56 protein-coding genes (1 of these 56 running past the window's edge) are annotated in these 56,738 nt (G+C 68.7%); 45 read left to right on the top strand and 11 right to left on the bottom strand.

Features of this window, described 5'->3' with window-relative positions:
* The 4 genes from E5679_RS18405 to E5679_RS18390 all read left to right on the top strand — a co-directional run.
* Positions 1 to 1,144: the final stretch of an FtsK/SpoIIIE family DNA translocase gene (locus tag E5679_RS18405; RefSeq protein WP_138418593.1), read on the top strand. Its footprint begins 1,691 nt before the window's first position; 1,144 of the gene's 2,835 nt are visible here — the last part of the coding sequence; its start codon lies beyond the left edge, outside the window; it ends in the stop codon at positions 1,142 to 1,144.
* A 9-nt stretch (positions 1,145 to 1,153) separates the two neighbouring features.
* Positions 1,154 to 1,762, top strand: a complete 609-nt coding sequence (pgsA, locus tag E5679_RS18400; RefSeq protein ID WP_275092565.1) for a CDP-diacylglycerol--glycerol-3-phosphate 3-phosphatidyltransferase — start codon at positions 1,154 to 1,156, stop codon at positions 1,760 to 1,762.
* A 16-nt stretch (positions 1,763 to 1,778) separates the two neighbouring features.
* Positions 1,779 to 2,243, top strand: coding sequence for a CinA family protein (locus E5679_RS18395; protein WP_249336224.1), 465 nt, complete (start codon positions 1,779 to 1,781; stop codon positions 2,241 to 2,243).
* A 159-nt stretch (positions 2,244 to 2,402) separates the two neighbouring features.
* On the top strand, positions 2,403 to 2,828 hold the full coding sequence (locus E5679_RS18390) for a helix-turn-helix domain-containing protein (RefSeq protein WP_138418590.1): 426 nt from the start codon (positions 2,403 to 2,405) through the stop codon (positions 2,826 to 2,828).
* Positions 2,829 to 2,860: 32 nt separating this feature from the next.
* On the opposite strand, the gene E5679_RS18385 is transcribed toward E5679_RS18390, so the two are convergent.
* Complete coding sequence (locus tag E5679_RS18385; RefSeq protein ID WP_138418588.1) at positions 2,861 to 3,406, bottom strand: MarR family winged helix-turn-helix transcriptional regulator; 546 nt, start codon at positions 3,404 to 3,406, stop codon at positions 2,861 to 2,863.
* A 33-nt stretch (positions 3,407 to 3,439) separates the two neighbouring features.
* Between E5679_RS18385 and E5679_RS18380 the strand changes: the two genes are divergently transcribed.
* The 7 genes from E5679_RS18380 (at position 3,440) to dapF (ending at position 10,165) form a co-directional block, all read left to right on the top strand.
* Positions 3,440 to 3,661 carry a DUF3046 domain-containing protein gene (locus E5679_RS18380; protein ID WP_138418586.1) on the top strand — a complete coding sequence of 74 codons (222 nt, stop codon included), beginning with the start codon at positions 3,440 to 3,442 and terminating at the stop codon, positions 3,659 to 3,661.
* Between the two features lie 175 nt (positions 3,662 to 3,836).
* The gene (gene recA, locus E5679_RS18375; protein ID WP_138418584.1) at positions 3,837 to 4,883 is read left to right on the top strand and encodes a recombinase RecA; all 1,047 of its coding nucleotides are present in this window, start codon (positions 3,837 to 3,839) and stop codon (positions 4,881 to 4,883) included.
* Between the two features lie 111 nt (positions 4,884 to 4,994).
* A complete protein-coding gene (locus tag E5679_RS18370; protein ID WP_338055925.1) occupies positions 4,995 to 5,393 on the top strand; it encodes a regulatory protein RecX in 399 nt (132 codons plus the stop codon).
* 160 nt (positions 5,394 to 5,553) lie between these two features.
* Complete coding sequence (locus E5679_RS18365; protein WP_138418580.1) at positions 5,554 to 6,720, top strand: aggregation-promoting factor C-terminal-like domain-containing protein; 1,167 nt, start codon at positions 5,554 to 5,556, stop codon at positions 6,718 to 6,720.
* A 45-nt stretch (positions 6,721 to 6,765) separates the two neighbouring features.
* Entirely contained in the window at positions 6,766 to 8,283 is a 1,518-nt protein-coding gene (miaB, locus tag E5679_RS18360; RefSeq protein WP_138418579.1) for a tRNA (N6-isopentenyl adenosine(37)-C2)-methylthiotransferase MiaB, read from the top strand.
* A 6-nt stretch (positions 8,284 to 8,289) separates the two neighbouring features.
* A complete protein-coding gene (gene miaA / locus E5679_RS18355; protein ID WP_138418577.1) occupies positions 8,290 to 9,207 on the top strand; it encodes a tRNA (adenosine(37)-N6)-dimethylallyltransferase MiaA in 918 nt (305 codons plus the stop codon).
* Between the two features lie 4 nt (positions 9,208 to 9,211).
* On the top strand, positions 9,212 to 10,165 hold the full coding sequence (gene dapF / locus E5679_RS18350) for a diaminopimelate epimerase (RefSeq protein ID WP_138418575.1): 954 nt from the start codon (positions 9,212 to 9,214) through the stop codon (positions 10,163 to 10,165).
* Positions 10,166 to 10,170: 5 nt separating this feature from the next.
* Here the strand turns inward: dapF and E5679_RS18345 are convergent, their stop codons facing one another.
* Entirely contained in the window at positions 10,171 to 10,797 is a 627-nt protein-coding gene (locus E5679_RS18345; RefSeq protein WP_138418573.1) for a class I SAM-dependent methyltransferase, read from the bottom strand.
* A gap of 187 nt (positions 10,798 to 10,984) precedes the next feature.
* Here E5679_RS18345 and hflX point away from each other — a divergent pair, with 187 nt between their 5' ends.
* On the top strand, positions 10,985 to 12,586 hold the full coding sequence (gene hflX / locus E5679_RS18340) for a GTPase HflX (RefSeq protein WP_138418571.1): 1,602 nt from the start codon (positions 10,985 to 10,987) through the stop codon (positions 12,584 to 12,586).
* Positions 12,579 to 14,609: an ATP-dependent DNA helicase gene (locus E5679_RS18335; RefSeq protein ID WP_138418569.1), complete on the top strand. Its 2,031-nt coding sequence runs from the start codon at positions 12,579 to 12,581 to the stop codon at positions 14,607 to 14,609. Before hflX ends, E5679_RS18335 begins: the two co-directional genes overlap by 8 nt.
* Before the next feature lie 7 nt (positions 14,610 to 14,616).
* On the opposite strand, the gene lexA is transcribed toward E5679_RS18335, so the two are convergent.
* Positions 14,617 to 15,324 carry a transcriptional repressor LexA gene (gene lexA, locus E5679_RS18330; RefSeq protein WP_138418567.1) on the bottom strand — a complete coding sequence of 236 codons (708 nt, stop codon included), beginning with the start codon at positions 15,322 to 15,324 and terminating at the stop codon, positions 14,617 to 14,619.
* A 182-nt stretch (positions 15,325 to 15,506) separates the two neighbouring features.
* Here lexA and E5679_RS18325 point away from each other — a divergent pair, with 182 nt between their 5' ends.
* The 8 genes from E5679_RS18325 (at position 15,507) to E5679_RS18295 (ending at position 21,632) form a co-directional block, all read left to right on the top strand.
* Positions 15,507 to 15,860, top strand: coding sequence for a LysM peptidoglycan-binding domain-containing protein (locus E5679_RS18325; RefSeq protein ID WP_249336222.1), 354 nt, complete (start codon positions 15,507 to 15,509; stop codon positions 15,858 to 15,860).
* A 60-nt stretch (positions 15,861 to 15,920) separates the two neighbouring features.
* Positions 15,921 to 17,030, top strand: a complete 1,110-nt coding sequence (locus tag E5679_RS18320; RefSeq protein ID WP_138418563.1) for a histidinol-phosphate transaminase — start codon at positions 15,921 to 15,923, stop codon at positions 17,028 to 17,030.
* Between the two features lie 80 nt (positions 17,031 to 17,110).
* The gene (gene hisB / locus E5679_RS18315) at positions 17,111 to 17,743 is read left to right on the top strand and encodes an imidazoleglycerol-phosphate dehydratase HisB (protein WP_138418561.1); all 633 of its coding nucleotides are present in this window, start codon (positions 17,111 to 17,113) and stop codon (positions 17,741 to 17,743) included.
* Positions 17,740 to 18,477, top strand: a complete 738-nt coding sequence (gene hisH, locus E5679_RS18310; protein ID WP_138418559.1) for an imidazole glycerol phosphate synthase subunit HisH — start codon at positions 17,740 to 17,742, stop codon at positions 18,475 to 18,477. The genes hisB and hisH overlap by 4 nt, the downstream gene beginning before the upstream one ends.
* Positions 18,477 to 18,632, top strand: coding sequence for a hypothetical protein (locus E5679_RS20955; RefSeq protein ID WP_171042442.1), 156 nt, complete (start codon positions 18,477 to 18,479; stop codon positions 18,630 to 18,632). Before hisH ends, E5679_RS20955 begins: the two co-directional genes overlap by 1 nt.
* 28 nt (positions 18,633 to 18,660) lie before the next feature.
* Positions 18,661 to 19,401 (top strand): bifunctional 1-(5-phosphoribosyl)-5-((5-phosphoribosylamino)methylideneamino)imidazole-4-carboxamide isomerase/phosphoribosylanthranilate isomerase PriA, encoded by a 741-nt coding sequence (gene priA / locus E5679_RS18305; protein ID WP_138418557.1) that lies wholly within the window; start codon positions 18,661 to 18,663, stop codon positions 19,399 to 19,401.
* Between the two features lies 1 nt (position 19,402).
* Complete coding sequence (locus E5679_RS18300) at positions 19,403 to 20,284, top strand: SseB family protein (protein WP_138418555.1); 882 nt, start codon at positions 19,403 to 19,405, stop codon at positions 20,282 to 20,284.
* Between the two features lie 25 nt (positions 20,285 to 20,309).
* Positions 20,310 to 21,632 carry an MFS transporter gene (locus E5679_RS18295; RefSeq protein ID WP_138418554.1) on the top strand — a complete coding sequence of 441 codons (1,323 nt, stop codon included), beginning with the start codon at positions 20,310 to 20,312 and terminating at the stop codon, positions 21,630 to 21,632.
* Here E5679_RS18295 and E5679_RS18290 read toward each other — a convergent pair.
* Positions 21,629 to 22,072, bottom strand: a complete 444-nt coding sequence (locus tag E5679_RS18290; protein WP_420821088.1) for a DUF1844 domain-containing protein — start codon at positions 22,070 to 22,072, stop codon at positions 21,629 to 21,631. The genes E5679_RS18295 and E5679_RS18290 overlap by 4 nt on opposite strands.
* A gap of 299 nt (positions 22,073 to 22,371) precedes the next feature.
* On the opposite strand from E5679_RS18290, the gene infC reads away from it, so the two are divergent.
* The 5 genes from infC (at position 22,372) to E5679_RS18265 (ending at position 26,153) form a co-directional block, all read left to right on the top strand.
* Positions 22,372 to 23,469: a translation initiation factor IF-3 gene (infC, locus tag E5679_RS21455; RefSeq protein ID WP_275092564.1), complete on the top strand. Its 1,098-nt coding sequence runs from the start codon at positions 22,372 to 22,374 to the stop codon at positions 23,467 to 23,469.
* A gap of 123 nt (positions 23,470 to 23,592) precedes the next feature.
* Positions 23,593 to 23,787 (top strand): 50S ribosomal protein L35, encoded by a 195-nt coding sequence (gene rpmI, locus E5679_RS18280; protein ID WP_138418552.1) that lies wholly within the window; start codon positions 23,593 to 23,595, stop codon positions 23,785 to 23,787.
* A 34-nt stretch (positions 23,788 to 23,821) separates the two neighbouring features.
* On the top strand, positions 23,822 to 24,208 hold the full coding sequence (gene rplT, locus E5679_RS18275) for a 50S ribosomal protein L20 (RefSeq protein WP_138418550.1): 387 nt from the start codon (positions 23,822 to 23,824) through the stop codon (positions 24,206 to 24,208).
* A gap of 122 nt (positions 24,209 to 24,330) precedes the next feature.
* Entirely contained in the window at positions 24,331 to 25,212 is an 882-nt protein-coding gene (locus E5679_RS18270) for a TrmH family RNA methyltransferase (protein ID WP_138418615.1), read from the top strand.
* A gap of 29 nt (positions 25,213 to 25,241) precedes the next feature.
* On the top strand, positions 25,242 to 26,153 hold the full coding sequence (locus E5679_RS18265) for a cation diffusion facilitator family transporter (protein WP_138418548.1): 912 nt from the start codon (positions 25,242 to 25,244) through the stop codon (positions 26,151 to 26,153).
* Between the two features lie 4 nt (positions 26,154 to 26,157).
* Here the strand turns inward: E5679_RS18265 and E5679_RS18260 are convergent, their stop codons facing one another.
* The gene (locus E5679_RS18260; protein ID WP_138418546.1) at positions 26,158 to 27,372 is read right to left on the bottom strand and encodes an MFS transporter; all 1,215 of its coding nucleotides are present in this window, start codon (positions 27,370 to 27,372) and stop codon (positions 26,158 to 26,160) included.
* Positions 27,373 to 27,492: 120 nt separating this feature from the next.
* Here E5679_RS18260 and E5679_RS18255 point away from each other — a divergent pair, with 120 nt between their 5' ends.
* Positions 27,493 to 27,939, top strand: a complete 447-nt coding sequence (locus tag E5679_RS18255) for a (deoxy)nucleoside triphosphate pyrophosphohydrolase (RefSeq protein WP_249336220.1) — start codon at positions 27,493 to 27,495, stop codon at positions 27,937 to 27,939.
* Here the strand turns inward: E5679_RS18255 and E5679_RS18250 are convergent.
* Positions 27,936 to 28,994 carry an Rv2578c family radical SAM protein gene (locus E5679_RS18250; protein ID WP_138418544.1) on the bottom strand — a complete coding sequence of 353 codons (1,059 nt, stop codon included), beginning with the start codon at positions 28,992 to 28,994 and terminating at the stop codon, positions 27,936 to 27,938. The genes E5679_RS18255 and E5679_RS18250 overlap by 4 nt on opposite strands.
* A 32-nt stretch (positions 28,995 to 29,026) precedes the next feature.
* Entirely contained in the window at positions 29,027 to 29,671 is a 645-nt protein-coding gene (locus E5679_RS18245) for an SIMPL domain-containing protein (RefSeq protein ID WP_171042441.1), read from the bottom strand.
* Between the two features lie 98 nt (positions 29,672 to 29,769).
* Between E5679_RS18245 and pheS the strand changes: the two genes are divergently transcribed.
* From pheS to E5679_RS18230, 3 genes are read left to right on the top strand one after another with little or no spacing between them, the layout of a single operon-like run.
* Positions 29,770 to 30,831 carry a phenylalanine--tRNA ligase subunit alpha gene (gene pheS, locus E5679_RS18240; RefSeq protein ID WP_138418540.1) on the top strand — a complete coding sequence of 354 codons (1,062 nt, stop codon included), beginning with the start codon at positions 29,770 to 29,772 and terminating at the stop codon, positions 30,829 to 30,831.
* A gap of 6 nt (positions 30,832 to 30,837) precedes the next feature.
* Positions 30,838 to 33,384 carry a phenylalanine--tRNA ligase subunit beta gene (gene pheT, locus E5679_RS18235; RefSeq protein ID WP_138418539.1) on the top strand — a complete coding sequence of 849 codons (2,547 nt, stop codon included), beginning with the start codon at positions 30,838 to 30,840 and terminating at the stop codon, positions 33,382 to 33,384.
* A gap of 25 nt (positions 33,385 to 33,409) precedes the next feature.
* Positions 33,410 to 34,057: a 4'-phosphopantetheinyl transferase family protein gene (locus E5679_RS18230; RefSeq protein ID WP_249336219.1), complete on the top strand. Its 648-nt coding sequence runs from the start codon at positions 33,410 to 33,412 to the stop codon at positions 34,055 to 34,057.
* On the opposite strand, the gene E5679_RS18225 is transcribed toward E5679_RS18230, so the two are convergent.
* Genes E5679_RS18225 through E5679_RS18215 form a run of 3 tightly spaced genes read right to left on the bottom strand, consistent with a single transcriptional unit; the run spans position 34,044 to position 40,306 of the window.
* A complete protein-coding gene (locus E5679_RS18225) occupies positions 34,044 to 35,402 on the bottom strand; it encodes a M1 family metallopeptidase (protein ID WP_138418537.1) in 1,359 nt (452 codons plus the stop codon). The two genes, E5679_RS18230 and E5679_RS18225, sit on opposite strands and share 14 nt — an antisense overlap.
* Positions 35,399 to 39,328 carry a Pls/PosA family non-ribosomal peptide synthetase gene (locus E5679_RS18220; RefSeq protein WP_171042440.1) on the bottom strand — a complete coding sequence of 1,310 codons (3,930 nt, stop codon included), beginning with the start codon at positions 39,326 to 39,328 and terminating at the stop codon, positions 35,399 to 35,401. Before E5679_RS18220 ends, E5679_RS18225 begins: the two co-directional genes overlap by 4 nt.
* Before the next feature lie 12 nt (positions 39,329 to 39,340).
* Positions 39,341 to 40,306, bottom strand: a complete 966-nt coding sequence (locus E5679_RS18215; RefSeq protein WP_138418535.1) for a quinone oxidoreductase family protein — start codon at positions 40,304 to 40,306, stop codon at positions 39,341 to 39,343.
* Positions 40,307 to 40,429: 123 nt separating this feature from the next.
* Between E5679_RS18215 and argC the strand changes: the two genes are divergently transcribed.
* The 15 genes from argC to tyrS all read left to right on the top strand — a co-directional run bounded on the left by argC (position 40,430) and on the right by tyrS (position 56,348).
* A complete protein-coding gene (gene argC / locus E5679_RS18210; RefSeq protein ID WP_138418533.1) occupies positions 40,430 to 41,476 on the top strand; it encodes an N-acetyl-gamma-glutamyl-phosphate reductase in 1,047 nt (348 codons plus the stop codon).
* Positions 41,473 to 42,639 (top strand): bifunctional glutamate N-acetyltransferase/amino-acid acetyltransferase ArgJ, encoded by a 1,167-nt coding sequence (argJ, locus tag E5679_RS18205; RefSeq protein WP_138418531.1) that lies wholly within the window; start codon positions 41,473 to 41,475, stop codon positions 42,637 to 42,639. Before argC ends, argJ begins: the two co-directional genes overlap by 4 nt.
* 10 nt (positions 42,640 to 42,649) lie before the next feature.
* Complete coding sequence (gene argB / locus E5679_RS18200; RefSeq protein ID WP_138418529.1) at positions 42,650 to 43,591, top strand: acetylglutamate kinase; 942 nt, start codon at positions 42,650 to 42,652, stop codon at positions 43,589 to 43,591.
* Entirely contained in the window at positions 43,588 to 44,892 is a 1,305-nt protein-coding gene (locus E5679_RS18195) for an acetylornithine transaminase (protein ID WP_138418527.1), read from the top strand. Before argB ends, E5679_RS18195 begins: the two co-directional genes overlap by 4 nt.
* On the top strand, positions 44,889 to 45,866 hold the full coding sequence (argF, locus tag E5679_RS18190) for an ornithine carbamoyltransferase (RefSeq protein ID WP_138418525.1): 978 nt from the start codon (positions 44,889 to 44,891) through the stop codon (positions 45,864 to 45,866). The genes E5679_RS18195 and argF overlap by 4 nt, the downstream gene beginning before the upstream one ends.
* A complete protein-coding gene (locus tag E5679_RS18185; RefSeq protein ID WP_138418524.1) occupies positions 45,867 to 46,385 on the top strand; it encodes an arginine repressor in 519 nt (172 codons plus the stop codon).
* A 37-nt stretch (positions 46,386 to 46,422) separates the two neighbouring features.
* Complete coding sequence (locus tag E5679_RS18180; protein ID WP_138418522.1) at positions 46,423 to 46,866, top strand: SRPBCC domain-containing protein; 444 nt, start codon at positions 46,423 to 46,425, stop codon at positions 46,864 to 46,866.
* A 68-nt stretch (positions 46,867 to 46,934) separates the two neighbouring features.
* Positions 46,935 to 48,140: an argininosuccinate synthase gene (locus tag E5679_RS18175; RefSeq protein WP_138418520.1), complete on the top strand. Its 1,206-nt coding sequence runs from the start codon at positions 46,935 to 46,937 to the stop codon at positions 48,138 to 48,140.
* A gap of 5 nt (positions 48,141 to 48,145) precedes the next feature.
* Positions 48,146 to 49,558, top strand: coding sequence for an argininosuccinate lyase (argH, locus tag E5679_RS18170; protein WP_249336218.1), 1,413 nt, complete (start codon positions 48,146 to 48,148; stop codon positions 49,556 to 49,558).
* A 49-nt stretch (positions 49,559 to 49,607) separates the two neighbouring features.
* Positions 49,608 to 50,411 carry a PIG-L deacetylase family protein gene (locus E5679_RS18165; protein WP_138418517.1) on the top strand — a complete coding sequence of 268 codons (804 nt, stop codon included), beginning with the start codon at positions 49,608 to 49,610 and terminating at the stop codon, positions 50,409 to 50,411.
* 13 nt (positions 50,412 to 50,424) lie between these two features.
* Positions 50,425 to 51,171, top strand: a complete 747-nt coding sequence (locus tag E5679_RS18160) for a maleylpyruvate isomerase family mycothiol-dependent enzyme (RefSeq protein WP_138418515.1) — start codon at positions 50,425 to 50,427, stop codon at positions 51,169 to 51,171.
* 12 nt (positions 51,172 to 51,183) lie between these two features.
* Positions 51,184 to 51,861 carry a DNA-3-methyladenine glycosylase gene (locus E5679_RS18155; RefSeq protein WP_138418513.1) on the top strand — a complete coding sequence of 226 codons (678 nt, stop codon included), beginning with the start codon at positions 51,184 to 51,186 and terminating at the stop codon, positions 51,859 to 51,861.
* A 235-nt stretch (positions 51,862 to 52,096) separates the two neighbouring features.
* Positions 52,097 to 52,648: an adenine phosphoribosyltransferase gene (locus E5679_RS18150; protein WP_249336217.1), complete on the top strand. Its 552-nt coding sequence runs from the start codon at positions 52,097 to 52,099 to the stop codon at positions 52,646 to 52,648.
* 106 nt (positions 52,649 to 52,754) lie between these two features.
* Positions 52,755 to 55,010: a HelD family protein gene (locus E5679_RS18145; RefSeq protein WP_138418605.1), complete on the top strand. Its 2,256-nt coding sequence runs from the start codon at positions 52,755 to 52,757 to the stop codon at positions 55,008 to 55,010.
* A gap of 30 nt (positions 55,011 to 55,040) precedes the next feature.
* Complete coding sequence (tyrS, locus tag E5679_RS18140) at positions 55,041 to 56,348, top strand: tyrosine--tRNA ligase (RefSeq protein ID WP_138418511.1); 1,308 nt, start codon at positions 55,041 to 55,043, stop codon at positions 56,346 to 56,348.
* A gap of 171 nt (positions 56,349 to 56,519) precedes the next feature.
* Here the strand turns inward: tyrS and E5679_RS21105 are convergent.
* A partial coding sequence (locus E5679_RS21105; RefSeq protein WP_212747002.1) for a hypothetical protein occupies positions 56,520 to 56,738 on the bottom strand: 219 nt, incomplete at its 5' end.

Genomic DNA, 56,738 nt, shown 5'->3' with positions numbered 1-56,738 from the left:
CCCTGACGAGGTCCGCATGGTCATGGTGGACCCCAAGCGCGTGGAGCTCACCGCCTACGAGGGCGTCCCACACCTCATCACGCCCATCATCACCAACCCGAAGAAGGCTGCCGAGGCCCTCCAATGGGTGGTACGCGAGATGGACGCCCGCTATGACGATCTCGCCAACTACGGCTTCAAGCACATCGACGACTTCAACAAGGCTGTGCGCGCGGGCAAGGTGGTCCCGCCCCCGGGCTCCGAGCGGAAGGTCAAGGCATACCCGTACCTCCTCGTGATCGTCGACGAGCTCGCCGATCTCATGATGGTGGCCCCGCGTGACGTCGAGGACTCGATCGTTCGCATCACCCAGCTCGCCCGCGCCGCTGGAATCCACCTCGTGCTCGCCACGCAGCGCCCCTCAGTCGACGTCGTCACAGGCCTTATCAAGGCGAACGTGCCCTCTCGCATGGCCTTCGCGACGTCGTCCGTCACAGACTCCCGAGTCGTGCTTGACCAGCCCGGTGCGGAGAAGCTCATCGGCCAGGGTGACGCACTCTTCCTGCCCATGGGCGCCTCGAAGCCCATGCGCGTCCAGGGCGCGTGGGTCTCCGAATCCGAGATCCACCAGGTCGTCGAGCACGTCAAGGGCCAACTGCAGGTGACCTACCGCGAGGACGTCGCAGCGGAGCCGGAGAAGAAGCAGATCGACGAGGAGATCGGCGACGATCTCGAGGTGCTGCTCCAGGCCACCGAGCTCGTGGTGACCACGCAGTTCGGCTCGACGTCCATGCTCCAGCGCAAGCTGAGAGTCGGCTTCGCGAAGGCTGGCCGTCTCATGGACCTTCTCGAGAGCCGTGGCGTGGTCGGACCCTCGGAGGGCTCGAAGGCGCGCGACGTCCTGGTCAAGCCCGACGACCTGCCCGCCGTGCTGGCCGCGCTTCGCGGCGAGGACTCGCCGCCGTCCTCGCCCGCAAGCCATACCGAGCAGGCTCTGGCAGAGAACGCGAACGCCAACCACAGGCTGGGCGACCATGCCCTCGACTCGCCGTATGCGGAGGACGTGGTCGCCGCTGATCTGGATGCGCGCACCCAGGCCGTCGACTACTACGACGAGGACGACGACGGCGGCAGCGAGGACGCCTGGCAGCTCACCGGCCGCTAGGCTTGGTTGGTGACCACCGCACAGCCGCCGGAGCAGACGGGCCCTCGGGCCTCCCAGCTTTGGAACCTGCCGAACGTCCTCACGATGTTCCGGATCGTCCTCGTTCCGGTCTTCGTCTGGCTGATGGTGGCGGACGGCTCGCATCAGGGACCTTTGCGGTGGTTCGCGGTGCTGGCGTTCGCCGTTGCGATGTACACCGACCAGCTCGACGGCCAGATCGCCCGGCGACGCAACCTCGTCACCAACTTCGGGAAGATCGCCGACCCGATCGCAGACAAGCTCCTCACTGGGGCCGGGCTCCTGCTTCTCTCGGCCCTCGGCGAGCTCCCGTGGTGGATCACGATTGTGATCCTCGCGCGGGAATGGGGCATCACGGCACTTCGGTTCGTCGTCATCCGCTATGGGGTGATGCCCGCCTCGCCAGGAGGCAAGCTCAAGACTGTCCTGCAGACCATAGCTCTAGGGCTCTACCTGCTGCCGCTGAGGGACATCGCGCCGGCGGTTCCTGCGGTCGCGTTGGTGGTGATGCTGGCCGCGGTCGCGGTGACCGTGGCAACGGGCGCCGACTACGTGGTCAAGGCCGTCAGGCTCCGGGCTGCGGCGGTACGGGGGGAGTGACGCGGTGGAGCGTGCGGTGACCGCGGAGCAGGTTGTAGCGGCCTTCTTGGGCAGGGGTGCCACGGCGGCGACGGCGGAGTCGCTGACTGCTGGCCTCGTCGCCGCTGCCCTCGCGGACGTTCCGGGTGCCTCTGGGATGCTGCGCGGCGGAGTGGTCAGCTACGCGAGTGAGGTCAAAGCCGGGATCCTCGGGGTTTCCGAGCAGCTTCTGGCCGAGGCCGGTTCAGTCGATCCTCGCGTCGCGGCCCAGATGGCCGAAGGAGCGCGCCGAGTCTGCGGTGCAGATTATGGTGTGGCGACGACCGGGGTGGCGGGCCCGGACCCCCACGACGGCAAGCCAGTGGGAACGGTCTACGTTGCCGTCGCGGGACCGGACAGAACTGAAACCGAAGAGTTCAGGTTTGAGGGAAACCGCGCCGAAATTCGCGCCGCCGCTCGGGACGCGGCCCTTCGGGCACTCCTCGGCGAGCTCGTTATCTGAGAGCCGTCTGTGATTTTGGGTAGGCCGCAGAGCCACTGGGGAACAAAGGACCAAAGCTGATAGTTGATTCTAGTGTCGCCACCACAACGGCGGCATCTAGGATGGGTGACACGGAAGCCCGGCGAGCCGGGCACCCCTACAAGGAGCGCACTGATACACATGGTCAAGCAGCCCGTAACCGTCAATGGCGTAGTCCGCTGGCGCAATGTGGGCTTGGCTGAAATCGCCCCTGAAGAGAAGAAGGAGCGCAAGATGGTAGTTCTGCGTCATGAGATTGGAGACGTCCTGCGTGACGTCCGCCAACGTCAGGGCCGCACGCTCCGTGAAGTTTCCCACAACGCCCGCGTTTCGCTCGGTTACCTGAGCGAGGTCGAGCGGGGTCAGAAGGAAGCGTCCTCTGAGCTTCTCTCATCGATTTGCGCGGCTCTCGACGTGCCGCTCTCAGCCATGCTTCGCGAAGTCAGCGATCGGGTCGCCGTTGCCGAGGGCATCGCCGTTCCGGACACCGTGCCGCAGGAATTCTCGCAGCGGTACGGTCGTGACCTCACCGAGGAGCTGGGGATTGAGCTCAGCGGATCGCGCTGAGATCCGAGGCTGGCGACGGGTCGACGTAACAGCTAGTCGCCGTCGGACATAGATTCTTGAGCCGGAGGGGCAGGACGCGAGTCCTGCCCTTCCGGCTTTTCGTGCTTGCGTTGGCCGGCCGCGGCCAGGGCCTCGTTCACCCGGGAGAAGTAGCCCGCCAGCTGCGAGAGGTCGGTGAGGTCCCACGAGCCCAGCGCCTCGCGGAAGAAGGAAAGACGCCGGCTGCGCAGCTCCTGAACCTCGGCGACGCCGGCCGGGCTGAGCGCGACACGCTGCGCTCGGCGGTCGTCTGGGTCGTCGGCCTTGGTGACGAGTCCGAGCTGCTCGAGCAGGGCCACCTGACGGCTGACGGAGGGCTTGCCGATTCCGATCAGGGCCGCGATCTCGGTAACACGCATGGGCCCTTCGCGCTGCAGCAGCATGAGAAGGCCGTAGGCCCCGGGCTCGACTTCGGGGTGCAGCGACCGGGAGATGGCGTGGGAGACGGCCCGGGCCCGGCGCCAGAAGAGGCTCAGCTGTTGTTCGATCGTCTCGAAGGCCGCGTCGAACTCCTGCGGATTCTCGCTCGGGGTGGGCATGAGGCAATCATAGGTGGGTGAAAGAATGTACTGATGCGGCACAGTGACTTCTGGCGGCTCATGGAGGATGAGTTCGGAGAGGGCTACGCACGCGTGCTCGCCTCAAGCCTCGTGCTCACTGCGGTGGGCGGCCGCACCGCCGTCGAAGCGCTGAAGGCGGGGCAGAACCCCCGCACCGTCTGGCTGGCAGTGTGCGAGATGCAGGACGTCCCGCCCGAACGGCGGCTCGGCAAGGACAGGCCACTCAAAGATTGATGACACGCCGCTCGGCTCTTCGAAGATGTGTTCGGTGAGCGGTAGTCTCTTCATCAGGCAAAGATTCACGGTTCCGGGCCGAGTTGTCCACATACGCATGCGGGGAACGCTGTGTTGTCGGTGGGCGTCGGTAGCGTAGCGAGTGGATTGAACGGCAACCGACCGGAGGTGGACCATGGCGGCAGCGCCAGATCGTGCAAAGGCACTCGAAGCGGCCCTCGCGCAGATCGACAAGCAGTTCGGCAAGGGATCGATCATGCGTCTCGGGGACGATACCCGGGCGCCGATAGAGGTCATCCCGACCGGCTCGATCGCTCTCGATGTGGCGCTCGGGATTGGCGGGCTCCCGCGTGGGCGTGTCGTCGAGATCTACGGCCCTGAATCATCGGGTAAGACCACGGTGGCCCTCCATGCCGTCGCGAACGCCCAGCGGAACGGCGGCATCGCGGCCTTCATCGACGCGGAGCACGCTCTGGATCCGGAGTACGCGGCGAAGCTCGGCGTGGACACGGATGCGCTGCTTGTGTCCCAGCCGGACACGGGTGAACAGGCGCTCGAGATCATGGACATGCTGGTGGGCTCGGGTTCGCTCGACATCATCGTGATCGACTCGGTTGCAGCTCTGGTTCCCCGTGCCGAAATCGAAGGCGAGATGGGCGATAGCCACGTGGGCCTCCAGGCACGCCTCATGAGCCAGGCGCTCCGGAAGGTCACGGGTCGCCTCAACCAGACCAAGACGACGGCCATCTTCATCAACCAGCTGCGTGAGAAGATCGGCGTCTTCTTCGGCTCTCCCGAGACGACTACTGGTGGAAAGGCCCTCAAGTTCTACGCTTCGGTGCGCATTGACGTCCGGCGCGTCCAAACCCTCAAAGAGGGGGCGGACTCCGTCGGTAACCGCACGAAGGCGAAGATCGTCAAGAACAAGATGGCCCCGCCCTTCAAGCAGGCTGAATTCGACATCATCTACGGTCAGGGCATCTCGCGAGAAGGCGGGATCATCGACATGGGCGTGGAGCACGGCATCATCAAGAAGTCGGGTTCGTGGTTCACGTATGACGGCGATCAGCTCGGCCAGGGAATGGAGAACTCGCGGCGATTCCTGCGCGACAACCCCGAGCTTGCCGAAGAGCTCGAGCGGCTCATCAAGGAGAAGCTCGGCGTGGGCACGAAGCCGGCTGAGGAAGAGCAGCCGCGGCTCAAGGCCGTCGACGGCGAGTAGTCGGTGGGTCGTTCCCCGGAACCGGAGGAGGACCGCGAAGCCGATCCGGAAACAGTCGCGCGGGCGATCCTTCTCCGACAACTCACGCTCGGTCCCAAGAGCAGGCACCAGTTGGCGGAGAAGCTCCGCGGGAGGAACGTGCCGGAGGAGATCGCCCAAGCGGTGCTGACGCGCTTCGAGGAGGTAGGGCTGATCAACGATGCCGAGTTCGCCGGCATGTGGGTCCGCACGAGGTCCTCGGGCAGGTCGCTCTCCAAAGCGGCGCTTCGCCGGGAACTAGCCCAGAAGGGCATCGATGGGCCCGCGGCGGAAAGTGCGTTGTCGGAGCTGAGCGACGACGATGAGCTGGACGCCGCGCGCCGGCTCGTGGCGCGGAAGCGCCGTCCGGTGGATGCAGCTGACCCCGCCGCACGCGACAAGGAGCTGCGACGGCTGGTCGGCATGCTCGCCAGAAAGGGCCACCCTCCGGGACGGGCCTTCAGGCTCGCAGCGGAGGCGCTGCAAGACTGACAGTCCGCTGGGAACTCCCCGTGAATCCAGCGCGCCCCGTGGACGCCGATTGTCCCGGGCCTCAATACTCGTCAGCAGTATGGGACGCGAAGGCAATCGACTGGGCCGAGCCGTTTCGGCGGCTCTCGCCAGCGCCATTCTGGTGCTGGCGTGTTCGGCTGTGCCCTCGGCAGTCGCGGATGATGACGCGCCGCCGTCCGGATTTCCGACGTGGGCCGATGTCCAGGCAGCGAAGGCCAATGCTGACGCCGCCCAGGCAGAGGTGACGAAGATCAACGGTCTGTTGACGTCGGTTCAGGCCACTGCAGCCGATGCCTCCGCGAAGGCTGTCGAGGCTGGCGCCACGTATGCGCGCGCGGATCAGGCGGTGAAAGACCAGCAGAAGGTCGTGGACGCCCTGCAGGCCGCGAAGGACCAGCGGCTGAAAGAACGGGACACGGCGCAGCAGGCGGCGGGGCGCATCGCCGCCGCAGCGTATGCGGGTGGCTCGTCGTCAGGTGCTCTTGATGCGTTTTCAATCCTGGGGCAGTCGGACGGCCTTGACCGTCTTGGCACTCTGCAGATCCTCGGGAACGAAGCGGCCGACGCGGTGGCCCGTTACAAGAGCGCTGCCAATAACGCGGCGGCGGCCGAAGGCCAGTCGCGCGCGGCCGAGGATGCCCTCGCCCAGCTGTCTGCCGCGGCGAAGAAGGATCTCGACGCGGCACAGGCGGCGCAACAGCATGCTCAGGACGTCGTGGCCCAAACGCAGCAGCAGCAAAGCACCCTTGTGGCCCAGCTTGCGGACCTGCAGGGCACGGCGGCAGAGGTGGTGCAGAAGTACAACGAGGGCCAGCAAGCGCTGGCCGCCTACCAGGCGGCGCAGGAGGCCAAGCGGAAAGCCGCGGAGGAGGCCGCCGCGGCTGCGCAGCTGGCCGCCCAACGGGCCGCCCAGCAAGCCGCACAGCAGCTTGCTGGGCCCGCTGCGCCCGTCGATATTGGCGTCACCGTCGTCAGCCCCCATGTGGGCTCGGTGGTCAACGATCCCGGTGGCGCTCAAGCGTACGCTTCGTCCCAGATCGGCGGCTACGGCTGGGGCGGAAGCCAGTTCCAGTGTCTCCTTCAGCTGTGGACGAGGGAATCGAGCTGGATGACGGATGCCACGAATCCGACGAGTGGTGCCTACGGGATTGCCCAAGCCCTGCCCGCGTCCAAGTACAACGCGGCCGGAGCGGATTGGCTCACGAATTACCGGACTCAGATCAACTGGGGTCTCGGCTATATCCAGGATCGCTATGGCAGCCCCTGCAACGCGTGGGCCCACGAGGTCTCCATTGGCTGGTATTAGGCACGACCGGCCCCTAGCCGGCCACGGTGCCGGTAATCTTGATGGGTGAGTTCCACGATCGACGAGAGCAGCCCCCGCAGCTATGAGGTGCGCACCTTCGGCTGCCAGATGAACGTTCATGACTCAGAGCGAATGTCCGGCCTCCTCGAGGCAGCGGGGTATGTCCGTGCGGAGGAAGGCTCTGAGCCGGACGTCGTCGTCTTCAACACGTGCGCCGTACGCGAGAACGCGGACAACCGGCTCTACGGCAACCTCGGGCAGCTCCGGCCGGTCAAGGACCGGCATCCCGGGATGCAGATCGCAGTCGGCGGCTGCCTCGCGCAGAAGGACCGCGAGACGATCCTCGAGAAGGCGCCCTGGGTCGACGCAGTCTTCGGAACCCACAACGTCGGCGCGCTTCCGGCCCTGCTGGAGCGGTCCCGCCACAATCACGAGGCTCAGCTCGAGATCCTCGAGTCGCTCGAAGTCTTCCCTTCGACTCTGCCCACCAAGCGTGACTCGGTGTACAGCGGCTGGGTGTCCATCTCAGTGGGCTGCAACAACACGTGCACCTTCTGCATCGTGCCGAGCCTTCGCGGGAAGGAGCGTGACCGGCGTCCGGGCGACGTCCTGGCCGAGGTTCAGGCTCTCGTGGACGACGGCGCGATCGAGGTGACATTGCTGGGCCAGAACGTGAACTCCTACGGGGTGGAGTTCGGCGATCGGCTGGCGTTCGGCAAGCTCCTGCGGGCGTGCGGAGAGATCGAGGGACTCGAACGTGTCCGCTTCACGAGCCCTCACCCGGCCGCCTTCACCGACGACGTCATCGACGCGATGGCCGAGACGCCCAACGTGATGCCGCAGCTCCACATGCCGCTGCAGTCCGGGTCCGACAGGCTCCTCCGCGCCATGCGCCGCTCCTACCGCTCCACCAAATTCCTCGGGATCCTGGACCGCGTCCGGGAGCGGATTCCCGGGGCTGCCATCACCACGGACATCATCGTCGGGTTCCCCGGCGAAACCGAAGAGGACTTTCAGGCGACGCTCGACGTCGTGGAGCGCTCGCGCTTCTCGAGCGCCTTCACCTTCCAGTACTCCAAGCGGCCCGGCACTCCGGCGGCGGACCTGCCGGACCAGCTCCCCAAGGCAGTGGTGCAGGAGCGCTACGAGCGGCTGATCGAGCTGCAGGAGAGGATCTCCGGCGAGGAGAACGCACGGCAGGTCGGTCGTGAGGTCGAGCTTATGGTGACGGCGCAGAGCGGGCGCAAGTCAGGGGAGACGCACCGCCTTTCAGGGCGGGCGAAGGACCACCGCCTGGTGCATTTCAGCGTCCCGGACGGCGCTGAGGAGCCGCGCCCCGGCGACCTCGTGACCCTCACGGTGACCGACGCGGCACCCCACCACCTGATCGCGGACCCGCGCTTTGAGCAGTATTCGGTGCGGCGCTCTCGCGCCGGAGATGCGTGGGACCGAGCCCAGGCGGAGTCCTGCGGGGTACCTGCGCCGGGTGCCTCTGCGAGCGGCGTTGGCGGGGCGCGCGCGGTGAGCCTCGGGATGCCCGCGCTTCCCGTGCGCGCAGGCTAGCCGGTGTTGACCGACGGGCGCTCACGGCCGGTGATCGCCGTCGTCGGCCCCACAGGCACCGGAAAATCGGATCTGGCCGTCGAGCTCGCGCTCACGCTCGACGGAGAAGTGGTCAACACCGACGCCATGCAGTTCTATCGGGGCATGGACATCGGGACTGCGAAGCTCTCACTCGACGAACGCAAAGGCGTCCCGCACCACCTGCTGGACATCCTCGACGTGCGGGAAGAGGCAAGCGTCTCCGCATTCCAAGCCGCAGCCCGCGCGGCAATTGAGGACATCCATTCGCGAGGCAAGCACGCCATCTTGGCCGGCGGATCCGGGCTGTACGTGCGGGCCGTCCTGGATGTCCTCGAGTTCCCGGGCACCGACCCGGCCGTCAGAGCACGGCTCGAGTCCGAGGCGGAAAGCGATGGCGTTGGTGCGCTGGCGCGGCGGCTCGCGGAGTGGGATCCGGTCTCGGCTGAACGGCTCAAGGATGCGCGGCGGATCATCCGCGCGCTCGAGGTCTACGAGGTGACCGGCAAGCCGTTCAGCGCCTACATGCCGCGCCGCGAGTACGTGCAGCCGACGGTCCAGATAGGGTTGGACATGGACCGGTCAGCGCTCCATGGGCGCTTGGCGGCGCGCGTGCACCGCATGGTGGACGCCGGGCTGCTCGACGAGGTCGCTCGGCTTGAGGGCCGGGGGCTGCGGGAGGGCAAGACGGCCTCACGGGCCCTCGGCTATGCCCAGTTCCTCCGGGTGCTCGATGGCGACGCGGAGGTGGAGCAGGCGTGCGAGCAGACCATCGTCGCCACCCGACAGTTTGCGCGCCGCCAGGTGACCTGGTTCAAGGCCGATCCGCGGGTGCAGTGGTTCGACGCGCTGGCGCCCAACGTGACCGAGGCCGCCCTGGATCTCCTCGGCCGCTCGGTATCCTAGAGGCATGACCGCCGCCCCGGATTCCCTCGCCGCGCCTGCCCACAACCCCCTCGCCTCGCTCACCGGGCTCGCGTTCGCGAAGGGACACGGGACCGGCAACGACTTCGTCCTGGTCGCCGATCCGGAGGGGGCGCGGGACATCGCGCCCCAGGAAGTCGCAGCCCTCTGCGACCGGCACCTCGGCATCGGCGCCGACGGGCTCATCCGCGCGATCCGGTCGGAGCATCTCGCAGAAGGGCGCGAACTCCTGGCAGAGGACGCGGGCGCAATCTGGTTCATGGACTACCGCAACGCGGACGGCTCGGTATCGGAGATGTGCGGCAACGGGGTGCGGGTGTTCGTCGCGTTCCTCCTCGAGCAGGGACTCGCCTCGCTTGACCCCGGTGAGGTACTGCCTGTGGGAACCCGCGCGGGGATCAAGCGCGTGGAGCGCCGCGAGGGCGGCTTTGCCGTGGACATGGGGCCGTGGGAGTTCATCCATCCCGCTCAGGCCGAGGCCGAGGCGGGCGACTCCCTGGTCACGGCTGACGGGCTCGACGTCTCACGCCCCGCGCTGAGTGTGAGCATGGGCAACCCCCACACTGTGGTCGCGCTCGCCGAAGGAGCGGAGCTGGAGCGGCTCCGCCTGTTCTCCGCACCGGTCGTCGAGCCGGTTCCGCCGCACGGAACGAACGTCGAGTTCGTGGTGCCGGCCGAACCGCTCGTTCGCGAGGGCGTGGGGAGCATTGCGATGCGCGTCCACGAACGCGGCGTGGGCGAGACCCAGTCATGCGGTACCGGGGCCTGCGCTGCCGCTGTGGCCATTCGTCACTGGGCCGGGGCCGGGGCGCCCAACCGCTGGGACATCCGGGTTCCCGGAGGGACCGTCCAGGTCGCCTTCGTCACGGGGATCGAGGGCGCGGAGCACGTGGAGCTGAGCGGCCCGGCAGTGATCGTCGCCCACGGCGCCATCGGCTAGTCACCCTATTCCTCTTGGGTGGGTTCCTCTCTGGTCACCCGAAGAATCCTGAAGCCTTTCGACGTTGCCTCGCGGCCGACGTCGTACGCGTCTCCTAGCTCGTCGGCCAACCAGCGCTGAAGTGAGTCCGCCCCGAGGTTCTTCTGCACCACGAGCCAAGCCTCCCCGCCGACCGCGAGGCGCGGAAGCCAGCGCAAGAGGAGCCCGTGGAGAGCCTCCTTGCCGATCCGGATGGGCGGGTTCGACCAGATGGTGGCGAATCTCACGTCCGCCGGGACGTCGTCGGGCAGCGCAGTGAGGACATTGTCGAGTCCAAGGCGTCGCGCATTGGACTCGGTCAACGAGAGGCTCCGCTTGTTCACGTCCACCGCGTGCACGATCGCGCTCGGGGAGCGCAGCGCCATCGTGAGGGCGATCGGACCCCACCCGCAGCCGATGTCGAGCAGATGGCCTTCGGGCGCGGGGTCGGGAACGTGTGCGAGGAGCACCGCCGTGCCCTTGTCCACTCCGTCGGGGCTGAAGATCCCGGGCGAGGTCTCGAGGATGCGCTCTTCGCCTTCGAGCACGACGGCGAGCGGTCGCCGAACGTCGGGCACGTTGGGCTGGGCGTTGAAATAGTGGGCGGACTCCATGATCAAGTAGAATAGATCCATGCGCCTGTTCAAGTAGCCGATCATCTCTCTGCCGGCCCCTGCCCGCCGTCGACCTCTATCCGGCCGGGCTCAACAGGAAAGCATTCTTTTGAGACGCCATCTGCGAGATCTCTCTTCTGTCACCCCTCAGAACTATTCTGGAAACGAGTCCCTCACGAAGGAGAACATGACCAACCAGCAATCCGCGCCCGAACCCCAGCCGCAGGACCTGAGCGCACAGGACATTCAGGCGGTCATCGACCGCATCCTCGCGAAAGAGGAAGCCGCAGCGGCAAAGGGTGCGGGGAAGCGGGCCGCGGACGACGGCGACTCCGCCCCGTCCGCAGGGCGCACGGGAATGACGAGCGGCAAGGCGCTCGCCCTCTCGGACGTCGACAACGAGCACGGCGACTACGACGGCGAGCAGCGCGACCTCGAGGAACGACGCGCCCTGCGGCGCGTGGCCGGCCTCTCGACCGAACTCGAGGACGTCACCGAAGTCGAGTACCGGCAGCTGCGGCTCGAGCGCGTGGTTCTCGCGGGCCTGTGGAGCGAAGGAACGCTCGAGGACGCCGAGAACTCGCTTCAGGAGCTCGCGGCACTCGCCGAGACGGCCGGATCGGAAGTCCTGGACGGTGTGGTGCAGCGGCGCCTCAAACCGGATGCCGGGACCTTCCTCGGCTCCGGGAAGGCGCAGGAGCTCAAGGACATCGTCTACGCCACGGGCGCCGACACGGTGATCGTCGACTCCGAGCTGTCGCCCTCCCAGCGGCGTGGTCTCGAGGACATCGTCAAGGTCAAGGTGATCGACCGGACGGCGCTGATCCTCGACATCTTCGCCCAGCACGCCAAGAGCCGCGAGGGCAAGGCGCAGGTCGAGCTGGCACAGCTCGAGTACCTCCTCCCGCGCCTGCGCGGTTGGGGCGAGTCGATGTCTCGACAGGCCGGTGGCCGCGTCGGCGCCGCCGGCGGCGGGATCGGATCCCGTGGCCCAGGCGAGACCAAGATCGAACTCGATCGCCGCCGGATCCGCACCCGCATGTCGAAGCTTCGGCGGGAGATCGCCGGGATGAAGCCGGCGCGGGAGACGAAGCGGGCGAATCGAAAGCGGACCGAGATCCCCTCGGTGGCGATCGCCGGCTACACGAACGCAGGAAAGTCGTCCCTCCTGAACCGCCTGACTGATGCCGGGGTGCTCGTCGAGAATGCCCTTTTCGCAACCCTCGATCCGACGGTCCGCCGGGCCGAGACGCCCGATGGGCTGCCCTACACCATCTCCGACACGGTCGGCTTCGTCCGGTCCCTGCCGACGCAGCTCGTCGAGGCGTTCCGCTCGACCCTCGAGGAGGTGGCCGACGCCGATCTGATCCTGCACGTGGTGGACGCCTCCCACCCCGACCCCGAGGGCCAGATCGCGGCGGTGAGGCAGGTCCTCACCGAGGTCGACGCGCGCAAGATCCCCGAGATCATCGTGCTCAACAAGGCTGACGCCGCGGACCCGTTCGTGCTCGAGCGGCTCCGCCAGCACGAGCCTCGTCACGTCGTGGTCTCTGCGAGGACTGGACAGGGCATCGACGATCTCAAGCAGGCGATCAGCGCCGCGATCCCGCGGCCGAACGTCGCGCTCACTGTGCTCCTCCCGTACAACAGGGGCGACCTGCTGAGCCGGCTGCACGACAGCAGTGCTGAGATCCACTCGCTCGAACACACCGCCGACGGGACACTGGCGCGCGTGGTGGTCCGCCCCGAGTTCGTTGCGGAATTGGAGCCGTTCGCGATCCATGACTGATGCGGGGGAGACGGCGGTCCGGCTGCTGGACGTCGCGGTGGCCGCGATGGGCGGTCAGCAGCGGGACGGGCAGCACGAGATGGCCAAGCAGGTGGCCAAGGCCATCGACGAGGGCAAGCACCTGCTCGTGCAGGCCGGCACCGGCACCGGCAAGTCGCTCGCATACCTCATTCCCCTGATCGCGCATGCCCAGGAGAGCGGGAGGCCAGCGGTCGTCGCCACGGCAACGCTTGCGCTGCAGGCCCAGGTCGTCGGCCGTGACCTTCCGCGCCTCCTGGGCGCCATCGAGGGCGAACTCGACCACCCCGTCGACGTCGCGCTCGTCAAGGGACGGTCGAATTACCTGTGCAAGCACAAGCTCTCGGGCGGGTTCCCGTCCGAGGACGGCGGCGAGGGCACGCTGTTCGCGGTCGGCGAGGATCTGGCCGTCGCCCATCCCGCCGGCGGCGGGCCGACCACTCAGCTAGGGCGCGAGGTCAAGCGCCTGCGCGAGTGGGCTGAGGAGACAGAGACCGGAGATCGGGACGACCTTGTGCCGGGCGTGAGCGACAGGGCATGGCGCCAGGTGTCGGTGACGGCCCTTGAATGCCTCGGCGCCCAGCGGTGTCCTCTTGCCGCCGAATGCTTCAGCGAACTTGCGCGGCAGCGGGGCGCGGAGGCCGACATCGTGGTGACGAATCACGCGATGCTGGCGATCAACGCCTTCGAGGGCCTCAACGTGCTCCCCGAGTACGACGTGGTGGTGGTCGACGAGGCGCACGAGCTCCAGGACAGGGTCACAGGCGCGGTGAGCGCGCAGCTCTCGGCGGCGATGGCGGCCGCGGCCGCCTCGAGCGCACGGAAGCACCGTGGAATCACAGCGGAAGCCCTGCAGTCCGCCGCGGCGCAGCTGGACCTAGCGCTTGCGGGTATCCCCAACGGACTGCTCGCCCGGGGGCTTCCGGAGGAGCTTGCGCAGGCCGTGGAGCTTGTCCGCGACGCTTCCCGTGTGGCCCTCTCCGATTCGAAGCCGGGCGAGGGACAGTCTGCGGATGGCGGGAGGCAGGTGGCACGGTCTCGGCTCCTCGCGATCCTCGAGTGCTGTGAGCGGATGCTGGACGCCGAGGCCAACGGCGAGGTCGTCTGGGTCTCCAGGGCTGGCACGTTCGATCCCGCCACTGGGTATTCGTCGCCTGCCGACGACGCGCCGGCAACCCTGAGCATCGCGCCCCTCAACGTCGGCGCGCGGCTCCGCGACGGTCTCTTTGCCGGGCACACAGTAGTGCTGACCTCGGCCACGCTCGCGATCGGCGCGGCCTTCGAACCGGCCGCGGGCGGGCTCGGCCTCCTGGGCGCCGGGGCCCCGAGCTGGACCGGCGTCGACGTCGGGTCCCCCTTCGATTACCCCAAGCAGGGGATGCTGTACGTGGCAAAGCACCTTCCCAAGCCCGGCAGAGGCCTGTCGCACGAGGCGGTCGACGAGCTCGAGGCTCTCATCCGAGCGTCCTCCGGGGGCGCGCTGTGCCTCTTCTCTTCACGGCGGGCGGCCGAGGAGGCGGCGGATGAGCTGCGCGGGAGGCTCGACGTGCAGATCCTCTGCCAGGGGGAGTCGTCCATGAGCGCGCTGGTGCGCCAATTCTCGGACGAGCCGGATACCTGCCTCTTCGGGACGATGTCGCTCTGGCAGGGGGTCGATGTGCCGGGCCATGCGTGCCGGCTCGTGGTGATCGATCGCATTCCATTCCCCCGTCCCGACGACCCGCTGACGACTGCGCGCTCCCGCGCGGTGGCGCAGGCCGGAGGGAACGGCTTCATGAGCGTTTCCGCGTCACACGCCGCGGTCCGGCTGGCCCAAGGCGCCGGGCGGCTGATCCGCTCGACGGAGGACCGCGGAGTGGTCGCCGTGCTCGACTCGCGGCTCGCGACCGAACGCTACGGCGCCTTCCTGCGCTCCGCCCTGCCGCCTCTGTGGGGCACGACCGATCGGGGTGTCGTGCTCCAGGCACTCGAACGCCTCGCAGCGACGGGACGAGCGAGGGCGTAGGCCGACCTCAGACGGAACGCAGCACGGAGACCACGCGACCCATGATCGTGGCGTGGTCCCCGAGGATCGGCTCGTAGCGCGTGTTCTGCGGCAGGAGCCATGTGTGGCCATCCCGCTGGCGGAAGGTCTTGACTGTGGCCTCGTCATCGAGGAGCGCCGCCACGATGTCGCCGTTCCCAGCGTCGTTCTGGCGCCGCACCACGACCCAGTCGCCGTCGCAGATTGCGGCGTCGATCATTGAATCGCCCTTGACCTTGAGCATGAACAGCTCGCCATAGCCGACAAGCTGGCGGGGGAGCGGCATCACATCTTCGACGACCTGATCGGCGAGGATCGGTCCACCGGCCGCGATACGGCCCACCAGAGGCACCATCGCCGTGTCGGCGGCACTGGCCATGTCCTCGACGGTGATGCCGCCAACGCCCACCACGGCTTCCTTCCGCTCGACCTCGAGGGTCAGCGGACCCTCATCCAGGCTCAGCGGCATGAGCACCTCCATGGCGCGCGGGCGCTTCGGGTCTCGCCGCAAGTAGCCGAGCTTTTCAAGCTGGGCAAGCTGGTGGGTCACGCTCGAGAGGCTCGCGAGGCCCACCGTGTCGCCGATCTCGCGCATGGACGGCGGGTAGCCCTTCGTCTGGACGGAGCGCTGGATCGTCTCGAGGATCTTCCGCTGACGGACGGTCAGACCCTTTGCTGCCCTCGCAACTCCTGCCATGAAAAGTTCCTCCCGCTTATTTTGTCGGTGCCCCGCCGGATGCTGATTCCACCGTAGGGGACACGAGGTCGCCTTTCAAACATGTGTTCTATCGAGTCTGGACACGATTCGTTGAGAGGTGCTAAAAGTGTTCTCGGATGATTCGAAGACATGTTCGAAGAACTTCCCGAGGAGGAAGAACAGTGGCACAGGCATTCGCAGCACCGTTCGGCGCAGCTCCAGCGGCGCCCCGACTCCGGCTCACCCGCCGAGGCCGTCTCGTCCTGATCGCGTTCCCGGTGTTCGTGGCATCCATTCTGCTGCTGGCGGGCCTGACCGCCGTGCTTTCGCCGGCGCGGGCCGGGGACAGCGCCCCGGTCCAGACGCAGACGGTGCAGATCACGGTCCAGCAGGGCCAATCCCTCTGGTCCGTCGCGGCGCAATACGCGCCGGATCGGGACCCGCGCGTGGTCATCGGGGAGATCGTGGAGCTCAACGGCCTGGACTCCGCCAGAGTGCTTCCGGGTCAGCAGCTGCTCGTCCCCCGCGAGGGATAGACGGCTGGACCGACCTTCATCGATGCAGGTGCCGGCGCTCTCCCGGCGTAGGCTTGAACGGTGAATTCGACCCCCGAAGAGCGGCTCGCTCGCCTCCCGCTTCGCGAAGACCTGCGTGGACAGCACCCCTACGGGGCCCCGCAGCTCGACGTCCCGATCATGCTGAACGTGAATGAGAACACGCATGGTGTGCCGGAGGACGTGCAGGAGGCCATCACGGAAGCGGTGCGCGAGGCCGCCGCAGGGCTCAACCGCTACCCGGACCGGGAATTCACGGCGCTTCGCACCGCGCTGGCCGAGTACCTCGGCCATGGTCTGACTCCCGATCAGATCTGGGCGGCGAACGGTTCGAATGAAGTCCTCCAGCAGCTCCTCCAAGCGTTCGGAGGTCCGGGGCGCACGGCGCTCGGCTTCCCCCCGACCTACTCGATGTATCCCCTGCTGGCCGCGGGGACTGGGACGGCATACCTCAGGGGGGAGCGCGGAGAGGACTATGAGCTCACCGCCGACTCCGCGGCGCGTCAGGTGCGAGAGCTCGGGGCGAACATCGTGTTCCTCTGCTCCCCGAACAACCCCACGGGAACAGCACTCGGCCTCGATGTCGTTGAGGCGGTGTACGAGGCTGGCGAGGCCAGCCAGGCCATCGTCATCGTCGATGAGGCGTACGCCGAATTCGCGCAGCTCGGCACGCAGAGCGCGCTGAGCCTCCTTCCGGAACGCCCCCGGCTCGTGGTGAGCCGCACCATGAGCAAAGCCTTTGCCCTCGCGGGCGCCCGTCTGGGCTATCTCGCCGCGGCGCCCGAGGTCATTGACGCGCTCCGGCTCGTCCGGCTCCCGTACCACCTCTCGGCCATCACGCAGGCGACCGCGCTTGCCGCGCTGCAGCACCGTGCCTCGCTGATGTCCGAGGTCGAGGAGATCAAGCACCAGCGGGACAGGATCGTCAAGGAGCTTGTGCGGCTCGGGCTCAAGCCCGCGGCGTCCGATTCCAACTTCGTTTTCTTCACGGGTCTCGACGATCCGCAGCGGGTGTGGAGGGGCCTTCTCGAAGCGGGCGTGCTGGTCCGCGACGTCGGAATCCCGGGCAGTCTCCGCGTGACGGCGGGGACGGAGGAGGAAACTTCCGCGTTCCTCGGCCGACTCGAAGAACTGCTCGCCGAGCCCGCCTGATCCCGGCCCCGTAGAATAGTCAAGTCCCCTCAGCATCACCTCGCTGAAGTCAGCACCACCCCATTGAAGGACGTACACCCATGAGCACCGAGCTGCAGACCGTGCCTCGCGTTTCGCGGACCGCACGGATGGAGCGCACGACGTCCGAGTCGTCCGTCCTGGTGGAGATCAACCTTGACGGAACCGGGCGTTCGGACATCTCCAGCAGCGTCCCGTTCTACGACCACATGCTCACCGCGCTCGCCAAGCATTCACTCATCGACCTCACAGTGAAGGCGACGGGCGACACGCACATCGACGTGCACCACACGGTCGAGGACATCGCGATCACGTTCGGCGAAGTGCTCAAGCAGGCCCTCGGTACTAAGGCCGGGATCCGCCGCTTCGGTGAGGCCACCGTGCCGCTGGACGAGGCGCTCGCGCACGCGGTCGTCGATGTGTCAGGGCGTCCATACCTCGTCCACACGGGCGAGCCCGCGGGTCAGGAGTACCACCTCATCGGGGGACACTTCACGGGGTCGCTCACGCGGCACGTGTTCGAGGCGATCACCCTGCACGCAGGGATCTGCCTGCACATGCGCGTGCTGGCCGGCCGGGATCCGCATCACATCGTCGAGGCGCAGTTCAAGGCATTCGCTCGCGCGCTCCGCGCCGCGGTCGAGCCCGATCCCCGAATCGGAGACGCGATCCCGTCGACGAAGGGGGCGTTATGACAGACGCGACGAACGGCATCGCCGTTGACTCACGAAACCACGGCGGTCCGGCTCCGGATCCCGAGGGGCGCCCCACCGTCGTCGTCCTCGACTACGGCTCGGGGAACGTGCGCTCGGCAGTGCGCGCCCTCGAACGCGCCGGCGCTGCCGTGACGCTCAGCTCCAAGCCGGAGGACGCGCTCAACGCGGACGGCCTCGTGGTGCCCGGGGTCGGCGCCTTCGCCACGGTGATGAAGGAGCTCAAGGCGGTCGACGGGCTGCGCATCATCGGCCGCCGCGTGGCGGGAGGGCGGCCTGTCCTCGCGATCTGCGTCGGCCTCCAGATCATGTTCGAACGCGGCGTCGAGCACGGCGTTGAGTCCGAGGGCCTCGGCGAGTGGCCGGGAACGGTCGAGCTCCTTCCCGCAGAGGTCGTCCCGCACATGGGATGGAACACAGTGAAGGTGCCGGAAGGATCCACATTGTTCGCGGGCGTCGAGGACGAGCGCTTCTACTTCGTGCACTCCTACGGCGTGCAGAAGTGGGAGTTCGACGTGAGCCAGCCTCGGATGGCGGCGCCGCTCGTGACCTGGTCGGAGCACGGCGCGCCGTTCATCGCGGCCGTCGAGAACGGTCCGCTGTGCGCTACCCAATTTCACCCGGAAAAGTCCGGTGACGCCGGTGCGCGCCTGCTCCGCAACTGGGTCGCGTCCCTCAAGGCCAAGCGACCGGCAGCGTCGGACCAGCCCGCCTGATGTGGTCTGTGCTGCTGTTCGGCCTCGCGGGGCTGCTCGTCGGAGGAGTCGTCTCGTTCCGCCGGCAGGGCCTGCCGAACTGGACGTGGATCTCGTTCGCGGTCCTCGCCGTTGCAGCCCTCGTGGCCGCCTATCTGTTCACACTGTCGGCCTGATGGCCGCCCTGCTTCAAGGAGATCCTGCATGACCGCCAGCGAGTCGATCCTCGAGCTGCTCCCCGCCGTCGACGTGGCTGACGGCCAGGCCGTGCGCCTGGTGCAGGGCGAGGCCGGGAGCGAGACGAGCTACGGCGAGCCTCTCGAGGCCGCGCTCGCTTGGCAGAACGACGGCGCCGAATGGGTTCATCTGGTGGATCTCGACGCCGCGTTCGGCCGCGGGAGCAACCGTGAGCTGCTCGCCGACGTGGTGCGCCAGCTGTCCGTCAAGGTCGAGCTCTCGGGCGGAATCCGGGACGACGCGTCGCTGGACGCCGCGCTCGAACTCGGTGCCGCGCGCGTGAACCTCGGCACGGCGGCGCTCGAAGATCCCGAATGGACCGCCCGCGCGATCGAGCGCTATGGCGACCAGATCGCCGTGGGCCTCGATGTCCGCGGGACCACGCTCGCAGCGCGCGGCTGGACAAAGGAGGGCGGCGACCTCTGGGAGGTGCTCGCGCGCCTTGAGGATGCCGGCTGCGCCCGGTACGTGGTCACCGACGTCACCAAGGACGGCACGCTGCGCGGCCCGAACGTGGACCTCCTCCGCGAGATGTGCGAGCGGACGGACAAGCCGGTGGTTGCCTCCGGAGGCATCTCGAGCCTCGACGACCTGCGGGCACTCCGCGAGCTCGTCCCGCTCGGAGTTGAGGGTGCGATCGTGGGCAAGGCGCTGTACGCCGGCAAGTTCACCCTCCCTGAGGCGCTCGACGTCGCCGGCCGGCGCTGACATGAACGGCGAGGCGGGCGCCGGAGATCCGGCGCCGCGGCACCTCCCAGGGCACATTGCGGCGGCCCTCGCGCGGGCCGGCGAGGCAGCCGACTCTGCCGGTCAGCCCTGGGCTGGCCGGGATCTCACCGGCGACGGCAACCCTTTGCACCGGTTCGACGCAGACGACGGCGCCCCGGACGCCCGCGTAGAGTCAGCCCTCGCGGCACTCGCCTCGCGCGGGACTGAGGAAGCCGTCCACGAAGCGCTTGCGACTGCCCGGGTCTTCGTCCCAGTCGTGGCGTCGCTCGCTGAGGGCGGCATCGGGCCTCACGGTTTCGCCGAGGACAAGGAGGCCGATATGGCCCTCGTGACCCTCAGCGCGCCCGATGGCCGGAAAGCCCTTCCGGTGTTCACCTCCGTCGGACGCCTCGAGGCCTGGCACCGCGAGGCGCGGCCGGTCGCGGTCTACGCCGCGCGCGCTGCGCTCTCCGCCGTGTCAGAAGGCGCAGAGCTCCTCGTCCTCGACCCCGGCGCCGAGACCACCTTCGTGCTCCGTCGGCCCGCCGTGTGGGCGCTCGCCCAGCAGAGGCCATGGACGCCGTCGTACCGGGACGAGACGCTGGTTCCCCTCGTGGCGGACGCCATCGAGGGGACGCCAGCAGTCCGCTCGGCGCGGCTCGAACCGGGCAAAGGCGTGGTCAGCCGGGATGCCGGCGGACGGATCCTGAACGGGGGAGGGCCCGGTCCCGAGCTCCGGATTGTCCTCGAGCTTGCCCCCGGCTTGCCTGCTGAGGCGGTGCGTGGCATCGTGACAGAGCTGAACAACCGACTGGCCGGTAGCAAGCGCTTCGCCGAGGCCGTCGACTCCATCGAGATTTCCCTCCGCACGGGAGGGGACTGACCAAGCAGAGACTGAGGTGACCGGCGTGGATTTCGCGCTGTACGGGCAGCTGTGGCGTCGGCGCCCCGTGCGGAATCTGCTCCTCGTGGGCATGGTGGCGCGCCTGCCGCACTCCGCGGCCGGCGTGCTGCTGACGCTGCACGTGGTCCAGACCCTCGGCCTCGGCTATGGTGCGGCCGGGAGCGTCGCGGCCCTCCTCACCATAGGCATCGCGCTCGGAGCGCCATGGCGTGGGCGACGCGTGGATACCGTGGGCCTCAGAGTCGCGCTCATTCCGTCCATCGTTGCCGAGGCCGTGGTGTGGAGCATCGCACCCCACCTCAGCTACCCCGGGCTGCTGGTGGCTGCCCTCGTCGGTGGCCTCTTCGCCCTGCCCATCTTCTCGGTGGTCCGCCAGTCGCTCGGCGTACTGTCGACGCCCGCGCAGAGGCGCACTGCCTTCGCGCTCGACTCGATCTTCACCGAGATCACGTTCATGATGGGGCCCGCGCTCGCTGCGCTGGTCGCCGTACAGCTTTCCACCGTGATCGGGCTGACTGCGGTCGGGGTCTCCGCCGCTCTTGCGGGCCTTGCGCTCATGTGGTTCAACCCGCCGACTCGCTCCGGACAGCCGGGCGCCGCGGAAGTGACGGACGGCGAGGCGTCCGACGATTCAGACCCGGCCTCCTGTCTCGAGTCCGCCGGCAGCGCCGCCCCCGCTGAGGTCGCCGCCGGCCAGGCCGACGGCGCGTCGGGGCTCCGGCGGCTGCTGGGTCGTGCCCGCGGCGGCCTGGGCTGGCTCACGGTGGCGGTTGCCGTCATCCTCGTCGTGGCAGCAGGCGCGGGCATGGTCCTCTCGGGGACGGACGTCAGCATTGTGGCCGTGCTGCGCGGTCAAGGCCAGGGCGAGCAGTTGGGCATCGTCTTCTTCGCGTGGTGCCTCGCCTCGCTGATCGGCGGCGTGATCTACGGCGCGATGAAGCGCCGAATCCACCCGCTGGTCCTTCTCCTGCTGCTGGCTGCGCTGACCATTCCCATGGGCTTCGCGACCGACGTGTGGAGCCTCGCGGTGCTCGCGCTGCCGGCCGGCCTCCTCTGCGCCCCTACGCTCTCGGCCGCGTCCGAGGCCATTGCCGCCTTGGTGGAGGAGTCGCGGCGCGGGGAGGCGATGGGCTGGTATGGGTCGGCGCTGACCGCCGGGACCGCCCTGGGCTCGCCGCTCACCGGGGTGATGATCGACGCGGCGGGACCCTGGGCTGGATTCGCCGGCATTGGGGTCGCAGGAGTGATCCTCGGCGCAGCTGGGCTCGCGGCTCAGGGCGTACGACGACGGCGGGCCAGCACGGCGCCCGAGACCAACCTCGGCTAGTTCACCGGCCCGGTGTACTTCTCGCCAGGGCCCTTGCCGGGTTCGTCCTGAATGATCGACGCCTCGCGGAACGCGAGCTGGAGGGAGCGGAGGCCGTCGCGGAGCGGCGCAGCATGCTGGGAGCCGATCTCAGGGGCTGCGGCCGTGACAAGGCCTGCGAGGGCGGTAATGAGCTTGCGTGCCTCGTCGAGGTCCTTGAGTTCGTCCCCCTCGTCGGCGAGGCCCACCTTCACTGCGGCTGCGCTCATGAGGTGCACGGCCGTCGTCGTAATGACCTCGACCGCGGCAACCTCGGCGATGTCCCGCGCCTGGGCGCTCGCGTCGTAGGGGCCCGCGTGGGCGTGCGCTCCGTGATCGGGAGAGGCCTCGTAGTCGCGAATGGCCTCGGGATCCCCAGTAGAAGGGGCAGCGGCGCTGGGATTGGTCGAACTCATGCTGATAAGCTTGGCATAGACCGGCTGGAAGTCGTTATTCAGGCACCCGTTGACAACACCTCGATGAGGCGCGCGTGAGCGGGTTTTCAACCCTGTATACTTGACAGACAGTTTGCAAGCGGAGATCTCTCCCACCCGCGTCGGCGTGCATCGCATTGCTGCCGGGTACTCAGGTTGGCTGGCACGGCTTCTGCCGCAGCCGGACAGGCGTTCGCCCAGGAACGCCCACCTTCTGAGGCCTCCGATTGCGCCGACAATCGGGGGCCTTCCTCGTTGTCGGGCATGACCTTGACTACTTGAGGAGCTTGAACATTAGCGATCCACGCATCAATGAGCGAATCCGCGTCCCTGAGGTACGCCTCGTGGGGCCTGCTGGCGAGCAGGTCGGCATCGTGCGTATCGAAGACGCGCTGCGTCTGGCCGCGGAGTCGGACCTTGATCTCGTTGAGGTAGCACCCCAGGCGAAACCGCCGGTGTGCAAGCTGATGGACTTCGGCAAGTACAAGTACGAGGCCGCGGTCAAGGCCCGCGAGGCGCGCAAGAACCAGACGAACACGGTTCTGAAGGAGATCCGCTTCCGCCTCAAGATCGACACCCACGACTACGAGACGAAGAAGGGCCACGCGCTCCGCTTCCTCGGCGCCGGGGACAAGGTCAAGGCCATGATCCAGTTCCGCGGCCGCGAGCAGCAGCGTCCGGAGATGGGCATCCGCCTTCTCCAGCGCTTCGCGGAGGACGTCGCCGAGGTCGGCGCCGTCGAGTCGGCGCCCCGGATCGACGGCCGCAACATGGTCATGGTTATCGGACCGCTCAAGAACAAGGCCGAAGCGAAGGCCGAGGCTCGTCGGGCCGCCCAGCGGGCTACCGACAAGGCCAAGGCGGAGGCTGCCAAGACGGCGGGGGTCACGGCTGATCAGGCGCCGTTGACGCAGTCTCTCGGGGACGCCATTCCCGAGGCACTGCGCCAGGCAGCCGCCCAGCTCGAGGAGCAGCCGGTTGAGTCGGCGGAGGCCGAGGCCGAGGCGGAGACAGCAGTGGCTGCGCCGGAGGTTCAGGCCGCGCCGGCACCCGAGGCCGATGCTGAGCCTGAGGCCGTTCTGGCCGAAGCTGAGCCTGAGGCCGTTCTGGCCGAAGCTGAGCCTGAAGCCGTTGAGGCCGAAGCGCCCGCCGAGCCGGCACCGGCGGCAGAGCAGCCCACCGCCGCTCCCGAGCGGCCTGCGGCCCCTGCCGCTCAGAGCCCGACTCCGCGACCGCAGGCCCCCAAGCCCGCTGAAGCTGCCAAGCCGACTGCGCCGAAGCCAACGGCACCGCGCCCTCAGGCCCCCAAGCCCGGCGCCCCGCGGCCTGGCTCGGCGGCCCCGAAGCCCACGGCGCCCCGTCCGTCGGGACGCCGAGGCAACTAGCCCACCGCCGCCTCCCGACCCGTAGGGTCGGCGAGACGACCGGTACCACCAGTCGGCCCGCGGAAGCGGGCCGCCAGAGAAGCCGTGGCCTCGTGCCGCGGGAAGCGAAGGAGATCGGTTTCCATGCCGAAGATGAAGACCCACAGTGGCGCCAAGAAGCGCTTCAAGCTGACGGGCTCGGGCAAGATCAAGCGCCAGCAGGCCAATCGCCGCCACTACCTCGAGCACAAGCCCACCACGCTCACGCGCCGCCTGCACGCGGACAAGATCGTGACCGGTGGCTATGCCAAGGTCATCAAGCGGATGCTGGGCATCTGACTTTTCCCTGCCAGATTTCTAAAGGAGTACACACATGGCACGTGTGAAGCGGGCAGTCAACGCCCACAAGAAGCGCCGCACTATTCTCGATCGGGCCTCCGGGTACCGGGGCCAGCGGTCGCGGCTCTACCGCAAGGCGAAGGAGCAGCTGCTCCACTCGTTCGTCTACAGCTATCAGGACCGCCACAAGCGCAAGGGCGACTTCCGCCGTCTGTGGATCCAGCGCATCAACGCCGCTGCCCGTGCGAACGGCCTGACCTACAACCGCCTCATCCAGGGCCTGAAGGCCGCTGAGGTCGAGGTGGACCGCCGCATGCTCGCCGAGCTCGCCGTCTCCGATGCCGCCGCGTTCTCCGCGCTGGTCGAGGTCGCCAAGAAGGCCCTCCCCTCGGACGTCAACGCTCCGGCCGTCGCGAAGTAACCCCTCCGCGTTCACAGGACGCCCGTGCTGCCAGGCAGCACGGGCGTCCTGGCGTTTTCTGGCCGATGTCTGTTTCTGGCCCCCGTATTTTCGCCCACTACAGTGGGTCAGTGACCTCCTCCATGACGAATCCCCGGGCCGACCGCGTGCGCGACGTCGCAAAGCTCGCGCAGCGTTCTGCCCGGGACCGGCGCGGCCTGTTCCTCGCCGAGGGTCCCCAAGCCGTGCGGGAGGCGCTCAGGCTGGTTCCTGACCGCGTTGTCGAGGTCTATGCGAGCGAGGCCTGCCTCGAACGGCACGCGGAACTCGATGCCCTCGCCGAGGCGACCGGAGTGCTCCGCCTTGCCACTGACGAGGTGCTTGCCGCGATGGCAGACACCGTGAACCCCCAGGGGATCGTGGCCGTCTGCCGAAAGCTCGACGTATCGCTCGAGGACGTCCTCTCGCGCTCTCCTCAGCTGATCGCCGTCCTCTGCCGCGTGCAGGACCCGGGCAACGCGGGCACCATCCTTCGGGCGGCGGACGCGGCGGGTGCGGACGCGGTGGTCTTCACCGACGGCAGCGTGGACATCTACAACCCCAAAGCCGTGCGCAGCACCGCCGGCTCCTTGTTTCATGTCCCCGTCGTGGTGGGCCAACCTGTCGATGACCTCGTCCACGTGCTCTCCGGGGCGGGGATCGGCATCCTGGCTGCCGACGGCTACGGTCCGGTGGACCTTGACGAGCTCCAGGACAGCAGCGCCGCGCGCCGCCTGGGGAGAGCAGCCAGCCTCGGGGAAGCAACCAGCGCAGGCGAGGAGCCGCCGTCGTACGCTCTGGAGGCGCCCACAGCATGGCTGTTCGGCAACGAGGCCCAGGGGCTCTCGGAGGCCGAGCTGGGGCTGGCGGACGCCCGCGTGGCGGTGCCCGTGTACGGGCAGGCCGAGAGCCTCAACGTCGGCACGGCGGCCACTGTCTGCCTCTATGCGAGCGCGCGGGCGCAGCGTCGCAACGGCATCGGGTAGGACGCGCGAGGTCGGGTAGATTCTGAAGCATGTCTGCTTCTGGGGGCACCAAGGCCGTGATCGCGGCGCTCACCGCCAACCTCTCGATCGCCGTGATGAAGTTCCTGGCCTTCCTGCTGACGGCGTCGTCGTCAATGCTCGCCGAGGCCATCCACTCCGTCGCGGATTCCGGGAACCAAGTGCTCCTGCTGATCGGCGGCAAGCGTGCTTCGCGGAAGCCGAACCGCCAGCACCCCTTCGGCTATGGCCGGGCCCGGTACATCTACGGCTTCATCGTCTCGATCGTCCTGTTCAGTGTGGGCGGGCTCTTCGCGCTGTTCGAGGCGTGGGAGAAGCTGCACGATCCGCACGGGATCGAGGGCGCGTGGTGGTGGGTTCCCCTGGTGATCCTCGTGGGCTCCATCGTGGCGGAGGGCTTGTCGTTCCGCACGGCTGCACGTGAGGCCGGGTCTCTGCGCGGGGACCAGTCATGGGTGCAATTCATCCGCTCCGTCAAGCAGCCCGAGCTGCCGGTCATCCTGCTCGAGGACCTCGGCGCCCTCATCGGCCTAGTGTTCGCACTCTTCGGCGTCTCCCTCACGCTCATCACCGGCAACGGCGTGTGGGACGGCATCGGCACGGCCATGATCGGGATCCTCCTGGTCCTCATCGCGGCGGTGCTCGCCGTCGAGACCAGCTCGCTGCTCCTCGGGGAATCGGCTACCGCCGCGGACGTGGCCAAGATCGAGGCTGCGATCCAGAGCGACGGCACCCGCATCATCCACCTGCGGACCCTGCACCTGGGGCCTGAGGAGTTGCTTGTGGCGGCAAAATTCAGCGTCACGAGCGGTTCGAACGGTGCTCAGATCGCGCAGGCAATCGACGACGCAGAAGCGCGTATCAGGGCCGCCGTGCCCACCGCGAGCGTCATCTACCTCGAGCCCGACATCCCGCGCGGCTAGAGCCTCAGCGCCCCCGCCGCTCGATCCGACCGCTCACGGCCGCGATGCCGAGGCCGAGAACCGCCAGCGCAGCGCCCACGTAGGCGGGCGCGGTGAAGCCCCAACCCCATCCGATCACCACGCCGCCCAAGAAGGCCCCGAGGGCGTTCGCGACGTTGAGCGCCGAGTGGTTCAGGGATGAGGCGAGCGTGGGGGCTTGAGGCGCCGCATCGAGCAGTCGAGTCTGAAGCGCCGGAATGAGCATCGAGCCGGACGCTCCGACCACGAAGACCATGAGCAGCGCGCTCGGCCACCACACGGCGGCCAGACCGTACAGCACCATGACGACGGCGACGAGGCCCAGGCCGCGGTAGACCGTCCCCATGACGGAGCGGTCAGCCATGCGCCCTCCCACCAGATTGCCCACGACCATCCCGAGGCCGTACAGCGCGACGACGACCGGCATCAGGTTCTCCGCGAGGCCGGCGACCGCCGTCATGGTGTGGGAGATGTAGGTGTAGGTCGCGAAGAACCCGCCGAAGCCGACAATGCCGATCAGGAGCGCGAGCCACATCTGGACGCTGCGCAGCGCGGCCAGTTCGCGGCGCATGCTCGCCTCCGGGTGGGCCGGCGCGAACGGCACGAACCGCCAGATCATGACGACGGCGGCGAGGCCGATCACTGCAGTGACGACGAAGAGGAGCCGCCAGCCGAACGTCTGCCCGAGCCAGGTCGCGAAGGGAACGCCGACGACGTTGGCCACCGTGAGGCCGGACATCACTGCGGAAATGGCCCAACCGCGCTTGGTCGGAGCGACGAGCGAGCCCGCGAGGACGGCGGCCGCGCCGAAGTACGCGCCGTGGGGGAGCCCGGCGGCGAACCTCGAGACCATCATGGAGCCGAAGTCCCCGGCAAAGGCCGAGGAGAGGTTGGCGAGGGCGATGAACGCCGCCAGTGCCATGACGAGGCGCTTCCGCGGCAGACGGGCACCGACCGCGGCGAGCACCGGGGCGCCCAGGACCACGCCCAGGGCGTAGGCGGAGATCAGCTGGCCCGCCTGCGGAGTCGAGAGCCCGAGGCCACGCTCGATGTCCTTGAGCAGGCCCATGGTGGTGAATTCGACGGTGCCGATGCCGAAGCCGCCCAGCGCGAGCGCGAGCACGGCCCAGAAGAGCGGCCACGGTGCCAGAGGACCGGTGCGATGCCCTGCTGGGGGCGCGGTCTGGACAGGTGTTGTCATGGGAGGAACCTCGGGTAGCCGTATCTCGTGGGACGAGGGACAGCTGTGGCCCTCGGACTCCTTCAACCCTATGCGAGCGCCGGGCGTTCCATGGCCCAGACCTCTGCCTAGACTTGCCGAGTGCAACCCGAATTCGTGCAGGTGGTGGGGGCCGCCATTCTCGACTCCCTCGAGCAGCCCACGAGGCTCCTTGCGGCGCGGAGAACGTCGCCTCCCGCTCTGGCCGGCCTGTGGGAGTTCCCCGGCGGCAAAGTGGAACCCGGGGAGGGACACGAGGCTGCGCTCCATCGCGAGCTCGACGAGGAGCTGGGGGTCGTGGTGCGTCTGGGCCACGAGGTGGTGGGCCCGCGCCCCGAGGGGTGGCCGCTCAACGAGAAGGCCGCGATGCGGGTGTGGCTCGCCGAGATCATCGGGAGCGAGCCGTCGGCCCTCGCGGATCACGACGAGCTCCGCTGGGTTCCTCTCGCGGACGAGCGGCTCATGGGGCTTCCGTGGATCCCGGCCGACTTCCCGATCGTCGAGGCCGTCCGCTCCGGAATGCAGCACAGCGCTTCCGGCGAGGCCTAGAAGAGCTGCTCCTGCACCGTCTGGGATCGCGGGCTTGCCGACTCATGATGCTCGGCGTCGGTGCCTCCGGCCCCCATGCGATGGGCGAAGCCCGGCTGCCCCGCGAAGCGGTGGCGTGACTTCGCGGCGTTCACGCGTCCGGCGAGCCACGTCCGGTACTCCTTCGGCGCGTAGGCCCCCTTTCCGTAGAGGCGGGCATACGGTCCCACGAGCTGGGGGTGTTCGCGGGCGAGCCACTGCATGAACCATTCCTTCGTGCCCGGGCGGAGGTGGAGCGCCCCGGCGGTCACTCCTGTAGCGCCAGCGGCCGAGAGGGCGCCGAAGAGTGCATCGAGATGCTCTTCTCCGTCGGTGAGCCACGGCAGGATCGGCATCGCCATGACCCCGCACGCCAACCCGGCGTCCCGGAGCTTGGAGATGAGAGTGAGCCTGGCGGACGGGGTGGGGGTCCCGGGCTCGAGATGGGCCTGCAGCTCGGGGTCGAGGACGGCGAGCGAAATGGCAGCGCTGACCGGGACGTGCGCTGCGGCAGCCTTGAGCAGCGGGAGATCCCGTGCGAGCAGGGTTCCCTTGGTGAGGATGGAGAACGGCGTCCCTGAATCCGCGAGGGCCCGGATGATGCCGGGCATGAGGGCGTAGCGGCCCTCCGCACGCTGGTACGGGTCGGTGTTCGTCCCCAAGGCGACGTGCTCGCGTTTCCACGATGCTCGTGCGAGCTCGGCGCGCAGCACCTCGACGACGTTCACCTTGACCACGAGCTGACGGTCGAAGTCGAGCCCTGCGTCGAGGTCGAGGTATTGGTGAGTGCCCCGGGCGAAGCAGTAGACGCACGCGTGGCTGCATCCGCGATACGGATTGATCGTCCATCGGAATGGCATGGAGGACGCCGGCGGCACCTTGTTGAGCGCCGATCTCGCGGCGACCTCATGGAAGGTGATGCCGTGGAACTCCGGCGTCCGGACGGCGCGAAGAAGCCCCGCGAGGGGGATCAGAGGAGCTTCACCGGGCTGAGTCTCGTTGCTCTCGCCGTGCGTCGTCTGCGTGTTCCATCGCATGTCTCTCATTCGAATACATGTTCTAGGCAATGTCAATCGCGGAGGCGCCAGGTGACGGTGACGGACGAGCTGATCTCCGTCTCACCGGCCTCCACAGGCATGGCCTCGGTGGAGCTGGCAAGGGCCACCCGCGCCATCGGGATCGGAGGGCCCGGCAGGACGTGCGGCGCGGCGTCGATCCGCACGACCTCCCCGAGTTCCCGCCCCGCCTTTGCCGCCAGCCGCTCAGCTGCGTCCCGCGCATCGTCGAAAGCCCCAGCCTGGGCCGCCGCGGCCGCCTGCTTCGCGTCGCTCACCTCGAGCGCGAGGCCATGGACCCTGAGGGCCTCGCCGCCCGACCGCACGACGGCGTCCAGAACCTCGGGTGCGCGGGCGAGCTCCCGCACCACAACGGTGAGCCCGGTAGTCGCGACGTAGGCGACCACCTGCTGGCCGCTCTGCTCCCGCCACACCGTCTCGCTCCGCAGGGACAGGCCTGTGGTCCGGACGTCCGCGCGCGCTATTCCCAGGGACGTGACAGCCTCGACGACGCGGGTCGCTGCCGCGGCCGCACCTGAATAGCAGCCTTGGAGTCCGGCGTGACGCACCTCGACGGCAAGGCTGAGGACGGCGAGATCCGGAATCGCTCGCACAGTGCCCGTGCCGGTGACCACCACAACGTCAGGCTTGCGTACCACGCCTCTCACGGTAGCCGTGTGGAGGCACGCGGCCCAGAGGTGAGCGGGCGGTCCACTAGACTGGGGGCGAAACCCCGCCCGCTGCGTAAGAACGGTCCATGACTGATACATTGCCCGGCGTCGACGTCCCGGATCCCCTGGACGAAGCAGCCGTCACCGCCGCTGTCACCCGCGCCCTCGAGCAGATCTCGGAGGCGTCAAGCCTGGACGAGCTCAAGGCCGTCCGTCTCGCGCACACCGGGGAGAAGTCCCCTCTGGCGCTCTCCAACCGAGCCATCGGCTCCCTGCCGAAGGAGTCCAAGGCAGCCGCGGGCAAGATCGTGGGCGCCGCGCGTGGACGCGTGAACAAGGCTATTGCAGAGCGCTCCGAGGTCCTCGAGGCGGAGAACGACGCCCGGATCCTCGTCGAGGAGACGGTCGATGTGACGGCAGCCCCGCGCCGTCGTCGGGCGGGCGCGCGCCACCCGCTCTCGACCCTTCAGGACCGTGTGAGCGACATCTTCGTGGGCATGGGCTGGGAGATCGCCGAAGGGCCAGAGCTCGAGTCGGAGTGGTTCAACTTCGATGCGCTCAACTTCAAGCCGGATCATCCTGCCCGGGAAATGCAGGACACGTTCTTCATCGATCCCCCCGACCGGCACGTGCTCCTGAGGACGCACACCTCGCCCGTCCAGGTGCGCTCCATGCTCGAGCGCGAGGTGCCGATCTACGTCCTCTGCCCCGGAAAGGTGTTCCGCACGGACGAGCTCGATGCGACGCACACGCCGGTGTTCCACCAGTTCGAGGGCCTGGCCGTCGACAAGGGCCTGAGCATGGCGGACCTCCGCGGCACGCTCGAGCACTTCGCCCGGCAGATGTTCGGCCAAGAGGCGCAGATCCGTCTTCGCCCCAACTACTTCCCGTTCACTGAGCCGAGCGCCGAGCTGGACATCTGGCACCCGGGCGCCAAGGGCGGTCCCCGGTGGATCGAATGGGGCGGGTGCGGCATGGTCAACCCCAACGTGCTGCGCGCGGCCGGCATCGATCCCGACGTCTACTCCGGGTTCGCCTTCGGCATGGGCATCGAGCGGACCCTCATGTTCCGCAACGACGTGCTCGACATGCGGGACATGATCGAAGGCGACGTCCGTTTCAGCGAGCATTTCGGGATGGAGATCTAGGCAATCATGCGAATCCCCCTTTCGTGGCTGCGCGAGTACACGCAGCTTCCTGCCGACGCGACGGCAGAAGACCTCATGGCCGACCTTGTCTCGGTGGGCCTCGAGGAGGAAGCCGTCCATCGGCCGTCCGAGAGCATCAAGGGTCCGATCGTTGTCGGGCAGGTTCTGAGCCTCGTCAAGGAACCCCAGTCGAACGGCAAGACGATCAACTGGTGCCAGGTCAGAGTGGTTCCGGAGGGCCAGGAGCAGAAGCTCACGGGCAAGGGCATCGACCCGTCCGGCGTGCAGGGGATCGTGTGCGGAGCCCACAACTTCGTCGAGGGCGACAAGGTCGTAGTGACCCTCCCCGGCGCGACGCTGCCGGGCGACTTCCACATTTCCGCCCGCAAGACCTACGGCCACCTCTCGGCCGGCATGATCGCCTCCGCCCGTGAGCTCGGGATCGGCGAGGACCACGACGGCATCATCGTCCTCTCCCGCCTCGGGCTCGATCCCGAGGTCGGCACCGACGCCCTCGAACTGCTGGGCCTGAACGACGAAGCCGCCGAGATCAACGTGACCCCGGACCGGAGCTACTGCTTCTCCATCCGCGGCATCGCCCGCGAGTACGCGCACGCGACGGGCACCACCTTCGAGGACCCGGCCACGCGGGTGACGCCGCCGGCGAAGCTCGAAGGAGGCTACGACGTCGTGCTCGACGACCGCGCCCCGATCTACGGCGTGCTCGGCTGCGACCGCTTCGTGGCGCGCACCGTGCGCGGCATCGACCCGACGCGCCCCACGCCCCAGTGGATGGTGTCGCGCCTCCGGCTCGCGGGGGTCCGCTCGATCTCGCTGCCCGTGGACATCTCGAACTACGTCATGTTCGAACTCGGCCAGCCCACGCACTGCTACGACCTCGACCGGCTCTCCGGACCCATCACGGTCCGGCGTGCCGAGGAGGGCGAGAAGCTCGAGACGCTCGACGGCAAGGTCCGCGAACTCGACCCCGAGGACCTGCTCATCACCGATGAGTCGGGGCCGATCGGCATCGCCGGCGTGATGGGCGGCGCATCGACCGAGTGCTCGGACTCGACGGTCAATGTGCTCGTCGAGGCCGCGCACTTCGACACCGTGACCGTGGGCCGCTCACGCCGTCGTCACAAGCTGCCCTCTGAGGCGTCCAAGCGCTTCGAGCGCGGCGTCGACTGGCAGGTGGCCGACGAGGCGGCTCAGCGCGTGGTCGACCTCCTCGTGGAACTCGGCGGCGGAGTGGCCGACGGTGCGGGGACGGACATCGGCGTGGCCCCCGAGCCCGTGCAGATCTTCCTGCCGGCCGGTTTCGCCTCGGAGCGGATCGGCATGGAGTTCAGCGAGGAGCTCATTGCGAGGACCCTCGGCGACCTCGGAGCGAGCGTCGACCGCAGTGAGTCCGACTTCCTGGTCACGCCGCCGAGCTGGCGCGGGGATTTGGAGACGAAGGAGGATCTCTCGGAGGAGGTCGCCCGTCTCGTCGGCTACGACAAGATTCCGTCGCGGCTCCCGGTGGCGCCTCCGGGGCGCGGGTTCACCAGGAAGCAGCAGCAGCGCCGTCGCCTCGTGCAGGCCCTCGCCGACGCGGGCCTCACGGAGATCCTCGCGTACCCGTTCGTCGCCAAGGCAGCGAACGAGACGTTCGGCGTCGCCGAGGCAGGCGCGCCCCGCCCGGCGGTCAAGCTCGCGAACCCGTTGAGCGAGGAGCTCGGCTGGCTCCGGACATCGATGCTCCCTGGCCTCATCGAGGTCGCGAAGCGGAACCACTCGCGAGGCTTCCGCGATCTGGCGCTCTTCGAGGCCGGCCTTGTCTTCCTTCCCGACGACGGACCGATCGGCACGGCGACGATCCCGCCGCTGGGAGCGCTGCCAACCGAGGACGTGCTGGACGCCCTCGAGGCGGGCATTCCCAGCCAGCCCCTCCACATCGGGGTGATCCTCACCGGCCACGATTCGCCCGAGGGAGCCCATCACACGCCGCGGGCCTGGGATTGGGCCGACGCCATCGACATCGCGCGCCTTGCTTCGGACGTCCTCGGTGTCGACTTGGTCATCGCTCAGGGCGCTCATCAGGCGTTCCACCCCGGACGCACGGCGCAGCTTGCGCTGCGCACCGGCGAGGTCGTGGGCTACGCGGGCGAGCTGCACCCGAAGCTGCTCGCCGCCTACGACATGCCGGCCCGGTCGGCGGCCCTGGAGCTCGACGCCGATGCCCTGTTCGAGGCGGCGCCCGACGTCATTGTGTCCAAGCACATCTCGACCTTCCCCGTTGCCACCCAGGACGTCGCCCTGATTGTGGATGCCGCAGTCCCCGCGGACGATGTCAAGGAGGCGCTGCGCGAGGGCGCAGGCGAGCTGCTCGAAGAGGTCCACCTCTTCGACGTCTACTCGGGCAAGGGCATCGATGAGGGCAAGAAATCGCTCGCTTTCGGCCTGCGCTTCCGTGCCCCGGACCGGACGCTGACGGCAGACGAGGCGTCAGAAGCCAGGGCCTCTGCCGTCGCCCGCGCCGCGGAGCGCTTCGGGGCCGTCCAGCGCTGAGCCGCAGCGCGGCCACGGCGACGTCATGATGCTCCGGGCGCTCTGGCTCGGGTGCACTCCGCCGTGGCCCGTCGGCGAGGCGACGGCGGAGGAGGACGCGCGCGCTCGGGCCATGCTCGATGCGCGGCGGGCGGACGAATTCCTCGCGGCGCGCCGTGCTCTGCGGGGTCTCGTGGCCCAGGCCGCGGCACTCGATCCCGAACGGGTGCGGCCCGCGTACGAATGCCCCGACTGCGGCGCGGGCGAGCACGGCGCGCCGCGCTTCGCTTTCCGCGAGGATGACGACGGCGGCCCCGTCTCCGCCGTGCCCGTGACCGCCAGCGCTTCGCGCGCCGGCGGATGGGCCCTCTTCGCTGTCGAGCGCCTCGGGGACGACGGCGGCCGCGCGATCGGCGTGGACCTCGTCGCCGTGGCGGACTTGCGCCGCACTATTCCGGTGGCGGCCTTCTCGCCCGCCGAACGCCGTCATCTGGGACTCGCCGCCCGGCCCGCCATTGCAGCTGCGCGGCTGTGGGCTCGCAAGGAGGCCCTTCTCAAGGCACTCGGATCCGGCCTCAGGACAGATCCGGCTACGGTGGAGGTCCTCGACGACCCCCGCGTCACCGACATCGACACGGCCGGACTCGGGTTGCCGGAGGGGTTCGTGGCGGCGCTAGCGCTCAGGTCCGGATGACGTCCGAGTCCGGCAGTCCCGGGAGGGCCTGCCGGTAGAGCCAGCGTTCGAGAACCTCGTGGGCCTTGAATCCGGGCACGCCAGCGCATACGCGATCGAGCACCCGGAGGAAGTCCTCGGTTGAGGCGTTCGCGTGGCGGTGCTCTGACCCGAAAGTGCGCAGCGACCGGAAGAAGAGGGCATCCCCGACAGCAATCCGCAGGGCATGCAGCGTGAGCGCGCCGCGCTTGTAGACCCGATCGTCGAACATGAGCTCGGGCCCCGGGCGTCCGATCTCGAGGTCTTGCGGCCCGCTGTCGAGGCGGCGCCAGGCGGCCGTCGCGCGCTCTTGCGCCGTCCCCAGCCCGGCGTGCTCGCTCCAGAGCCACTCGGCATAGCAGGCGAAGCCTTCGTGGAGCCAGATGTCCTGCCACCTCGCCGCGGTGACCGAGTTGCCGAACCACTGGTGGGCGAGCTCGTGGGCGAGGAGACGCTGGTCGTCCCAATCCGCTGTGATGTGATTTCGGCCCATGATGGAGAGCGTCTGCGCCTCGAGGGGAATCTCGAGTTCATCCTCGGTGACCACCACGGTGTACTCCGCGAACGGGTATGGCCCGAACAGTTCGGTGAACAGCTCGACCATGCGCACCTGATCCGCGAGCCCCGACTGGGCTTCCACGTGGAGCATGGGCGGGATGGCGGCTCTCACCGTGACCATCGGCGCGCCCTCGTTCGCACACCTGCCCAGCTCGAGCTCCCGGTACCGGCCGATGATGAGGGTCGCGAGATAGGGGGCCATCGGCTCGTGCTGTTCGTAGACCCACGTCTCCCGGCTCGACTTCCGGTGCTGCCCCACGAGCAGACCGTTGGAGATCACGCGGTACCCGGAGTCCGCCGTGGCCGCGATGCGGAAGGTGGCCTTGTGCTGCGGGTGATCGTTGCATGGGAACCACGTGGGTGCCCCCGTTGGCTGCCCGGCAACGAGCACACCGTCCTCGAGTTCCTCCCAGCCGACATCGCCCCAGAGGCCACGGGACGGACTGGGCGATCCCTCGTAGCGGATATCAAGCTCGAAGTCGGCTCCCGCCGGAATCGGGGTGCCAGGCCGGACTACCAGAGTGTCGCCGCGCTGGGCGACCTTGGCGGGCTTGGAACCGTTGACCCTCACCTTCGAGGCCTTGAGGCCGGCGAGGCTGAGCACCACCGCATCGAGATCCTCGGCCGCGGCCGCCAGGATCCGCGCTCGGCCGTCAAGACGGTTGCTCGAGAGCCTGATGTCGAGGTCCAGCTCGTAGCGCCTCACCAGATACGCCTTGCTTCCATGGCCGGGCGTGTACGGGTCTTCGGTGCGGTTGTCGGGGCTCATCGGGTCGGCACTTTCGGTTCTGACCACGGACCCACCGGGTTGCCACGCCAGTACGTTCCGCCCGGGATGGACTCGCCGCGCATCACGAGGGACGCAGGCCCCACCGTGGCCCCGGGACCGAGGCTCGCTCCGGGAAGTATGACGCCGTGGGGCCCCATAGTCGCACCCTCGTGCAGGCGCACGGCGTCGATGCTCATGATCCGATCGTGGAAGAGATGAGTCTGCACGACGCAGCCTCGATTGACGGTGGAACCGGGACCGAGCTCCACGAGATCCGCCTCGGGGAGCCAGTAGCTCTCGCACCACGCGCCTCGGCCGATCCGCGCTCCCAGAGACCGCAGCCACCAGACGAGCGCCGGGGTCCCGGAGGCGGCCCGGGCGAACCACGGCGCGGCGACCATCTCCACGAACGCGTCCACCACCTCATTCCGCCACACGAACGAACTCCACAGCGGATGCTCCCCGGAACGGATCCGGCCCACCAGGAGCCACTTCGCCGCCGTCGCCATCGCCGCTGCGAGGCCGCCGGCGGCCAGCAGGACGGCGCCGCACACGAGCGCCGTCAGGAGGTAGCCCCAGTGCGCGGCGAGCCAGTCGAGCGCCGCGAGGACGACGGCGGCGATCGCCACCCTGAGCACCACCGGCACCGCTCGGCACAGCTCCCACAGGGCGCGGGCAAGTTTGAGCCGGGCGGGCGGGCTGAAGGTCCGGGACGTGTCGGTCTCGAGCGACGTGCGGCGAAGGCGCACGGGCGGGCTGCCGAGCCATGACGAACCGGTCTTTGCCTTCTTCGGCGTGGCGGAAAGGACCGCCACGAGCCCGTTCTTCGGCACAGAGCGGCCCGGGGCCGTCATGCCCGAGTTGCCGAGGAACGCCCGCTTGCCGATCTTGGCCGGACCGACGCGAAGCCAGCCGCCGCCGAGCTCGTAGGAGGCGACCATCGTGTCGTCGGCGAGGAACGCGCCGTCCCCCACCGTCGTCATCTTCGGCACCAAGAGCACGGTAGATGCCTCGACGTCCTTGCCCACGGTGGCGCCCAGCAGGCGGAGCCAAGTAGGAGTGAAAAGGCTGGCGTAGAGCGGGAAGAGCAGATCGCGTGCCAGATCGAGGACACGCTCCGTGGCCCACACCTGCCATCCGATCCTGCTGCGGACGCGATAGGTGCCTTCACGCAGGCCGAGGCCGAGCAGCCGTGTGCACCCCGCGACGAGCAGGAGGTTCGCGGCAAACCAGACGGCGGCCGCGGGGGGAGCTGCGGCGAGGATCGCGGGAAGAGCGTCGTGGAGGCTGGCATGCCCGGCCGCGGCCCAGACGAGGACCGCCCCCGCCGCAGACGCCGACAGATACGGGATGAGGGCCAGAAGCGAGGAGGCGGCAGCAAAGACAGTGATCCAGAGGCCTTCGAGGACCCGTCCACGGTGATGGGCGGCCTCCGGCCAGTCCTGCTTGGCCTTGCCGATCCGTTCGGCAGGGGAGCCGGAGACCCGCAGGCCGGCTTTGACCCTGCCAGACACCGCGGAACCGGGTTCGACCACGGCATTCGCGCCGACCTGAGCTCCGGGGAGGAGCGTGCTCCGGGAACCGATCGTGGCACCCGGGCCGATCCGCACCGGCCCGATGTGCACCCAGTCGCCATCGATCCACCACCCGGCCAGATCCACCTCTGGCTCGACCGAGGCCCCCCGTCCGAGTTCGAGCATCCCCGTGACGGGAGGCACCGAGTGAAGTACGGCGTCGCGCCCGATCTTCGCCCCGAGCGCCCGGGCGTAATAGGGAACCCAGGGCGCGCTGGCGAGGCTCACTGCTTGGGCGAGGTCGGCGATCTGCTCGGCGAGCCATAGCCTCACGTGGACCGAGCCGGACCGGGGATACCTTCCGGGGGCGAGGCCCCGGAGGAGGAGGCGCGCGGACACGACGGAGATCGCCATGCGGCCGAGCGGGCTGACGAACACGAGCCACGAGGCAGCAACCCACCACCAGGAGACTGTCGGCGCACCCGGGAAGCCCGCGGCGGAGAGCACGTTGTTCCCCGCCATGAGGTACGTGAGCCAGCGCATCCCCACGAGGATGAAGAGCGGGATGCCGAGAAGGGTCTGGGCGAGCTGGGTTCTCGCCGAGGCGGGGGCTACCGAGCGCTCGACGACGGCAGCTGCGGTCGCAGGACCGCCGCCGGTGACGGCTTCGACGAGCGCGCCGACCCGTGGGTGGGCATAGACATCGGCCACGGTGACCGTGGGGTACCGGACCCTCAGGGCCGAGACGAGCTGCGCCGCCGCGAGCGAGCCGCCGCCGTGGGCGAAGAAGTCCGCGTCGAGGCTCGAGGCAGGGGTCCCCAGAACGGACCCCCACTGGGCGACGACCCACGCCGCGTCCTCCGGGAGATCGAGCGGCTCGCCCGATCCCTCGTCTGTGCCGGGAAGCGGCCAGGGGAGCGCGTTGCGGTCCACTTTGCCGCTGGTCTTCGTGGGGAGGAGGTCGACGACGGCGAGCAGCGGCACGAGGGCAGCGGGGAGGGCTTTTGCGAGCCGCTCGCGGAGGGCTGCGAGATCCAGGTCCCCACCGTCGGCCGACGCGAGGTAGCCGACAAGCACCTGGTTCCCGGCCGCCGTCGTCCGCACCGCTGCGGCGGCCCCCGCGACCCCGGGGAGCGCCTGCAGTGCGGCGTCGACCTCGCCGAGCTCGATCCGCCGCCCGCCGAGCTTGACCTGCTCGTCGGCGCGGCCTTGGAACACAAGGCCCGCGGGGTCGAAGGTCACGAGGTCGCCCGAACGGTAGGCGCGGTCCCAGCCGAGGGAGGGCATGGGGGCGTACTTTTCGGCGTCCTTCGCCGGATCGAGGTATCTCGCGAGGCCGACGCCGCCGATGATGAGCTCGCCCACGCCGCCTTCGGGCACGGGCACGCCGTGGGAGTCGACGATCGCGAGGTCCCAGCCGTCCAGCGGAAGGCCGATGCGCACGGGCCCGGAGCCTCCCAGCTGAGCAGCGCAGGCAACCACGGTGGCCTCGGTGGGGCCGTACGTGTTCCACACCTCGCGGCCCTCCACCGCGAGGCGCTGGGCGAGCTCGGGCGGGCAGGCCTCGCCGCCGAAGATGAGGAGCCGGACGTTCTCGAGCGCCTCACTGGGCCAGAGCGCGGCGAGGGTCGGAACCGTCGAGACGATGGTGATACCGCGCTGTACGAGCCACGGGCCAAGGTCCATGCCGGTGCGCACGAGGGCACGTGGGGCGGGAACGAGGCAGGCGCCATGGCGCCACGCGAGCCACATCTCCTCGCACGAGGCGTCGAAGGCCACCGAGAGGCCGGCCAGGACGCGGTCCTCGGGGCCGATCGGCTCGTTGCGCAGGAAGATCCGCGCCTCCGCATCGACGAAGGCGGCGGCCGAGCGATGACGTACGGCAACGCCCTTCGGCGTCCCGGTGGAGCCCGAGGTGAAGATGATCCAGCAGTCGTCGTCGGGGCCGGGAAGGCGCGGATCGGGGAACGGAGCGGGCCGCTTCCGGTCGACGACGAGCGACGAGCCACTGCGCACAATCCCCGCCACGCCGGCCTCACTGAAGACGAGCTTGGCCCGCTCGTCGGGATCATCCGCGTCCACGGGCACGTACGCGGCGCCGACCAGGAGGATCGCAAGGATCGCGACGTACAGCTCGTTCGTCCCTGAGGGGATGCGGACGCCCACACGGTCCCCGGCTCCCAGCCCCGCGGCGTGGAGCCGGCGGCCTACAGCCCGGACCTCGGTGAGGAGCTCCGCGTAGCTCAGCACGCGCTCGCCGTCGTCGAGTGCGGGGGATTCCGGAAACGCCTCGGCTGTCGCGAGCAGGACGTCGAGGAGCGTCCGCGCGGGCGGAGTTCGCGCCGATGCCGGGAGCTGCGGCCCGTGCCGCTGCTCCAGAGCCTCGGGGGAGACGAGCTGGGGGTCGCTCACGGAGTGCTGGGGCTAGGGAACCAGGAGGACTTTGCCGGTGGTCGCGCGGCCTTCAAGCGCGCGGTGGGCGTCGGCGGCCTCCGCGAGCGGGAACGTCGCGCCGATCCGCACGGTCAGCGATCCGTCGGCCGCGGCGGAGAAGATCTCCGAGGACCGCCACAGGCGCTCCTGGGGATTGAGCAGGTGGTGCTTGAGGGTCGGACGGGTGAGGAACAGCGACCCTCCGGCGTTCAGTCGCTGGGGGTCCACTGGCGGGACAGGACCCGACGCGGCACCGAAAAGCACGAGATAGCCCCGCACGCGCAGGCAGCCGAGCGAGCCGTCGAACGTGTCGCGGCCAACGCCGTCGTACACCACGTCGACGCCGGCGCCGTTGGTGAGTTCGCGCACGTGCTCCGAGAAGCTTGAGTAGCGGATCACGTGGTCCGCGCCGGCGCCCTCGGCGAGCGCGGCCTTCTGGTCCGTCGAGACCGTTGTGATGACGCGGGCCCCTTTGGCCTTGAGCAGCTGGATCAGCAGGAGGCCCACGCCCCCTGCGCCGGCGTGCACGAGCACCGTCTGGCCCGGCTCCACCCGGAAGCTCGAATTGATGAGGTAGTGCGCCGTCATGCCCTGGAGGGGAAGCGCGGCGGCCGTCTCCAAGTCGAGGGCCTCCGGAACGGGGAGTGCCTTCTCGGCGTCGACGACCATGTACTCGGAGTAGGTCCGTCGCCCTTCGGCGGTGGCGATGCGGTCCCCGACGGCGAATCCCTCCACGCCGCCGCCGATCTCCTCGACGGTCCCGGATGCCTCTTCGCCCGGGGTGAAGGGGAAGGGCACGTTGTAGATGCCGCGGCGCTGGTAGGTCTCAATGAAGTTGACACCGGCCGCGGCGACCTTCACAAGGAGCTGGCCGGGGCCGACTTGGGGCTTCTCGACCTCCGTGAGGGAGAGGACTTCGGGGCCTCCCGCCTCTCGGGCAACGATGGCATTGATCATGGAGTTTCCTCTTTCGGCACAGCTTTCCTGAGTTCTCGTCCGCGTCCCATCCTAGGGGCGCGCCCTCGAATGCCGAATGCATAAATATTGATAACGCTGCATAACTTTGCCTATAGTGGTCAGGTGACTATTACCGCAGCAGTGTCCGGGGCCAGCGGCTACGCCGGGGGAGAGGTCCTCCGACTGCTCGCCAATCACCCTGAGATCGAGATCGGGGCCATTACCGCGCACAGCAGTGCGGGCAGCCGGCTCGGCGAGCTCCAGCCGCATCTCCTGTCGCTCGCCGATCGCGTCATCGTCGAGACGACCCCCGAGAACCTCGCAGGCCACGACGTGGTCTTCCTCGCGCTGCCGCACGGAGCCTCGGCCGAGGTTGCGGCGCAGCTTCCCGAGTCGACGCTCGTGATCGACGCCGGGGCCGATCACCGCCTCGAGGATCCTGAGGCCTGGTTCAAGTTCTACCGGTCCGAGCATGCCGGCACGTGGCCGTACGGGCTTCCTGAGCTGATGCTCGACGGCGGCCATCGCCAACGCGAGAAGCTCAAGGGAGCGCGCCGCATCGCCGTTCCGGGCTGCTACCCCACGTCGGCGCTGCTCGCGCTGGTGCCGGGGTTCGCCGCGGGGCTTCTTGAGGCCGACGACGTGGTGATCGTGTCCGCGTCCGGCACCTCGGGCGCCGGCAAGTCCGTCAAGCCCCATCTGCTGGGGTCTGAGGTCATGGGGTCGATGAGCCCGTATGGGGTCGGCGGCGGCCACCGCCACACTCCCGAGATCGAGCAGGGCCTGTCGAACGCCGCGGGCGAATCGGTCCGGGTCTCCTTCACGCCGACGCTTGCCCCCATGAGCCGCGGAATCCTGACGACGGCGACGGCGCGCGTGAAGGAGGGCGTCGCCGCCTCCGCTCTGAGATCTGCTTGGGAGACGGCCTACGGCGACGAGACCTTCATCCATCTCCTGCCCGAGGGCCAGTGGCCGGCGACGCAGATGGTCATCGGCTCGAACAACGTGGCGATCCAGCTCGCCTTCGATCCGCACGCCGGGCGGGTGATCGTGAGCTCCGTCATCGACAACCTCACCAAGGGCACCGCCGGCGGAGCGGTGCAGTCCATGAACATCGCGCTGGGGCTCCCTGAGGGCGCCGGCCTCGCACAGCTGGGAGTCGCCCCGTGACCGTGACCGCACCCAAGGGCTTCCGGGCCGCCGGCGTGACCGCCGGGATCAAGGCCTCGGGCAAGCCCGATCTGGCCCTCGTGGTCAACGACGGCCCGGACCGGAACGCCGCTGCCGTCTTCACCTCGAATCGCGTCGCGGCGGCCCCGGTCCGCTGGTCCCGGCAGGCGATCGCCGACGGGCGCGCCGACGCCGTGATCCTCAACTCGGGCGGGGCGAATGCCTGCACCGGGGCGGAAGGCTTCCAGAACACCCATCGCACCGCGGAGAAGACGGCCGAGGTCCTCGGGATCTCCGCAGGCGACGTGGTGGTGTGCTCCACGGGGCTCATCGGCGAGCAGCTGCCCATGGACAAGATCCTTCCGGGCGTCGAGTCCGCCGCGGCCGTTCTGGCCGACGACGGCGGGCATGACGCCGCCGTCGCGATCATGACGACCGACACCGTGCCGAAGGAGGCCGTCTTCACGGGAGCGGACGCACAGGGCACGCCGTACACGATCGGCGGCATCGCGAAGGGTGCGGGCATGCTCGCGCCCGGTCTTGCGACCATGCTCGTGGTCCTCACCACCGACGCGGCGGCAGCCCCCGAGTTCCTCGACTCGGCCCTGCGCGACGCGGCGCGCGTGACGTTCGACCGGGCCGACTCGGACGGCTGCATGTCCACCAATGACACGGTCGTCCTCCTCTCGTCCGGCGCCTCGGGCGCCGTGCCCGACGCACCGGATTTCACCGCCGGGCTCACCCAGGTGTGCGCCGAGCTTGCTTGCAAGCTCATCGGCGACGCCGAGGGGGCGAGCCACGACATCGCCATCCGGGCGTTCAACGCCGCCTCCGAGAGCGACGCCGAGATCGTGGCCCGGGCCGTCGCCCGGTCGAACCTGTTCAAGACCGCGATCTTCGGCAAGGACCCGAACTGGGGTCGGGTCCTCTCCGCCGTGGGGACGACCGACGCCGTCTTCGACCCGGACGAGCTCAATGTCGCGATCAACGGCGTCCAGGTGTGCCGCAAGGGCGGCATCGGGGACGACCGCTCGCTCGTGGACCTCGAACCGCGAGAAGTCCTCGTCGAGATCGACCTCGCCGCGGGTGAGGCGGAGGCGACCATTCTGACCAACGACCTCACGCACGACTACGTGCATGAAAACAGCGCGTACTCGAGCTGATCGGAAGCTCATGACTGAAGCAACAGCAGGACAGAACATCCGGCTCGCCATGGACAAGGCGGAGACGCTCATCGAAGCGCTCCCGTGGATCCAGAAGTTCGCCGGCAGCACCATGGTGGTGAAGTACGGCGGCAACGCGATGGTCAACGACGAGCTCCGCAGGGCCTTCGCCGAGGACATCGTCTTCCTCCACCACGTGGGGATCCGGCCCGTCGTCGTCCACGGCGGCGGCCCGCAGATCAACGCGATGCTGCAGCGCGTGGGGATCGAGAGCGAGTTCAAGGGCGGTCTCCGCGTCACGACACCCGAGGCGATGGACGTGGTGCGCATGGTCCTCACGGGCCAGGTCGGGCGCGAGCTTGTGGGTCTCATCAACTCCCACGGTCCGTACGCCGTCGGTCTTTCCGGCGAGGACGCGGGGCTGCTGCGTGCCGTGCGCACAGGCGCCGTCGTCGACGGCGAGGAAGTCGACCTCGGGCTCGTGGGCGAGGTCGTCGGCGTCGACCCCGCCGCCGTCCACGACATCCTCGAGGCGGGGCGCATCCCCGTGATCTCCACGGTGGCCCCCGAGGTCGAGGGGGAAGCGGACGGCGCGTACCAGCCCACCGGACAGGTCCTCAACGTCAACGCGGACACCGCCGCTGCCGCAGTCGCCGTGGCCCTCGACGCCTCGCGGCTCGTGATCCTCACCGACGTCGAGGGCCTCTACCGGAACTGGCCGGACAAGGACTCCCTCGTGTCGCAGATCTCGGCGACGGAGCTGCGGGACATGCTGCCCTCGCTCGAGTCGGGAATGATCCCCAAGATGGGCGCGTGCCTGAAGGCGGTCACGGAAGGCGTGGACCGCGCGGCGATCGTGGACGGGCGAAGCCCGCACACCATGCTGCTAGAGATCTTCACGAATGCGGGTGTCGGAACGCAGGTCGTGCCAGACGAGGAAGGGACCCAATGAGCACCTCCAGCACCCCCGAAGCCAGGCCTGTCTCGGAGCTGGTCGGCACGTCGACCGGCGAGTCCTGGCTCGCCCGCTACTCGAACTCCCTCATGGGCGTGTTCGGCACACCCCAGCGAGTCCTGGTCCGCGGTCAGGGCTGCTACGTCTGGGATGCCGACGGCAAGCAGTACCTCGACCTGCTCGGCGGCATAGCGGTCAACGCCCTCGGCCACGCGCATCCCTTCGTCACCAGCGTCATCTCGTCTCAGCTGGCCACTCTCGGCCACGTCTCGAACTTCTTCACCAGCCCAACCCAAGTGGCGCTTGCCGAGAAGCTCCTTGAGATCGCCCACGCGCCCGCCGGCTCGAAGGTGTTCTTCGCGAACTCCGGCACGGAGGCGAACGAGGCCGCGTTCAAGCTGGCACGCCGCAACTCGGAGGGCGGCCGCCGCACCAAGATCGTCGCGCTCGAGGGGGCCTTCCACGGGCGTACCATGGGCGCGCTCGCCCTGACCGCGAAGCAGGCCTACCGCGAGCCGTTCGCGCCGCTCCCGAGCGGCGTGGTGCACATCCCGTTCGGAGACCTCGACGCGCTCCGTGACGAAGTCGACGAGACCACGCAGGCGCTCTTCCTCGAGCCGATCCAGGGCGAGGCCGGCGTCATCCCGCTCCCCGACGGCTATCTGGCCGAGGCGCGGCGGATCACCCGAGAGGCCGGTGCCCTGCTCATCGTCGACGAGGTCCAGACGGGTATCGGCCGGACGGGGCAGTGGTTCGCGATCGAGGACTCGGGAATCCTGCCGGACGCGATGTCCCTCGCCAAGGGCCTGGGAGGCGGCTTCCCGATCGGTGCCCTCATCACCTTCGGCGCGGAGACGAGCGCCCTACTCACGGCCGGGCAGCACGGCACCACCTTCGGCGGAAACCCGGTCGCCACCGCCGCCGCCCTGGCGACGCTGCACACCATCGAGAGCCAGGGGCTCCTCGAGCATGTGCGCTCCGTCGGCGACGAGCTGCGCTCCAGGCTCGCGGACCTCCCCGAGGTCTCCGAGGTACGCGGGCGCGGCCTCCTCATCGGTTTCGACCTGACAGGCCCGGGCGGGGACGTCGCCGCGGTTCCGCAGAACGCCAACCTCGCGGCCGCCGTCGTCAATGCCGCCCTCGACGCAGGCTTCATCGTCAACGCGCCCGGTCCCCGCACCATCCGCCTCGCGCCGCCGCTCATCCTCAGCATCGAGCAGGCCGAGACCTTCGCTGCCGCGCTGCCGGACCTCGTGTCCACCGCAGCCGAAGCGCTCACCACCAAGGAGGCATCATGACCGAAGTCGCCGCGAAGACCGTCCGGCACTTCCTCAAGGACACCGACCTCAGCCCCGCCGAGCAGGCAGAGGTCCTCAGCCTCGCGCTCCGCCTCAAGGCCGAACCCTATTCGGTCCAGCCCCTCGCGGCCCAGGATTCGGCGCGCAAGACCGTCGCCGTCATCTTCGACAAGACGTCGACACGCACCCGCGTCTCGTTCTCGACCGGAATTTCCGATCTGGGCGGCACGCCGCTCATCATCAATCCGGGTGAGAGCCAGATCGGCCACAAGGAATCCGTCGAGGACACGGCGCGTGTGCTCGAGCGGATGGTCGCGGCGATCGTCTGGCGGACGGGCGCCCATCAGGGCCTCGTCGACATGGCCGCGAATTCGCGCGTCCCGGTCGTCAACGCGCTGTGCGACGACTACCACCCGTGCCAGCTGCTCGCCGATCTCCTGACCGTTCGGGAGCACAAGGGCGAACTCGCCGGCCTCACCATGGCGTACCTCGGCGACGCGGCGAACAACATGGCTAATTCCTATCTGCTGGCCGGGGTCACGGCGGGCATGCATGTGCGGATCGCCGGTCCCGCGGGCTACCTCCCAGCGTCGGAAATCGTGGCCGAGGCGGAGTCCGTCGCCGCTGAGACGGGCGGCTCGGTGCTCGTCACGGTCGACCCTGCGGCCGCTCTCGAGGGTGCCGACGTTGTGGCGACCGACACGTGGGTCTCCATGGGGCAGGAATCCGAGAAGGAGGCGCGTATGACGCTCTTCCGCGACTACAGCATCGACCCGGCAGCGATGGAGCTGGCCGCCCCTGACGCGATCTTCCTGCACTGCCTCCCGGCGTACCGGGGCTACGAAGTCGCCGCCGAGGTGATCGATGGCCCGCAGTCGGTCGTGTGGGACGAGGCGGAGAACCGTCTGCACGCGCAGAAGGCCCTCCTCGCGTGGCTCCTGCACCGCTCGGGCCAGGCCATGGTGGAGGGCTAGTTGAGCATCGCGTCCAGCCCCGCCCCGCAGACGAAGGCCGCGCGCCAGGCCCGCATCCGGCTGCTCCTCGCTGGCCAGTCGGTGCGCTCGCAGGCCGAGCTCGCCGCGCTTCTGGCGGACGACGGCGTGCAGGTCACCCAGGCGACGCTGTCCCGCGACCTCGTGGAGATCGGCGCCGTGCGGGTGCGCGGCGCCGATGGCGGACTCGTGTATGCGGTGCGCGGGGAAGGCGGGGACAGGAGCCCGCGCTCGGGGCTGGATCCCGAGGTGCTCGACGCGAGGCTCGCGAAGCTGTGCGCCGAGCTCCTGGTCACGGCGGAGGCGAGCGCGAACATGGTGGTGCTCCGCACACCGCCGGGAGCGGCGAACTTCCTCGCGCTGGCCATCGACCACTCCGTGATCCCGGCGATTCTGGGCACGATTGCCGGCGACGACACGGTCGTGATCGTCACGCGCGACCCCGACGGCGGGGAGGCGGTGGCTGCTCGCTTCCTCGAGCTCGCGTCTCAAGGCGCCTGAGCTTCACAGGAAGTTGCCGGGGCGGGACGATGGGGCCATGACTGATTCGACCGACCTCGCAGTCTTCGACCGCATCGAGAAGTCCATCGACATCGCAGCCCCGGCCGACCGCGTGTTCGAGTTCGTGTCCGAGCCGGGCTGGTTCATCAACGACGGGGAGTACCGCGCCCATGAGATCGAGCGCGACGGCGACGTGAGCCTCGTGCGCGACCCGGTCCACGGAGACTTCGGGATCCTCACCGTCGCCCTCGAGCCGCCCGCTCGGGCGGCGTTCCGCTGGGTGGGCGAGGGGGCGGGGTCCACTCTCGTTGAGTTCTCGGTCGAGGCGGTCGACGGCGGGGCGAGGCTGAGCGTCGTGGAGAGCGGCTTCGCGTCGCTGCCCGGGAGCGACGCCGACCGCCGAGCGGCATACGAAGGAAACAGCCAAGGCTGGGACATCGAGCTGGATGTGGCGCGCACCGCGTGCGAGGGTGCTGCATAGGTATGTAGACTTTTGAATAATCATTCGTAACTATTCAACAAGCATTCAAGTCATCTCAAGGAGAAAACGTGAAGGATCGTATTGTCCTCGCCTACTCGGGCGGCTTGGACACGTCCGTGGCCATCGGCTGGATCGGGGATGCGACCGGCGCCGAAGTCATCGCCGTCGCCGTGGACGTCGGGCAAGGCGGGGAGGATCTGGAGACGGTGCGCCAGCGCGCGCTCGGCTGCGGCGCGGTCGAAGCCTACGTGGCGGACGCCCGGGACGAGTTCGCGAACGAGTACTGCATGCCGACGCTCAAGGCGAACGGCCTCTACCAAGGGCATTACCCGCTCGTTTCGGCGATTTCGCGACCTGTCATCGTCAAGCACCTTGTGAAGGCGGCGCGCGAGTTCGGCGCATCGACGGTGGCGCACGGCTGCACCGGCAAGGGCAACGACCAGGTCCGCTTCGAGGTCGGCATCCAGACCCTCGGCCCCGACCTCAAGTGCATCGCGCCGGTCCGCGACCTCGCTCTCACCCGGGACAAGGCCATAGCGTACGCCGAGGAGAAGCGCCTCCCGATCGTCACCACGAAGAAGAACCCGTACTCCATCGACCAGAACGTCTGGGGCCGCGCCATCGAGACGGGTTACCTCGAGGACATCTGGAACGCCCCCACGAAGGACATCTACGACTACACGCAGAGCCCGGAGTTCCCGCCGGCGCCGGACGAGGTCACCATCACCTTCAAGGAGGGCGTGCCGACCGCCCTCGACGGCGTGGAGCACACCCCGCTGCAGATCATCCAGGAGCTCAACCGCCGCGCCGGCGCTCAGGGCGTGGGCCGCATCGACGTCGTCGAGGACCGCCTCGTGGGCATCAAGAGCCGCGAGATCTACGAGGCCCCCGGCGCCATGGCCCTCATCACGGCGCACAAGCACCTCGAGGACGTGACGATCGAGCGGGAGCATGCCCGTTTCAAGACCACCGTGGGCCAGCGCTGGTCCGAGCTCGTCTATGACGGCCAGTGGTTCTCGCCCCTGAAGCGCGCGCTCGACGTCTTCATCGACGACAGCCAGAAGTACGTCTCGGGCGATATCCGCATGGTCCTCCACGCCGGCACGGCAGTGGTGAACGGCCGCCGTTCCGACACCTCTCTCTATGACTTCAGCCTCGCGACCTACGACACGGGCGACACGTTCGACCAGTCGAGCGCGAAGGGCTTCATCGACATCTGGGGCATGGCCTCCAAGGTGGCCTCGGGGCGCGACCAGCGGGTCGCGGGGGAGTAGCCGGCGTGGCTGGTACGAACGAGGGTGCACTCTGGGGCGGGCGCTTCGCCGGGGGTCCGGCGGACGCCCTCGCCGCACTGAGCAAGTCCACGCATTTCGACTGGCGACTGGCGCGGTACGACATCGCAGGGTCCCGGGCGCACGCGCGCGTCCTCCACAGCGCAGGCCTGCTCGACGACGTCGAGCTCGCCGGAATGCTGGCGGCGCTCGATGAGCTCGACGCCGATGTCGCCTCGGGTGCCTACCAGCCGGCCGAGTCCGACGAGGACGTGCACGGCTCGCTCGAGCGCGGCCTCATCGAGCGCGCGGGCGCCCAGCTCGGCGGCAAGCTCCGCGCGGGCCGCTCCCGCAACGACCAGGTCGCCACGCTGGGACGCATGTTCCTCCGCGACCACGCGAGGATCGTCGCCCGCGGCGTCCTCGACACCGTGGATGCGCTCGTCGGCCAGGCTGAGGCCCACCCCGACGCAGCAATGCCCGGCCGGACACATCTCCAGCACGCGCAGCCGGTGCTCCTGAGCCACCATCTGCTCGCCCACGCGTGGGCCCTCCTTCGGGATGTGCAGCGGCTCCAGGACTGGGACAGGCGCGCGGCGGTCTCGCCTTACGGCTCGGGCGCGCTCGCGGGCTCGTCGCTGGGCCTCGATCCCGAGGCCGTCGCTGCGGACCTGGGCTTCGACTCGGCCGTGCACAACTCGATCGACGGCACCGCCTCGCGGGACGTCTTCGCCGAGTTTGCGTGGGTCGCGGCGATGATCGGTGTCGACCTCTCGAGGATCAGCGAGGAGGTCATCCTCTGGGCCACGAAGGAGTTCTCCTTCGTCACGCTGGACGATGCCTTCTCCACGGGATCGTCGATCATGCCCCAGAAGAAGAACCCCGATGTCGCCGAGCTCGCGCGCGGCAAGGCCGGGCGCTTGATCGGTGACCTCACGGGACTCCTCGCAACCCTCAAGGGACTGCCGCTCGCGTACAACCGCGACCTGCAGGAGGACAAGGAGCCCGTCTTCGATGCGGCCGACACCCTCGAGCTCCTGCTCCCGGCGGTGTCGGGGATGATTGCCACGCTCACGTTCAACACCGAGCGCATGGCCTCGCTCGCGCCGCAGGGGTTCGCCCTCGCGACGGATATCGCGGAGTGGCTGGTCCGCCAGGGCGTTCCGTTCCGCGAGGCGCATGAGCTCTCGGGCGCGGCCGTGCGGAGGGCTGAGAGCCGTGGGGTCGAGCTCTGGGACCTCACGGAAGAGGAGTACGCGGACATCAGCGCGGCCCTCACCCCCGAGGTGCGCTCGGTGCTGAGCACGGAAGGCTCGCTCGCGAGCCGCAGCGCACAGGGCGGCACGGCGCCGTCGGCCGTTGCCCGCCAGCTCGAGGCGCTCAAGGCCCAGCTCGCGGAGGCGCGCCAGTTCGTGAACTGAGGTGTTCCGCCCTTTCCTCGGGCGGAACACCCAGCGCATCATCAGTGGCATGTCGTCGCACCCGACATCCCGCACGCTCATGCTTGTCGTCGCCCATCCCGACGACGACGCATTCGGCATCGCCGGCTCCGTCGCCCTCCACGGCGACGAGCCGGTGTTCCGTTTTGTGCTGATCCACGCGACCGACGGGGCCGCAGGACAGATCGCTCCAGAGGTGGACGCTACTCCGGCGACCCTCGGAGTCGTCCGCCGGCTCGAGGCGCAGCGTGCGTGGAAGGCGCACGGGCGCGTTCCAGACCGCCATGTGTGGCTCGGCTACGATGACGGCGCGCTGGCGAGAGCCGACTTCGGCGCCCTGGTCTCCACCATCAGGTCGCTTCTCCTGGACGAGCGTCCCGACGTCGTCTTCACGTTCGGGCCGGACGGGATCACCGGCCACCCGGACCACATCGTCGTCGGCCACGCGACGGACGTCGCCTTCGCATCGCTGGCGGGCGACGGCGGCCGCGGGCTGAAGCGGCTCCTTCACGCGGCGATCAAGCAGTCCGCCTGGGAGCGGATCAACCGCGCGCGCATCCGCGCCGGAATGTCGCCCTGGGATCCCACGCTCGTCTACCATTTCCGCGGAATCCCGGACGAGCTCATCGATATCCGGGTGGACACCCGCGCCGTCGTCGAGCACGTCGTCGACGGCATCGCCGAGCACCGCAGCCAGCGGCTTTCCCTCTTCGAAGGACCGGTGACCCGGCAGACATGGCTCTCGATCGCGTCCCGCGAGTACTTCGTCCAGGCCTGGCCGCCCCGCGAACGCGGTCTGCCTCTCCTGAAGGACATCTTCGAGGGCCTCGAGTAGCTACTCTGAAGGCATGGGAACCAAAGCTGCTGCCCTCACCGACGAACGCCTCCTTGACGAGCTCCACACTGCCGCCCAGGGGGTGCGCCATGAGCTCGAACGCCTCTCGGACGATGCGGTGGGGCATCCCTCCGAGCTTCCCGGCTGGAGCCGCGGTCACGTGCTGGCGCATCTCGAGGGAATCTGCCTGGCCCTTGCCCGGCAGGTCGAGTACGCCCAGCGCGGGGAGAAGGTCGACCTCTACGACGGCGGCCAAGCGGCCCGTGACCGGGCGATCGAAGAAGGAGCCGGCGCAAGCGCGGAGCAGTATCGCGAGCGAGTGGGGTCGGCCCTCGACCGAGTGCTCGCCGCCTTCGAGTCGCTCGAGCCGGAGCAGTGGGAGGCGCCCGTGCGCTTCCGGAACGGAGTGGTCCGGGACGCTGCCCTCGCCCTCTGGCGGGAGCTCGTGATCCATCACAGCGACCTCGGGACGGGCTGCACCCAGCAGGAATGGACCGGCGACTTCTGCCACCACCTCCTCGACTTCCTCGAGCCTCGGGTGCCCGAGGGGGAGACGTTCCTTCTCCGTACCCAAGGCGGAGAGCGCATCACCTTGGGAGAGGGCTCGGACGGCGTGGTGGTCGAGGGCAGGCTCCAAGACCTCGCGGCGTGGCTTGCGGGACGCGAAATAGGCCGCGGAGCGGTCAGGGCAGAGCACGAGGGTCAGGCCGTTCCGCTGCCAGAGATTGGGCCTTGGCCGTCGGCCTTCGCATTCAAGTAGGCCGCCCCATTTATGGACGTCGCCTCTTCTATGGACTACAACGAGCTCGTCCACTGGCTCCACCGCGACCCAGTGGCAGTCGCCCCTGACCTTCTGGGCGGCGTTCTGACGCATACGACGGCGGAGGGAACCGTGGGCGTCCGACTCACCGAGGTGGAGGCGTACCGCGGCCACCGGGACTCGGAGCACGCCGACCCGGGCTCCCACTCCTACAACGGCCGAACTGCCCGGAACGAGGTCATGTGGGGGCCGCCGGGGCGGCTCTACGTGTACTTCACGTACGGGATGCACTACTGCGCGAACATCGTCTGCGGCCCCGTCGGCCGTTCCTCTGGGTGTCTGCTGCGGGCCGGCGAGATCGTGGAGGGGATCGATCTCGCCCGTTCCCGCAGGGCCGCGGCGCGACGGGATGCGGAGCTCGCGCGGGGCCCTGCCCGGCTCGCGCAGGCGCTCGGCATCGCACGCGAGCACAATGGCGCGGCCCTCGACGGCGGGGAGTTCAGGCTGGAGCCGCCCGCCCACCGCCTTGCGGGAGTGCTGAATGGCCCCCGGGTGGGCGTCGCGGGCGCAGGAGGTTCGGCGGAGTACCCGTGGCGCTTCTGGATCCCTGGCGAACCGAGCGTTTCCGCCTATCGTGCAGCGAAGCCGCGGACCCGAGCGCGCACGGCAGGGAACGCCGTCGTCCGCTGAGAGCCGTGAAAGAGCTTCGGGGCTTCCTGGGCGCGGTGCCGCCGTGCCGGACCAGAGCCCAGCGTCGATGAGCGGGAAGAGCTGCTAGGCGTGCAGGGGCGCGAGCGGAAGCAGGCCAATCCCATGCCCGGAAAGGGCCAGCGTGTGATGGATGCGGACATTGAAGCACCCGCCAATGGCCTCCAGACCGCCGAATGGGCCTATGTGGAAATGAACTTTCGACTAACGTGAAACGGTGACCGCCGAATCCGCAGCCCGTGAGCCCATCCACGCCATCCTCGACCGTTTGTGCGCCACTGTTGAGGACTATCCGAAGCCCGGAATCACCTTCAAGGACCTCACGCCGGTGTTCGCCGACGGCGAGGGATTGCGGGCCATGGTGGACGCTCTGACCGAGCCCTTCGTCGGCCGATTCGACCTCGTAGCAGGCGTCGAAGCGCGTGGGTTCCTGCTTGCGGCGGCCGCGGCCTACGCGACCAAGACGGGCGTGATCACCGTGCGGAAGAAGGGCAAGCTCCCGCGGACCACCCTCTCCGAGGACTACGCACTCGAGTACGGCAATGCGACGATCGAGGTGCACGAGGAGGACGTGCCAGCGGGTTCCCGCATCCTCCTGCTCGACGACGTCCTCGCCACGGGAGGAACTTTATCGGCGGCAACCCGCCTCATGGAGCGCACGGGCGCGCACGTGGTGGGCATCGGCGTCGTCCTCGAACTCGCAGGGCTCGGTGGACGGGCAGCGCTCGCTGGGCACGAGGTCCACTCCCTCCAGCGCATCGACCTGTGATCGGCGCGAGGGGGCGGCCAGCACGCCGCACTATGCGGTTAGCGGCATGTTCACTCAAATCGCTGTAAAATGGACGGTCCGTCATTGCAGTAAGGGGAACATGCCGATGCCCGACGCCGATCTGGCCCACGAACGCGACTACGTGAAGGGGCTGTACCACCGGCTCGATGAGCTGCGCGATGAGAAGCGCGCCCAGCTCGCTGCCGTGCGCAAGGCGGGAGCGATCGGTTCCGTGCAGAACATTTCAGAGCGTGACGCGTTCGCCGCCATGTACGAGGACCGGCTCGCGCAGCTCGATGCGGTGGAGGATCGGCTTGTCTTCGGCCGGCTTGATCTGGACAGCGGCGAGGCGCAGTACATCGGACGCATCGGGCTCAGCACCGAGGACCTGCGGCGCCTCATGGTCGACTGGCGGGCTCCCGAGGCGAGCCACTTCTATCAGGCGACGGCGTTCGACCGCCAGGGCGTGAGGCGGCGCCGCCACCTCATCCTCCAGGGCCGGGACGTCAAGGCCATCGAGGACGACATCCTGGATGCCGACATGCTCGAGGAGGCCGGGCACCATCAGGGCGAAGGCGCCCTGCTCGCCGCACTCAATTCGAAGCGCACCGGCCGCATGGCAGACATCGTCAGCACGATCCAGGCCGAGCAGGACCGCATCATCCGCGCGCCCATGCCAGGGGCCCTCGTTGTGCAGGGCGGCCCGGGCACGGGCAAGACCGCGGTGGCGCTGCACCGCGCGGCCTACCTCCTTTACAGCCACCGAGAGCGGCTCAAGTCTGCCGGCGTGCTTCTGGTGGGGCCATCGCCGTCGTTCATGAAGTACATCGAGCGGGTGCTTCCCTCCCTCGGCGAGACTGGGGTCGTCATGTCGAGCCTCGGCCGCCTCATGCCCGGCATCAGTGCTGTCCCGGAGGAGGACCCGCGGGTCGCGAAGCTCAAGGGGAGCAAGCGCATGGTGGACCTGGTGAGTGCGGCGGTCGCGAACCGGCAGCGCATTCCGGCCTCCGATCGGATCCTCGACGTCGAGGGCCAGAAGCTCGTGCTGAGCCCACGCCAGGTCCGCCGCGCGCGCGACAAGGCCCGTGCGACGGGCAAGCCGTACAACGAGGCCCGCAACACTTTCGTCAAGATCCTCCTGCGGGAGCTCACCGAGCAGCTGCAGACGAAGCTGGAAGCGTCCAGCGTCGGCAACAACGCGGACCGCTCGTATCTGGCGGAGGACGTGCGCCAGTCACGGGACGTCCGGGTAGCTCTCAACCTGTGCTGGATGCCGATCACGCCGCAGAAGCTCCTGACCGAATTGTTCTCGAAGCGCGCCCTCCTCGACGCCGTCGCCTCGGGCTTCACGCCCGAGGAGCGCGAGCTCCTGGAGCGGCCGGCCGACGCTCCCTGGACGGAAGCGGATGTGCCGCTCCTCGACGAGGCCGCGGAGCTCCTCGGGGAGATGGACGCAGCAGGCGGAACGGAAGCCGCCCGGAGGGAGGCGGAGCGGAAGCGGGATCTGGAGAACGCCGAGCGCACGCTCGCGAATCTCGACAGCACTTTGCGGGAGCAGGGGATCGACGGCGTGGTCAGCGCCGAGGACCTCGCCGACCTCCAGGAGTCGCGCGACGCGAGGCTCACCGCGGCCGAACGTGCGGTGGGGGACCGCACCTGGGCGTACGGCCACATCATCGTGGACGAGGCGCAGGAGCTCTCCTACATGCAGTGGCGTCTCCTGGTGCGGAGGTGCCCGCTGAAGTCCTTCACGATCGTGGGCGACATTGCCCAGACGAGTGCCGCCGCCGGTGCCTCGTCGTGGAGCGGTGCCCTGACGCCGTTCTTCGACGACCGCTGGCGGCTCGAGGAGCTCACGGTCAACTACCGGACGCCGAGCCAGATTGCGGAGGCAGCGGCCCGCATGGCGGCCGCCGCTGGGTTGACTGTTTCCGCCCCGAAAGCGGTACGCGAGGGCCAATGGCCGCCGATCGTGGATCGCGTGGGGGACGGCGACGTCGTGGGCCGGCTTGTTCAGACGATGCCGGAGGAGCTCGAGGCGGCCGATGGCGGTCTGGTCGCCGTGATCGCGCCCGAGGAGCTCGTCGAGAAGGCCCGTTCCGCCCTCAGCGAGGTCTACGGGCGTCGGGTTGGCTCGGGCGCGGGGAGCTTCGAGCAGGACATCGTGGTGATCGACCCTCGGGAGGCGAAGGGCCTCGAATTCGACGGCGTCGTGGTGCTCGAACCGGGCCGGATGGTGGACGAGCATCATGGCCGCGTGGGCGATCTCTATGTCGCGATGACCCGCCCGACGCAGCGCCTGCGGCTCATCGCCTCGGAGGCCCTGCCATCGGGGATCGAGGCGGAATTCGCAGCCCGCTGACGGACGCCGGTCACTGATACCGTAGAAGCCGTGCCGCAGACAGTACTCGATACGCAGAAGAACGATCCGAGCTTCCCGAACATCTGGCAGGAGCTCAAGTGGCGTGGCCTGATCCACGTCTCCACCGACGAGGCCGAGCTCGAGGCCCTTCTCGCCGGGGATCCGATCACGTATTACTGCGGCTTCGACCCCACGGCCCCGAGCCTGCACCTCGGCAACCTGGTCCAATTGCTCGTGCTCCGCAGGCTTCAGCTCGCTGGGCACAAGCCGTTGGGGCTCGTGGGCGGCTCCACGGGCCTCATCGGTGATCCGCGGCCGACGGCGGAGCGCACCTTGAACACGAAGGACACGGTCGCGGAGTGGGTTGGCTACCTCAAGGCCCAAGTCCAGCGCTTCCTGAGCTTCGATGGCGAGAACGCTGCCCGGATCGTCAACAACCTGGACTGGACTGCGCCGCTCTCGGCGATCGACTTCCTCCGGGACGTGGGCAAGCACTTCCGCGTGGGAACGATGCTGGGCAAGGATGCCGTCGCGTCTAGGCTCGCCTCCGACGAGGGCATCTCGTACACCGAGTTCAGCTACCAGATCCTTCAGGGGATGGACTACCTCGAGCTGTTCCGTCAGTACAACTGCGTCCTGGAGACCGGCGGGTCTGACCAGTGGGGCAATCTCACGAGCGGCACGGAGCTGATCCGGAAGGTCGAGGGGCAGCGCGTGCATGCCTTCGGCACGCCGCTGATCACGAACGCCGACGGGACGAAGTTCGGCAAGAGCGAGGGCAACGCCATCTGGCTCGACCCATCCATGTGCTCGCCGTACACGTTCTACCAGTTCTGGCTCAACACGTCTGATGCCGATGTGATCGATCGTCTCAAGGTCTTCACCTTCCTCACCCGCGCCGAGATCGAGGAGCTCGAATCCGCGGTGAAGGATCGACCCTTCGCGCGGGAGGCGCAGCGCCGTCTCGCGTTCGAGGTGACCTCCACCGTCCATGGCGTCGGCGCGACGGAGAAGGTGATCGCGGCATCGGCGGCCCTGTTCGGCAACGGCGACCTCGGCGTGCTCGATGAAAGCACCCTGGAGGCGGCGACGGCGGAGCTCACCACCGCGGCCGTCACGCCGTCGCAGTTGGGGATCATCGATCTTCTCGTCGTCACGGGCCTCTCTGACAGCAAGTCCGCCGCACGCCGGACCGTGGGCGAAGGCGGTGCCTACGTCAACAACATCAAGGTCACGGACCCGGAGGCGGTCGTGGATTCGGAGCAGGCGCTCCATGGCCGTTACTTCCTGGTGCGCCGTGGCAAGAAGAACCTCGCGACGGCCGTCCTGACGAGCTGAGCAACGCTGTTCCTAGCGGCGGCTGTAGCACCTCATCCGCCCAGACTCCTGCGCGACACGCCCGGGGGTCTGGGCGGATTTGCCGCCTCTGACGGGTGCGTGTACAGTATTTCGAGTCGCCGCCGCTGAGCGGAGACGAAAATCCTTCACTGATCGGCCGCAACGCATAATTCACGGATGATCCGCGGATTTGCGAAATGGCGAATGGGAAGGTAAATTAGAACCTCGTTCCGCAGGGGCGATGCCGGAAAAAAAGTCCGGTATTCCTGGTGGACCGGTTGTTTGAGAACTCAATAGTGTGCCATGTTCGATTCGATGCCATTTTTTTGATGGCTGATTTTGTCTGGTCTGCTGCACCCCCGTGCAGTTGGGCTGGGCGTTGGCCTGGAT

This window comes from Sinomonas gamaensis (assembly GCF_005876955.1).
Classification (GTDB): Bacteria; Actinomycetota; Actinomycetes; order Actinomycetales; family Micrococcaceae; genus Sinomonas; species Sinomonas gamaensis.
Note: the sequence above shows the minus strand (reverse complement) of the source record. Positions and strands in the feature narration are given on the sequence as shown.

Bases quoted from the DNA above. Each gene is read 5' to 3' on its own strand.
- E5679_RS18390 (WP_138418590.1), top strand. From the start codon at position 2,403: ATGGTCAAGCAGCCCGTAACCGTCAATGGCGTAGTCCGCTGGCGCAAT.
- E5679_RS18385 (WP_138418588.1), bottom strand. From the start codon at position 3,406: ATGCCCACCCCGAGCGAGAATCCGCAGGAGTTCGACGCGGCCTTCGAG.
- E5679_RS18380 (WP_138418586.1), top strand. From the start codon at position 3,440: ATGCGGCACAGTGACTTCTGGCGGCTCATGGAGGATGAGTTCGGAGAG.
- recA (WP_138418584.1), top strand. From the start codon at position 3,837: ATGGCGGCAGCGCCAGATCGTGCAAAGGCACTCGAAGCGGCCCTCGCG.
- dapF (WP_138418575.1), top strand. From the start codon at position 9,212: ATGACCGCCGCCCCGGATTCCCTCGCCGCGCCTGCCCACAACCCCCTC.
- E5679_RS18345 (WP_138418573.1), bottom strand. From the start codon at position 10,797: ATGGAGTCCGCCCACTATTTCAACGCCCAGCCCAACGTGCCCGACGTT.
- hflX (WP_138418571.1), top strand. From the start codon at position 10,985: ATGACCAACCAGCAATCCGCGCCCGAACCCCAGCCGCAGGACCTGAGC.
- E5679_RS18335 (WP_138418569.1), top strand. From the start codon at position 12,579: ATGACTGATGCGGGGGAGACGGCGGTCCGGCTGCTGGACGTCGCGGTG.
- lexA (WP_138418567.1), bottom strand. From the start codon at position 15,324: ATGGCAGGAGTTGCGAGGGCAGCAAAGGGTCTGACCGTCCGTCAGCGG.
- hisB (WP_138418561.1), top strand. From the start codon at position 17,111: ATGAGCACCGAGCTGCAGACCGTGCCTCGCGTTTCGCGGACCGCACGG.
- hisH (WP_138418559.1), top strand. From the start codon at position 17,740: ATGACAGACGCGACGAACGGCATCGCCGTTGACTCACGAAACCACGGC.
- E5679_RS20955 (WP_171042442.1), top strand. From the start codon at position 18,477: ATGTGGTCTGTGCTGCTGTTCGGCCTCGCGGGGCTGCTCGTCGGAGGA.
- priA (WP_138418557.1), top strand. From the start codon at position 18,661: ATGACCGCCAGCGAGTCGATCCTCGAGCTGCTCCCCGCCGTCGACGTG.
- E5679_RS18300 (WP_138418555.1), top strand. From the start codon at position 19,403: ATGAACGGCGAGGCGGGCGCCGGAGATCCGGCGCCGCGGCACCTCCCA.
- rpmI (WP_138418552.1), top strand. From the start codon at position 23,593: ATGCCGAAGATGAAGACCCACAGTGGCGCCAAGAAGCGCTTCAAGCTG.
- rplT (WP_138418550.1), top strand. From the start codon at position 23,822: ATGGCACGTGTGAAGCGGGCAGTCAACGCCCACAAGAAGCGCCGCACT.
- E5679_RS18270 (WP_138418615.1), top strand. From the start codon at position 24,331: ATGACGAATCCCCGGGCCGACCGCGTGCGCGACGTCGCAAAGCTCGCG.
- E5679_RS18265 (WP_138418548.1), top strand. From the start codon at position 25,242: ATGTCTGCTTCTGGGGGCACCAAGGCCGTGATCGCGGCGCTCACCGCC.
- E5679_RS18260 (WP_138418546.1), bottom strand. From the start codon at position 27,372: ATGACAACACCTGTCCAGACCGCGCCCCCAGCAGGGCATCGCACCGGT.
- E5679_RS18250 (WP_138418544.1), bottom strand. From the start codon at position 28,994: ATGCGATGGAACACGCAGACGACGCACGGCGAGAGCAACGAGACTCAG.
- pheS (WP_138418540.1), top strand. From the start codon at position 29,770: ATGACTGATACATTGCCCGGCGTCGACGTCCCGGATCCCCTGGACGAA.
- pheT (WP_138418539.1), top strand. From the start codon at position 30,838: ATGCGAATCCCCCTTTCGTGGCTGCGCGAGTACACGCAGCTTCCTGCC.
- E5679_RS18230 (WP_249336219.1), top strand. From the start codon at position 33,410: ATGATGCTCCGGGCGCTCTGGCTCGGGTGCACTCCGCCGTGGCCCGTC.
- E5679_RS18225 (WP_138418537.1), bottom strand. From the start codon at position 35,402: ATGAGCCCCGACAACCGCACCGAAGACCCGTACACGCCCGGCCATGGA.
- E5679_RS18215 (WP_138418535.1), bottom strand. From the start codon at position 40,306: ATGATCAATGCCATCGTTGCCCGAGAGGCGGGAGGCCCCGAAGTCCTC.
- argB (WP_138418529.1), top strand. From the start codon at position 42,650: ATGACTGAAGCAACAGCAGGACAGAACATCCGGCTCGCCATGGACAAG.
- E5679_RS18195 (WP_138418527.1), top strand. From the start codon at position 43,588: ATGAGCACCTCCAGCACCCCCGAAGCCAGGCCTGTCTCGGAGCTGGTC.
- argF (WP_138418525.1), top strand. From the start codon at position 44,889: ATGACCGAAGTCGCCGCGAAGACCGTCCGGCACTTCCTCAAGGACACC.
- E5679_RS18180 (WP_138418522.1), top strand. From the start codon at position 46,423: ATGACTGATTCGACCGACCTCGCAGTCTTCGACCGCATCGAGAAGTCC.
- E5679_RS18165 (WP_138418517.1), top strand. From the start codon at position 49,608: ATGTCGTCGCACCCGACATCCCGCACGCTCATGCTTGTCGTCGCCCAT.
- E5679_RS18160 (WP_138418515.1), top strand. From the start codon at position 50,425: ATGGGAACCAAAGCTGCTGCCCTCACCGACGAACGCCTCCTTGACGAG.
- E5679_RS18155 (WP_138418513.1), top strand. From the start codon at position 51,184: ATGGACGTCGCCTCTTCTATGGACTACAACGAGCTCGTCCACTGGCTC.
- E5679_RS18145 (WP_138418605.1), top strand. From the start codon at position 52,755: ATGCCCGACGCCGATCTGGCCCACGAACGCGACTACGTGAAGGGGCTG.